Below are 54,877 nucleotides of genomic sequence, written 5' to 3'. Positions count from 1 at the left end.
CAATACGACGCCTACGGCAAGGTGTCGGCGATCACCCTCGCGGGCGAGGACTACCTGGACCAGCCGCTGCGCTTTCAAGGGCAGTATTTCGATGCGGAGAGTGGGCTGCATTACAACCGGCATCGGTATTACGACCCGAGGTTGGGCAGGTATCTGACGCCGGATCCGGTGAAGTTGGCGGGTGGGTTGAATCAGTACCGGTACGTACCGAATCCGACGGGTTGGGTGGATCCGTTGGGGTTGAATTCCAATTGTCCGCCGCCGAATAAGCCTGGGTGTGAAGTACCGGGTGGGATTGTTGGGGCTAAGGTTGATGAGGGTGAACCGCAGGTACCAAATCTAACTCATGGCGTAGACCCAAAAACATTGAAACGAACACATGCGCTCATGGGGAAAACCTCAACTAGACTAGTCGAGAAAATGAGGATAGAAATGGGAGATATTGGGTTTAACCGCGAGTTTCCTATAGATGTCGCTGAGCACCACGGAAACCTTTACATTTTAGATGGCCATCATAGAGCTTCGGCTGCACGACAAACCTCTACCGAAGTAACGATCCAGCTAATAACCAACATCGAAGATCACCACGGCAACCTAAACACTATTGAAGAAGTGCTAGAGTCAGCGGCTAACGTCGGTAATGACAGATTGGAGCATCGCAGAAGAAGATGAATAAAAAAGACAAAAACCTTGAAGACCTCATTAACGACTTTCTTTCTAAGGTTGATAGTGCGACGTTGCTGCTCGAGAAAAGATTTGGTACCAGAAATATCCTGAGGCTTTGGCGCAGCAATCAAATACAACGGTGCGGTAACATAACTGACAACACCCAATACGAGCTTCATGGAGTTGGATGCATCGTTCACTTCACTACAGAATCAGTGAATTTCGATTACGGTTCAAACAGTAGAATCGACGGTTTTGATGTTTGGCGCCTTTACATTTATGCCAGTGACAGGCCATCCAAATATAAAAAATACTGCGACAAAAAAACAGTTGAAAAGGAGTTTAAAGAGTACATCGCATCAGGCCGAATAAAAAAAATGTCGGCATCAGATAATCTTTACATACTCATCAACCCTGATTTAACTGCCAAATAACAAAATATTTTGTCGGTTTGCTTTCGTCCGCCTTGACGATTGTTTAACAAGCTTGACCTCGAGAACAAACCAATCCGAATCAAAGGGCCTGAAGTACAGGCCCCGGATATTTAAATTCAGTGCGCCGCCACGCTCGACTTTCAAGACAACTTATTGCTCATCCTCATCCTCTTCATACTCCTCATCCAAAGCCTCATCCGCATCATTCAACGGCACCGTCGCATCATCCATCAGCGACCCCGGATCCTCGTTCCCCGGATCATTGATAAACGGCAGACCACTCGGGCCTTTTTCTTCCTTGCCTTCGGTTTCGGGCGTCATGGCAAACCTCTACGTCTGGTGGGTTGTATAACGTTCGAAAAGCCTTACAGCCAATCGTTCCAGTGTCCGACCGCCAGAAACGAAAAACCCGGCGCCAGGCCGGGTTTGTTTTCGAATACTCAATCAGTGATGGCGGTTTTTGTGTTTGTACTTGTTGTGCTTGTGACCACCACCGGAATGAGCTCTACCACCGTCGTCACCCAGGTTGTTGCCCACCGCACCACCCGCTGCGCCGCCCAAACCGGCACCAATGGCCGAACCGGTGGAGCCGCCCAGGCTGTTGCCGACCACCGAGCCGCCGGCAGCGCCGAGGCCACCACCAATGGCGGCTTCGGTGCGATTGTGTTTATTCGCCCCAACCGCGCTGCCCGCCGCGCCACCGACACCTGCGCCAACCGCGGCACCGGTGCTGCCACCTAGCTGGCCACCGACCACGTTACCGAGGACACCGCCCAAACCGCCACCTACGGCGGCGCTGCCATCTCCGGCGGCCATCGCACCTTGAGCGATGAATAATCCGAAAAACAGTGCAGACAATGACAAGCGCATTTGAACCTCACAGTTCCCGAATCGGGAGGGTATGCCCATAGGGCCTATGTCAGATTGGAGACATTTTTCGAGAAAACGTTCAGCCATGAAAAAGCCCGACATCGAGCCGGGCTGTTTCTGACAAACGTTCGCTATCAGTGACGCTTGTGACCTTTGGACAGGTTGGCGCCGACGGCACCACCGGCAGCGCCACCCAGACCGGCGCCAATGGTCGCGCCATTTCGGCCACCCAGGCTGTTGCCGATCACCGAACCACCGGCCGCGCCAACACCACCGCCGATAGCCGCTTTGGTGCGGCTGCCCTTGCCGGCTGCCATCGCACTGCCGGCCGCGCCTGCAACACCGGCACCAATCGCTGCGCCCGTGCTGCCGCCCATCTTCTGGCCGACCACGTTACCCAGCGCGCCACCCAGACCGCCGCCGAGTGCAGCAGTGCCTTCACCGGCGACCGCACCTTGAGCAACCAGAAGCCCCAGAACCAGAGCAGGCAATGTTAGACGCATGACGAAAACCTCAAAAATAGGGAGATCAAAAGGGGCCGAGATTGAAAGCTGCCGACGCGCTGAAGTCCAGACAAATCAGCTGCCGCCGCGCACTTGGCGCCGATTGGACAGCGATTTCGCCAAAGGTTTTATCGCAGGCAAAAAAAAGCCCGCTGGGGAGACGGGCTGGAGACTTGCTTTCTAACGGATGGCTTCACCCTACGTCCGTGGACGTGAAAAGTTTGTGAAAAACACCAAACTCGGCCAAGAGTTTGTAGGAGATTTCCTTTTCATAAACAGCAGGCATAAAAAACCCCGTTCATAGACGGGGTCGTTCGGTCTCACTTTATTTTCTTGAGCGGGCCGAGACCTTTGGAAGGAATTTGGCTTTCGGCCCCTTGGGCGCCGTGGACTTGATCTTGCCGGTCTGCACCGGATCCTCGCCAAAGCCCGATTGGTATTCCGTCTGGCCGCAACGGACACAGTTGTTGAATGAAAATTCGGCTCCATCGTCTTCGATATACGGATCAGTCATAGCCTCTCCCCTTTGCGATAGATCGACACCGGCAAAGCCCTTTTGCCTGAGAAAATATCGACCTCCAAGGCTTTTGAGACTAGCCGGTCATTACCGGACTTGTGGTTCAGTTAGACCGATGCCCGACGAATGGCCTACACCTGCTCAACATCCGAACCCACCGTTGATCTCACAACGCTAAAGATTCCCGCCCACAGGCCGTTGCCCTTTTTCATACAAATGAATCTCAAGGAGAGAACATGAAAATCAACGGATTCCCGGAAATGCCGGTCGTAAAACTCACGGACGAACAAATCGCTGCCGGCAAAGCCGCCGGTGAGAAATTCAAGGAAAAGCTCGCTTCAGGCGACATCACCATCACCTACCCGGACAAACCGGTTCTGACCCCCGGCGTTATCTACCACCCGAGTCAGCCGGCCGATCCGACGCCCTCCACCGGCACCCCGCCGATGGTCGCAGTCGATACGCCCCTGACCTATGACGCCCACGGGCTTGTCATCCTCAAGCCACAGGGCTGATCGAAAGCAGAAAAGCAAAAAGCCCATTCATCATCTGAATGGGCTCGCTTGAACACCGCGACTGCATCAACGCAACTTGACCGCCGTACCCGTCGCGAACACCACAACCATGCCACCCTTGCCCGCCGGCATGCTGATCTCGAAATCCAGCCCGACCACCGCATCCGCCTGCAACGCCCGCGCCCGTTCCTTGATCTCGTCCGTCGCCTGAACCCGCGCCTCTTTCAACGCACGCTCCAGCGTCTGCGAGCGCCCACCAAAAAAATCGCGCATGCCGGCAAACATGTCACGGATCACGTTGACGCCCTGCACCGACTCCGCGCTGACAATGTCCAGGTACGCGGTGATCTGTCGGCCTTCGATGGCGTGGGTGGTGGAAATGATCATGGGAACAGTCCTTTTTTCTACTGATAAAACGGCGATTGTAATGCGCTATGGGAAATCAGACCGAACCCTTCCTGTGTAACCTGTACGTCGAATTATTCTAAAGGCAGGACGAAGGCGGAGCGTGCAAGTGCAAAAGCCCGACTCGCCCCTTTGTAGCACGCCAGTCCCCAACTCGTTCTATCGCCCTCCGCGTCCCTCAGTCAGCTCGGTCACACCAATCCTGGTGTCAGCACAAGTCCTACAATGTGCAACTCATAGGGCGAGATGTCACTTTTCTAAGTAGGAATTTTAAAATATTACACATTAAAATTTAGCTAGTAAAAAGCCGCCTCATAGGCGGCTCAGCACTTGGGCAATACTTGAGATTAGAGGTAGCGAACACTCAACTCATTCATCGTACAGTTCGTTTATTTGCAACCTCACGCAGTCAGTTTTTATAGCAATCGTGAACTCAACTGCACAGATTATATTTTCTTTAGCATCCCTGTAAGCTCTCTTCCCGATGGACCATCCATTACGAGATAACGAACTTTGTCTCCAACGGAAAGGTATTGCTTTCCGGTATTCCTATCAAAATTTTCTCCTATAGCGATGGCAACATCCTTACTCCCATCATCCGGACTGATAATGGCAAATTTTGCGCTGGACTTCCCCAAACGATGCCAATCTCCGAAAATGATTTAACAACCCCCTTGACATTTCTCTCTGACATATCGATCTCCTTACAAGTGATATAAAAGCTTAATTACGCCGTCCCCGCAGATAAGGCGCTGCACGGAGAAATTTGTATACTGTAAAACTTGACAGGTATTACGATTCAGCTCCGTAGAAAACAAACCGTTCGTCGCCTCATTCATGCTCTAGAAATTCATAACTCAAACAACATATTTAGTGTTTTCAAACGAGCTGGTGCTCTCCTGCGAATCATGGTCCTCTCTGGTGCCAGATCTACCTTACGTAAATGAAAAAGACTGGCTGGCTAAAAATCCTCTTCATCCTTTCGCGAAACTTGGTTGCATGGTCAGTGCCCGCATACCTATACCAGCCAATTGCATACCCAAGTGCGGTGCTTCGATTGACTTGATTGCTAAGCAGATTGGGAATAACAACTGGAACTCGTCCGGCAGCACCGCCGGCATTTTCCCGAGTCGACCAAGCTCGCTGTGAACAGTTTCGGGGCACTAACTAGGAGTTGGGCTGACCATCTAAAACAACAGCGTGGCCGCGACTTCTTTCGGGTACAAAAACAAGGCAAAGGTCCACGGGCGGCCGCGTTGGGATAACATTCAAATCGATCAGATTTACCACCTGGACCTGCAAGACTGGATTCAGGGGCCGCTGTCGAAGCGCCCGAAGAAAAGACCATCCGCGACATCATCAGCAATGTGCGCCAGGTGTTCAGACTCTACCGCACACGGCAGAAGGTCGCGCACGATCCGACTGAGGGTTATTCGTGCGTCTGCCCGATCCAGAAGCACCGGATCCATTCATCAGTGCGGAGATAGAGCAGATTCTCGAAACACGCACCAACCGCACCCAGGAACTGCTGATGGTTCAGTTCATGATTTGGGCAGGCCCACGGGTGTCGGAGACCATCGCGCTGGCGTGGGAGGACGTCGATCTGAAACAAGGAACGGTGACTTTCCGCAGATCAAAGGTGCGGGGGGCCTATCGCGTGACGAAGACTCGGCGCTCTACGCGCAAGGTGCGTCTGCTGGAACCCGCGTGGGATGCCCTTCGCAAGTTGAACGCGATCAACCAGCTCAAGACCGTGGATACGGTCGAAGTCGTCGAGCGGGACAACAAGACAGTCCGCAAGCATAAGCTGCACTTTGTATTCCTCAATACCAAGAGCGGCCTGCCGCACGTCAGCGACTTCGTCGTGAGGGACAGATTCTTCAAAGCGCACTTGAAAGCGGCCGGCGTTCGCTATCGCGGTCCTGGCCAGTGCCGCCACACCTACGCCAGCCAGTTGCTGACCACCGGGGTTGCCTCGGTCGACTGGATCGCGGAGCAGATGGGGCACACAAGCGAACATGATCCGACAGCACTACGGCACGTGGATCAACGAGGACGGCCCGGATGTCATCGGTATGCTGCAACATGCCATGGGCATACAGCCACCAAATGGTGAAGAATCCCTGTAAACCGAGGTTAAAGCACAGGTCATTCAGCCGCCGGTGTTCCAAAGGATGTCCGCATATAACCGAATGGTGCCCCCACGAAAACTTTAACGTATCCAGGGGGCTAGTAATTTAATTTGACGTTGAAGATCAGATCTGAAATCACAAAGTTAGTTTTGTACTTGTGAGAAGGAGTGAAGAAATCTATGATGGCCGCAAGCCACTATTTTCTACAGCCAAAAAGAACCAATACATATGCTAGACGATATAACAACCACTATAAAAGCCCAACTATATGAGCGTGTAACCAGCCCACTCTTAGGATCATTTCTTATCTCATGGTGCTTGATAAACTACAAACTAATATTAATACTATTCTCATCTCTTTCAGCACCAGAAAAGATAACTTATATAGAGTTCAATCTTTTCTCCTCAGTTCAGGACTACATGCTGAAAGGGGTATTTTTCCCTCTTATAGCGACCCTTGCGATAATTTTAGTTTACCCCTATCCAGCAGCTAAAATTTACGAAATATCCCGAAACAATAGAAAAAAACTAAAAGAAATCCAACAAAAGATTGACGATGAAACACCAATCACCCGAGATGAAGCAAGAAAGATCAGAAAAGCCGCTGTCCAAATACAAATCGACTTTGAAGAGCAAACAAAAAGAAAAGATAGCGAAATAGAATTTTTGAAATCATCCGTCCTTCAGCTGACAGAAGAATCGAAAACAGTTATACCCCGCGAAAAAGACTTAACAGCAAGAATACTTGAGCTCGAGACCATGAGTGCGCTTCAGCGCAGTGATATCACACAGCTAACTAGCGCAAACGAAAAATATAAGGAGTACATCGACACAACACTCCGCTTTACCCCCCAAAATAACTACGGCTCACCCGACAAAAAAACACATGCTAGTTCAGAAAGCACGAACACCAAAAACAATAAAACCAACAGCGCCCCACATGAAACATTAATTCTAAAAATAAAAGAATACCTAAAAGATACAAACATATTCCAAAACCAAGATACCAAAATTAAAGCGATTAATAATCAGATAATTCTAGAGTATCCGCACCAAGGAATGATTGAATCTTATAAACTCGGAGAAATGGACCCCGCAAACTTCGCAAAGTCCTTGATGGAGATGATGGATAATGCGAAGTCAGTTTGGAACAATCGGGTTCGATAAACGCTTTGCAGCCATAACTTACACCTACAGTACCTAATACACATGCGAGATGCCTGCGGAAGTTTGACGAATTGAGCAGGCGTAAGCTCGTGGAAACAATAGATATAGTCGACCTAAACAGAGAGACAGTCTGCAAGCACAAGCTGCACTCCGTATTTCTGAACACCAAGAGCGGCCAGCCATACGTTAGCAAATTTGTCGTGGGAGATAGGCTTTTCAAAGCACACTTGAAAGCTAATGGCGTTCGGGAGTAGATGGGCCACACCAGCGCGAACATGATCCGACAGCACTACGGCATGTGGATCAACGAGGACGGCCCGGACGTCATCGGTATGCTGCAGCACGCCTTGGGCATTCAGCCTCCAGGTGGAGACGACGCTCCGTAAACAGGGCTTCGGAAGCGGGCAACCCAGCAGCCCATATTCCCATGGATGTTCCCATGTGGGCCTTTTTTGCCCCCCTAAAAACACAAAACCCCTGAAAACTTTAACGTTTTCAGGGGTTTAGTCGTTTCAAATTTGGCGGTGAAGGAGAGATTCGAACTCTCGATACAGTTTCCTGTATACACACTTTCCAGGCGTGCTCCTTAAGCCACTCGGACACTTCACCGTATCTCTTCAAACATGTTCTGTCTGTCGAGGCGCGCTAATGTAGTCGAAAGCTTTTCTGATGGCAAACTTTTTTTCAGAATTTTCATGTGGTTAAGACAAAAAGGCGTTTCGCCCCACCTTGGACGATGGCAAACCGGCCAATCTCTGGTGACGGCCGCCCTTCTATATAGAAGCAGAACGGCGTGCTACGCCGGGCGCGGCCGGAAACGGTGACCGGCGAGTCAGTCACAGCGCTTTACCTGGCCTACGGTGGTGGGTAACGTCTGCCCATCTTTCTTACAAGGAATAGCGTCATGAGTGAGTTGATTGCCTACCACCTCGAAGACGGTATCGCGACCCTGACCTTGAACAACGGCAAGGTCAATGCCATTTCCCCGGACGTGATTGCGGCGTTCAACGCGGCGCTGGATCAGGCGAAGACTGATCGTGCCATCGTGATCATTACCGGTCAGCCGGGGATTCTGTCGGGCGGCTATGACTTGAAGGTGATGACCGCCGGCCCGAAAGAAGCCGTGGCGCTGGTGACTGCGGGTTCGACTCTCGCCCGTCGCCTGCTGTCCCACCCGTTTCCGGTGATCGTTGCCTGCCCAGGCCACGCCGTGGCCAAAGGTGCATTCCTGCTGCTGTCCGCCGACTACCGCATCGGTGTCGACGGCCCGTTCAGCATCGGTCTGAACGAAGTGCAGATCGGCATGACCATGCATCACGCCGGCATTGAGCTGGCGCGTGATCGTCTGCGTCGTTCGGCGTTCCACCGTTCGGTGATCAACGGCGAAATGTTTGATCCGAAAAGCGCGGTGGATGCCGGTTTCCTCGACAAGGTGGTGGCTGCCGAAGAGCTGCAAGGCGCAGCCCTGGCCGCGGCGCGTCAGTTGAAGAAGATCAACATGAATGCGCACAAGAACACCAAGCTCAAAGTGCGCAAGGCGCTGCTCGAAGCCCTCGACAACGCGATCATCCAGGATCAGGAGCACCTGGGCTGAGCCCACGCTCCCCGAGCCGAAGAAAAGCCCGACCGTCGTGTCGGGCTTTTTCTTGCGCGTTCGGTTGATCATCCGCCGACAGCTCTAGGACGCGTCTGACGATCAACTTGGAAACATGCGCTTAAACATCGCCTATCTCCGGACTCTATAGCAGCAATTGCCGAAAACAGTGCACATCCGTACACTGCGCCACCTTTTGTCCCGGTGGGGCCTGAAAATGCTGTTTGTGTTTCGTATGTTATTGATGGGCCTGCACTTTATTCTGGCCGGCGTGTTGGGGGTGATCCTCGGGCTGTGCCGGCCGTTCAATCCGGACAACAGCCGACTGTGCGCCCGCCTCTACGCCCTTCCGGCCATGTGCATCCTGCGTTTGCGGGTGAAGGCCGACGTCGGTCCGTTGATGAATAAGCCCGATAGCTGCGTGATCGTTGCCAACCATCAGTCCAACTATGACCTGTTCGTGTTCGGCAACGTGGTGCCTCGGCGTACCGTATGCATCGGCAAGAAGAGCCTGAAATGGGTGCCGCTGTTCGGGCAACTGTTCTGGCTCGCGGGCAACGTGTTGATCGATCGCGGCAACGCGCACAAGGCGCGCAAGTCGATGCTCACCACCACCCACACCTTGCAGCACGAAGACACGTCGATCTGGGTATTCCCGGAAGGCACGCGCAACCTCGGTGAAGAACTGCTGCCGTTCAAGAAAGGCGCGTTCCAGATGGCGATCGCCGCCGGTGTGCCGATCGTGCCGGTGTGCGTCAGCAGCTACATCAAGCACATGCGCCTGAACCGCTGGCGTAGCGGGAAAATTCTCATACGCTCGCTGCCGGCGATTCCTACAGCCGGGCTGACCATGGATGACATGCCCATGCTCATGTCCCAGTGCCGCGAGCAGATGCGCGAATGCATCGCCGCGATGGATCAGCAGCTGCAGGCTGCGTAAAAAAACCCGCCTTGTGCGGGTTTTCTTTTGCCGGGTGAACTGTACAGATTTCACTGACTCTCAAGCAGCGACACAGCTAAGCTGAAGCCTTGTATTCCCTGCCATCTGCCAAGAAGAAGTGAACCACCACCATGGGTCGAGTTGTTGCTGCTGCGGTTTACAGCGCCGGTAAGAAAGTCACCAATATCACGCTTGACGAAGGTGCCGCCTGGGCCGCAAAAACCGGACATTTTGTCTGGATCGGCCTGGAAGAGCCGGACGCTCAGGAGCTGGCCAATCTGCAGCGCCAGTTCAACCTGCACGAACTGGCCATTGAAGACGCCCTGGAAAAACACAGCCGGCCGAAGCTGGAAACCTTTGGTGACGCCTTGTTTATCGTCACCTACTCGCCGATCCGCGAACATGGGATCTTGCAGTTCATCGAAACGCACATCTTCGCCGGCAAGGGCTACATCATCACCGCCCGCAACGGCCACTCGGCGTCCTACGCGCATGTCCGCCAACGCTGTGAGGCGCGGCCGCTGCTGCTGGAGCACGGCGAAGATTTCGTCCTGTATGCGCTGCTGGATTTCGTCATCGAAAACTACCAACCGGTGGGCGAAGCGATTCATGCCGAGATTGATGAACTGGAGCGCAACGTGCTGTGCAGTGCGTTGAACGAGCATGACATTCAGAAACTCCACGGTCTGCGCCGCGACGTTTTGCGCCTGCGCCGCTATGCAGCGCCGATGGTGGAGATTGGCGAGGAGCTGCAGAAGCTGAGCTTCCCGTTCATCGACAAGAACATGCGCCCGTACTTCCGCGATGTGCAGATCCATGTCACGCGGCAGATGGAAGACCTGACCACCCTGGCCGACATCGCCAGCCAGACCATCGAAATCGGCGTGCTGCTCGAGGCGTCACGGCAGAGCGTGGTGCAACGCAAGTTTGCCGCGTGGGCGGCGATTCTGGCATTCCCGACGGCGGTGGCGGGGATTTACGGGATGAACTTCCAGAACATGCCGGAGCTGAGCTGGCACTACGGCTATTTCGCTGTGTTGGGGTTTATTACGGTGGGGTGTGTGAGTTTGTGGGCGAGTTTCAAGAGGTCGGGGTGGTTGTAGTCCTGTGGCGAGGGAGCTTGCTCCCGCTGGGGTGCGAAGCGCCCCATACAAAAATCAAGTTGCCGTAAATTACGGCCGCTGCGCATCCGAGCGGGAGCAAGCTCCCTCGCCACATAGGTAAATGTCAGGTCTTAAATCGCTGCAGCTTCTGGCTTGTGCGCCACAAACCGCATCATCCATTCCGCCACGGTGGTGCCATGGTGCTCCTGCTCCAGGCTGGCCACGCCTTTCGAGTAGATCTGCGAACCCAGCGCGTCCTGGCGCAGATCCAGCAGCGCCCGCGAATAGTCGTGAATGAATTCCGGGTGCCCCTGGAAGCACAGCACCTGATCGTTGATGTGGTACGCGGCAAACGGGCAGAAATCGCTGGAAGCGATGACCGTGGCGTTTTCCGGCAGCGCAGTGACCTGATCCTGGTGGCTGATCAGCAGCGTCAGCTCTTCTCGCACCGGGCTCATCCACGGCGCCTTGGCCGCGAGTTTGTAGTTGTGGGTGCCGACGCCCCAGCCCTGGCTAGCGCGCTCGCTCTTGCCACCGAGCAGCAGCGCCAGCAATTGATGGCCGAAGCACACGCCGAGCAGCTTGTCGCCACGCTCGTAGCGGGTCAGCAGGTATTGCTTGAGGGTCTGGATCCACGGGTCGGTGCCGAACGAATCGGCCTTGCTGCCGGTGATCAGGTACGCATCGAAGGTCAGGTCGTCGCTGGGGTATTCGCCCTGCATCACGTTGTACACGGTGAACTCGGCGGCAATCGGTTGCTGCGAGAACAGGCGCTGAAACATCTGCCCGTAACCCTGATATTGATCGACCAATTCCGGACGCAGGATGTCGGTTTCCAGAATGCAGATGCGTAGCGACATAAAAAATACCTGACACGTGATGGGAATAATGAACACCCCAGAGCCTGCCTTGAAACACCCCGGCAAGGCAAGCCCCGCAGCGTTCAGCCGCTCACTTAAAACAGCTCGCCTTTCGCGGCTTTTTCCAGCAGCAGCGCCGGTGGCGCAAAGCGCTCGCCGTACTGCTCGGCCAGATACTGCGCGCGTGCGACGAAGTCTTGCACCCCGTACTGATTGATGAATTGCAAGGCGCCGCCGGTCCACGGCGCAAAGCCGATGCCGAAGATCGAGCCGACGTTGGCATCCGCCGTCGAGGTGAGCACGCCCTCCTCCACGCAGCGCACGGTTTCCAGGGCCTGCACGAACAGCAGACGATCACGCACATCCTTCGGCGAAATCTGCCCGTCGGCTTTCTCGAAGCGCGTCCTCAACTCCGGCCACAGATGTTTCTGACCACCCGCCGGGTAATCGTAGAAACCACCGCCAGCGGCTTTGCCCGGGCGCTTGTATTCGTTGAGCAGCAAGTCAATCACGGCGAAGGCCGGGTGTTCTATCAGCGGTTTCCCTTCCGCTTGCAGGTCTTTAGCCGTTTGCTGACGGATATGGCTCATCAGGCTGAGGGAAACTTCGTCGGAGATCGCCAGCGGCCCGACCGGCATCCCGGCCTTGCGCGCTTCGGTCTCGATCATCGGCGCGCTCACGCCCTCGCCGAGCATGGCGATGCCTTCATTGGTGAAGGTGCCAAACACCCGCGAGGTAAAGAAGCCGCGACTGTCATTGACCACGATCGGGGTTTTCTTGATTTGCAGGACGAAGTCGAAACCCCGCGCCAGGGTTTCAGCGCTGGTCTGCGCGCCTTTGATGATTTCCACCAGCGGCATTTTGTCCACCGGACTGAAGAAATGCAGACCGATGAATTTGCTCTGATCGGGTACTGCGGTCGCCAGTCCAGTGATCGGCAAGGTTGAAGTGTTGGAGGCAATCACTGCATCAGAACCCACTATTTTTTGCGCTGCCGACGAGACCGTCGCCTTGAGTTCGCGATCCTCGAACACCGCCTCGATGATCAGATCACAACCCGCCAGATCCGCATCATCTTCAGTGGCGTGGATCCGCGCCAGCACCGCTTCGCGCTTTTCGGCCGTCATCTGGCCACGGTCGACTTTTTTGTCCAGCAGCGCCGCCGAATGGGCCTTGCCCTTCTCGGCCGCCGCCAGGTTGATGTCCTTGAGCACTACGTCGATGCCGGCTGAGGCACTGACAAAGGCGATCCCGGCGCCCATCATGCCCGCACCGAGCACACCGACCTTGCGCGTGACATATGGCGCAAAACCCTGCGGCCGCGAACTGCCGGCGTTGATCTCGTTGAGCTGGAACCAGAAGGTGCCGATCAGGTTTTTCGAGATCTGCCCGGTGGTCAGTTCGGTGAAGTAACGGGTTTCGATCAGGTGCGCGGTATCAAAATCGACCTGCGCGCCTTCCACCGCCGCACACAGAATCTTCTCTGGCGCCGGCAGCGTGCCCTGAGTCTTGCTGCGCAGGATCGACGGCGCTATCGCCAGCATCTGCGCGACTTTCGGATTCGACGGTGTGCCGCCGGGGATCTGATAGCCCTTCACGTCCCAACGCTGCACCGCGCCCGGGTTGGCGACAATCCAGGCGCGCGCCTTGGCCAGCAACTCGTCACGATCCGCCGCCAGTTCATCGATCAGACCGGCCTGCAATGCCTGTTGCGGGCGCACCTTTTTGCCTTCGAGCAAGTACGGCAAGGCTTTTTCGATGCCGAGCATACGCACCATGCGCACCACCCCGCCGCCGCCCGGCAGCAGGCCCAGCGTCACTTCCGGCAGACCGAGCTGCACCGCCGCATCGTCCAGCGCCACCCGGTGATGGCAGGCCAGACAGATTTCCCAGCCACCGCCGAGCGCGGCGCCGTTGATCGCCGCGACCACCGGTTTGCCGAGGGTTTCCAGGGTGCGCAACTGCCCCTTGAGGCTCAGCACCATGTCATAGAACGCTTTGGCCTCGGGTTTACCGACCTTGATCAGCTCATTGAGGTCGCCGCCGGCAAAGAAGGTTTTCTTCGCCGAGGTGATGATCACCCCGGCGATGCTGTCTTTTTCCGCCACCAGCCGCGCAACGCAGGCGCCCATGGCCTCGCGGTACACGGCGTTCATGGTGTTGGCGCTCTGGCCCGGCATGTCGATGGTCAACACGACGATGGCGTCCTGGCCTTTTTCGTAACGAATGGCTTCGCTCATAACAAGGTTTCCTTGAATTCGGGGCTCAAAGGCGTTCGATGATGGTGGCAATGCCCATGCCGCCGCCGACACACAGCGTCGCCAGGCCATAGCGCAGGCGCCGGGCTTCCAGTTCATCGAGCAAAGTGCCGAGGATCGCGCACCCGGTGGCGCCCAGTGGATGCCCCATGGCGATGGAGCCGCCGTTGACATTGACCTTGTCCGGGTCCACCGCCATGTCCTTGATGAACTTGAGCACCACCGAGGCAAACGCCTCGTTGACCTCGAACAGATCAATGTCTTCCACGCGCAAGCCCGCCTTGGCCAAAGCCTTGCGGGTGGCCGGTGCCGGGCCGGTGAGCATGATGGTCGGGTCAGTGCTGGTGACCGCCGTGGCGACGATCCGGGCCCGTGGTTGCAGGCCCAGTGCACGACCCTTGGCTTCGGAGCCGATCAACATCAGCGCCGCACCGTCAACGATCCCGGAGCTGTTGCCCGGCGTATGCACGTGATTGATCCGCTCGACGTGGCTGTAAACCCGCAGCGCCGTGGCGTCGAAACCCATCTGGCCGATCATTTCGAAACTTGGCTTGAGTTTGCCGAGGCCTTCCATCGTCGACTCGGCGCGAACGAATTCGTCGTGATCGAGCAGGATGATGCCGTTCTGATCCTGCACCGGCACCAGCGACTTGTTGAAGGAACCGTCGGCCCGCGCCCGTGCGGCTTTCTGTTGCGAGTGCAGCGCGTAGGCATCGACATCCTCACGGCTGAAGCCTTCAAGGGTGGCGATCAGGTCCGCACCAACGCCCTGCGGGGTGAAGTGGCTGTGCAGATTGGTTTGCGGATCCAGTGCCCAGGCGCCGCCGTCACTGCCCATCGGCACCCGCGACATCGACTCGACGCCACCGACCACCACCAGATCCTCGAAGCCCGAGCGCACTTTCATCGCGCCGAGGTTGACCGCTTCCAGACCCGAGGCGCAAAAACGGTTGATCTGCACGCCGGCCACGCTAACGTCCCAATCCGCCACCTGCACCGCAGTCTTGGCAATGTCCGAGCCCTGATCGCCAATCGGCGTGACGCAGCCGAGCACCACGTCATCGACCTGACTGGTGTCCAGCGCGGTACGGCTTTGCAGTGCGGTCAACAACCCCGCGACCAGATTCACCGGTTTGACGCTGTGCAGCGCGCCATCGGCCTTGCCTTTGCCGCGGGGCGTGCGTAACGCATCGAAAATCAAAGCTTGGGTCATGACGTCCTCGAACCTGTGCGGTGAGTGAATTTCGTAGTGTCACTGTTGTCCCGAGCGCGCATTGATTCAATGACCACAGCGCTCAATGACGTTGACGTGCACGCTCAGACGGACGGTCATTCACCCTCAGGTGAACCGGTTCAGGTCAGCGAGTTGTCTAGCAAGCGGGCGGCGAAGAAGCTGGCAATAAGCCTCATGCCGTTTTTATCGCAAACGGCAGCAAATACATATGAAATGGATCTAAGCCAAGCGTGACGCGGGCTCTAAGGTAGTAAATGTACGTCAGGGTCGTCGGGTTTTGCCGGGGCCGACGTTCTTCAACAGGAAGTGCAGCGTTTGCCGTCATGGATATGCAGGCAGACATCAGGAAATAACAATAAAGGCGGTCAAGCCATGTTCAAACAACCGAAAGTTCGTCAAGCAGGACTCATTCTTTTCGCCACCACGCTGCTGTTGATTTTGCCCAATCTGACCAAGGTGATTGGCTGACTCAAGCGGCAGGCGTCCGCTATCGCCAGACAAAATGTGACTGGCCCGCTACCCGGGCCAGCGTGGCTGTGCGAACCTTTGCGCACTTCCACGACAGGGACGGCGATCATTTGAAAACGCTCATTGTGTTCTGGGCCTTGCTGCTGAGCATGCCCTTGTCTGCGGCGCAGCTCACGCTGGAGCTGGGCGCGAACAGTCGCACCTGGCAGACCGAAGAGTTGCTCAAGCATCCGCAAGCACAAACTCTGACCATCAAGAACGATGTGTCCTACAAGAAAGACATGACTTATCGCGCCGTGCCCGTGGCGGCGCTGCTCACCGGGATCAAACCGGCCGATCACCTGCAAGCGGTGGCGCTGGACGGGTTTGCCGCCGAACTGGCCGCTGCGCCGTTGCTCAACAGCAAAGGCGCGCAGGCCTGGCTGGCGATCGAGGACCCGACGCAGCCGTGGCCGCCGCTGTCCGAGGGTAAACACAGCGCCGGGCCGTTCTATCTGGTGTGGACTGACCCGCAAGCCGGCAACATCAGCCCTGAGCAATGGCCGTTCCAAGTGGCGAGCATCAAGCGCATGGCGCCGGTGGCCGAGCGCTTCCCGGCGCTGTTGCCGGATCCCAAGCTGAAAGCGGATGACCCGGTGAATCAGGGTTTTGCGCTGTTCCAGAAGAACTGCCTGGCCTGCCACCGGTTGAACGGTGCGGGGGATGCGCAGTTCGGGCCGGATCTGAATATTCCGTACAACCCGACTGAGTACTTCGGCGCGGATTTTCTCAAGCGCTACATTCGCGATCCGCAGAGTTTGCGCCAGTGGCCTCAGGCGAAGATGCCGGGGTTTTCGGCAGAGGTGTTGCCGGAGAGGGATTTGCAGTTGTTGATCGGCTATTTGCAACACATGGCTGGGCGCAAGGTTAAGCCCTGATGCAACTCCCCATGTGGGAGCGAGCCTGCTCGCGAAAGCGGAGTTTCAGACACCACATTGCTGACTGATAAACCGCTTTCGCGAGCAGGCTCGCTCCTACAGGGTTTTGTGTGAAGCAAATTACTGTTGTTGCACGGAAATAACCGGCGTCGGCGACACGAACACCTTCGCATGCATCTGCTCACAACCACCGCCCCGACGCATGCCGCGCACCGGGCAGGCATCCAGATAATCCAGGCCCACCGCCAGTTTCAGATGCCGCTCCGGGCGGGCCAACTGGTTGGTCACGTCAAAGCTGTACCAAGCGTCATCCAGCCACGCTTCGGCCCAGGCATGACTGGCCAGATGTTCGGCGTCCTCGCTGTACAGATAACCCGACACATAACGCGACGGAATCCCCAGGCTGCGTGCACAAGCGAGAAACGCATGGGTGTGATCCTGACAAACCCCGGCGCGCCCGGCAAAGGCTTCGGCGGCGCTGGTGTCGACTTCAGTCGAACCCGGCGTATAGCTGATGTGCTGGTTCAAACCGTGCATCAGGTCGATCAGCGCGGTGCGATCGCGCCGCTGTTTGCAGGATTTGTCGGCAAACGCCCGTAGCCCTTCGTCGGCCTCGGTCAGCCGGGTGAAACGCAGGAACGGCAGCGCCGACTGGCTCTCATGCTCGGCCTCACGCAATTCGTCGATATCGACCTGGCCGCGGGCGCCGATGATGATCGCTTCGTGCGGCTCATCCATGGTCAGCACATGCAGGATATTGCCGAACGGATCGAGCTGGGCGCGCACCGGACGCGGCAGGTCGAGCTGCCAGCTCAACACGTGCTGACGCTCGCTGTCGTGCGGGGTCAGGCGCAGATACTGGATGCTCGCCCGCACCTGATCTTCATAGTGATAGGTGGTCTCGTGGCTAATGGAAAGTCTCATGCAGCCTCCAGGTATGAACTGTGAATCGCGTTGCCCAACTGGCGCACCAGCGGGATGAATTCGGTGAGCCAGGCGTGCAGGCCTTCGGCGAGGATTTCGTTGATGCCGGTGTAGCGCAGACGCGCGTCCATTTCGGCAGCAAGGCGTTGTGCCGGACGGCCATTGGCGCCGGGCAACTGGGCGAGGATCTGGTCGATTTCCTCGGTGCAGGCGCGCAACGAGCGCGGCACATCGGCGCGCAACAGCAGCAGCTCGGCGACATGCCGGGCGCCGGGGGCGTCGCGGTAGATCTCGGTGTAGGCCTCGAACGATGACAGCGCTCGCAACAGTGCACTCCACTGGTAATAGGCGTGCGCCGTACCGTCACTGACGGCCTCGGCCTGATCGCCGGCCATTTCATAGCGCGCATCGAGCAGGCGCAGCGTGTTGTCCGCACGCTCGATGAACGTCCCCAGACGAATGAAGCGGAACGCATCGTTGCGCATGATCGTGCCGTAGGACGCGCCCCGGAACAGGTGCGAGCGCTCCTTGATCCACTCGCAGAAACGGCTCATGCCGTAACGGCTGAGGCCCTGTTCGGCAATGCCGCGAATCTCCAGCCAGGTAGCGTTGATGTTCTCCCACATGTCCGCGGTGATGCGCCCGCGCACCGCATGCGCACTGGCCCGCGCCGCACCGAGGCAACTGTAGATGCTCGCCGGGTTGGCCGCGTCCAGGGCGAAGAAATGCAACAGGCGTTCGGCATGCAGTTCGCCGTGACGCTCCAGGTAATCGTCGAGGGTGCCGGTGATCAACAGCGGCATCGCCAGTTCGTGCAAACCGTCGCCGCGACCGTCCTGCGGCATCAGCGACAGCGAATAGCTGATATCGAGCATCCGCGCGAGGTTTTCCGCCCGCTCCAGGTAACGCGACATCCAGTACAGATCCGAGGCAGTTCTACTTAACATGGCAAGCTTCCTTCAATCCTCGACCACCCAGGTGTCCTTGGTTCCGCCGCCCTGGGAGGAGTTCACCACCAGGGAGCCTTCACGCAGGGCGACACGGGTCAAACCGCCGGGCACGACCCGGGTTTCGCGGCCAGACAATACAAACGGACGCAGGTCGATATGACGCGGCGCAATGCCGTTTTCGACAAAGGTCGGACAGGTCGACAGCGACAGCGTCGGCTGCGCAATGTACGCGTGGGGCTTGGCCTTGATCCGCTCACGGAACGCATCGATCTGCGCCGTGGTTGACGCCGGCCCCACCAGCATTCCGTAACCGCCGGAGCCCTGGGTCTCCTTGACCACCAGATCCGGAAGATTGGCCAGTACATGGGAAAGTTCCGAGGGGTTGCGGCACTGCCAGGTCGGCACGTTCTTCAGGATCGGTTCTTCATCGAGGTAGAAACGGATCATCTCGGTGACAAACGGGTACACCGATTTGTCATCCGCCACGCCGGTGCCAATAGCATTGGCCAGCACCACGTTGCCGGAACGATAGGACGACAGCAGCCCCGGCACACCGAGCATCGAGTCGGGGTTGAATGCCAGCGGATCGAGGAACGCGTCGTCGAGACGGCGGTAGATCACGTCCACCGCTTTCGGCCCGTCGGTGGTGCGCATGTACACCTTGTCGTCACGCACGAACAGGTCGGCGCCCTCCACCAGTTCAACGCCCATTTCTCGCGCCAGGAAAGCGTGTTCGAAGAACGCACTGTTGAAGCGCCCCGGCGTCAGCACCACCACACTCGGGTCGTCGATCGGGCTGGAGCTCTTCAGGGTGTCGAGCAACAGATTCGGGTAGTGGTCGATGGGCGCGATGCGCTGGGCGGCGAACAGCTCCGGGAACAGGCGCATCATCATTTTGCGGTCTTCGAGCATGTAGCTGACGCCGCTCGGCGTGCGCAGGTTATCTTCGAGCACGTAATAAGTACCGTCGCCATCGCGCACCAGATCGACGCCGGAGATGTGCGAATAGATGTCGCGGTGCAGATCCAGGCCCTGCATCGCCAACTGGTACTGCTCGTTGGCCAGCACCTGTTCGGCGGGGATGATCCCGGCCTTGATGATGCGCTGCTCGTGATAGAGGTCGGCGAGGAACATGTTCAACGCCTTGACCCGCTGGATGCAGCCACGCTCGACGATCCGCCACTCGCTGGCGGGAATGCTTCGCGGAATGGTGTCGAACGGAATCAGGCGCTCGGTACCCTGCTCGTCGCCATAGAGCGTGAACGTGATCCCGGCCCGGTGGAACAGCAGGTCAGCCTCGCGTCGCCGTTGTGCCAGCAACTCGTCAGGCGTGTCGGCCAGCCAGCGGGCGAACTCCCGGTAATGCGGGCGGACCTGGCCGCCGGCATCGTACATTTCATCAAAATAGGTGCGGATCATGCCGTACTCCTTGTCACCCGGACCTACAGGCCTTCGCAAGGCCCGTGCCATCGGCATAAACGCTTTGATTTCAATCGGTTGGAGAATCACGCCGCAAGCACCGCACCATTCCTGTGCGGCAATGGCCCCAACCGGATTGCCCCCGCTTCATTGCGACGCATTGCATCGCCTATCACCAGCATAGTCAGAGTTGATTTCACCGCTCGCACCGAGCTGCGGATAATCGGCGCATTCGCTGAAAACTTCCCCGGTGAAGGTTTCAGCTCCACTGATCCGGACTGCCCGCGCAGTCCCCGCAGGCCGTAACCCTGACCGGTTTCCTCTCCTTATCGGTCTTCCCTTTAGCCGCCCTCTCCGGTGGCTTTTTTTTGCCCGGGATTCTTGTTTCAGGGTTTTGCCACGGGCTATTCGGCGGCCAGAAACGACAACGGCCAACCCGAAGGTCAGCCGTTGCTCAATACCTGAAACCAGAGATCAGTTCAGACGATGGCGGTTACGCACCTCCTGCTTGACGCCCCAGCCCTCGATGATGCCGCCCAGCGGCTCGACCACGGCGGAGAAGCCCTGCTCGAAATCGCCAATGTCGTCATAGGTTGCGTACATCACTTTGCTCAGTTCCAGCGACCAGGCGCCATCGTCGCGCGCACTGACCTGGGCATTGATGGATTCACCACGAAATTTGCCTGCCGCCCTGCGCGCCCGCTCCTCGTCCGGGAAAATGGCGTAGAACTCGATGGGATGGAACCGGGAAAAGTCGAAACCGCCTTCTTTCATGCGGCGCAGAACATTGCTGCTGATGTCTTCTTGATAGGCTGTGCTCATGAATCGTCCCCCTCGGATAGATGGATAGACTTTCCGTATTCCCGCCCCGGGCCTTACAGGCCAAAGTACTTCGGCAACGTGGTTGCACGCGGGAAACAAGCATGTAGCTGACAAGACCAGACCTTAGCGATTGTTTCGCTGATCTCGCTTGCAGAGTAGCCCCAAGATAGAGCTGCTGCCAAGGCCTGGTGCTTCAAGTGACAGGAAGAATTTCAGATTGGCGTGATACTGCGGATTTCGATGCTGTTCTGGGTTTTCAGGCTTTTCACGCCAGCATCGGTGGTGCGCCCTTCAAGATCGTTCATATCCAGTTCGGCGGCTACCGGCAGGAGCCGTTCCTTGATCAGGCGTGCAGCCTCGTCGTCGCTGGGGCACTCCGCGCGCTCGAACACCTCATCGACAATTTCACCATGATCGTCCACGAAAGTGACTTTCCACTTTTGCATCGGTGCCTCCTCGATCAAACCCGCAAATGGGCTTACTACTATCTCGACTTTTGGCGAGATTGATCGTTCAAAAGGATTGCAGCGGACGAACATGAAAAAAAATTAACCGATGGGGAAACAGGCTTGTGTGGCGAGGGGATTCATCCCCGATGGGCGCGAAGCGTCCCTGAATTCAGCGAACGCATAGTGTCAGTTCCAACGCGTCTGCCGATTTTACGACTGCTGCGCAGCCGATCGGGGATAAATCCCCTCACCACAGGGGATCTATCACCGATCCGGGAATAGTGCGTCAGTCGTTGCTTGGCTTGTTGATCGCCTGCAGCACGTACTGCGGCAGCGCGAATGCGCCGATGTGGATTTCCGGGTTGTAATAGCGGGTGACGATGCCGCTGCCGATGAAGCGCTGTTGCAGGGTTTCACGGCTCAGCTTGCGGTAGGCCGGGTTGGTCGAGCCCCAGGCAAAGGTCATCGAACCGCCGATGTAGGTCGGCACGGCCGCCTGATAGAAGTGCCAGTCCGGGAACAGGCTGCGCAGGCGACCGGCGGTGGTTTTGACTTCGTCGATCTGCATGAACGGCGTGCCGTTCTGGGTCACGAGGATCCCGCCTTCGTTCAGGCAACGATGGCACGCCTGATAGAAGTTCTCCGAGAACAGCACTTCGCCCGGGCCGATCGGGTCGGTGGAGTCGGAGATGATCACGTCGAATTTTTCCGTGGTGGTGGCGACGAAACGCATGCCGTCGTCGATCACCAGGTTCAGCCGTGGATCGTCGTAGGCGCCCTTGGAGTGGTTCGGCAGGAATTCCTTGCACATGTCGACCACGGTGCCGTCGATCTCGACCATGGTGATGTGCTCGACGCTGGCGTGCTTGGTCACTTCGCGCAGCATGCCGCCGTCGCCGCCGCCGATGATCAGCACGCGTTTGGCGGTGCCGTGGGCGAGGATCGGCACGTGGGTGAGCATTTCGTGGTAGATGAATTCATCGGCTTCGGTGGTCTGGATCACGCCGTCCAGCGCCATCACCCGGCCCATGCGCGGGTTCTGGAAAATCACCAGGTGCTGGTGTTCGGTGCGCACTTCGTGCAGCAGTTTTTCCATGCGAAAACGCTGGCCGTAGCCTTCGTAGAGGGTTTCCAGGTACTCGCTGGTTTTGGTGACGGTCATGGTCAAGTGCTCCGATGAATGCGCGGGCGCCAATCGTGGGGGACGATTGCCCGGGAAAGGCGCGCATTCTACGTTGCCGAAGATGACAGGTCGAACCTCACTTCATCGGCATACCACATAACTTTGTGGGAGCTGGCTTGCCAGCGATGCAGTCAACGCGGTCTGTCAGTGAAACCGCTGCGATGCTATCGCTGGCAAGCCAGCTCCCACAAGTTATGGGGTGCTTTCAAAGTTGTGGTCAGACCCGCACATTGCCCCGTGGCCCGGCGATCGCCCAGATGATCAGGCCCAGTACTGGCAGGAGGATGATCAGCAGAACCCAGAGGATTTTCATCCCGGTCTCGGCGCCGCTTTTCAGTACGTTGATGATCGCCCAGATATCGAGGGCAAGAATGATCAGGCCAATCAGACCGTTGAACGTGGAACCCATGGTGTCGCTCCAGAATAGTGGCATGCACTTTTAGGATAGACGGTCGCGCGCAGGGTTCCCTTTTATTGCGTTCAGACGTGAACGGCGACTTTCAGCGCTTCCAGCGAAGGCCCGGCAGCGATGCCGACTTCGGCGCACAGCTCCAGCACCCGTGGCACGTCGTTGCCGTAGACCAGCACCACTTGCAACTCGTCGTCGAGCAACTGGCTGAAGTTCATCAGCGTGTAACCGCCGTTTTCCTTGTTCAGGCTGCTCATCTGCACCTGGATGCGATTGAGCGCAGTCAGCGCTTCGGTCTTGGCCAGTTGTTTGGGCTTGAGGTTGAAATCGACGCCCGGGCCGAACGAGGCGACGATCTGCGCGAACAGGTCAGCGTAGGTATCAGCCTGGAACAGCACGGTTTCCGGCAGGCTGCCGACCACCACCCACTCGCCCAGCGGGATCGGGAAGGTGTCGTCGTAGTTGATGTCTGGGTTGGCTGCCAGAAAGGCGTCGGCATCGGCGTAGGCCTGCGCCGCTTCGTCGGCCACGTTCAGGATCTCGTCCTCGCCCATGCAGCCAGAGCTGATTTTGCTGATGAGTTCGACGAGTGCGGCTTTCATGAGGGCGGATCCTGTGGAAGGTTGAATTTGAGGGCGCGGAGGATAGCGCACAAAGCAAAAGATCGCAGCCTGCGGCAGCTCCTACAGGTTCCGCGCCCATTTGGCGAACGAATGTGAGACCTGTAGGAGCTGCCGCAGGCTGCGATCTTTTGACCTGATCAGGCCAGCAGTTTTTCCAGCTGCGCCGTGGTATCGACCGCGCCCATGGTGCGGGCCGCGTCCAGCGCGGTGACGCCATTGGCATCCTTGGCTTGCGGGTCGGCGCCCTTGCTGATCAGGTAATCAACGATTTCAACACGGTTGAACATCGCCGCCATCATCAGCGCGGTACGGCCGTCGAAGGACGAACCTTCGATCTCGGCGCCCGCTTCCACCAGCGCCTTGACCACCGCCAGATCGCCCTTGAACGCGGCGCCGGCAATCGGGCTCTGGCCGTTGCCGTTGCGCATTTCCGGGTCGGCCTTGTGCTTGAGCAGCACCTGCACGGCGTCGACGTGGCCATAGTAACTGGCGAGCATCAGCAGGGTGTCGCCCTTGCTGTTTTTCAGGTTCACCGGCAAACCGGCGCTGATCAGCCGATCAAGCATCAGCGCATCACCTTCGCGCGCCTTGTTGAAAACCTGCTCGGTGAATTCGGCAGCTTCTTCAGGGGTCATCTGGCGGCTCTGGTCAGACATAGGGCAACTCCACTTTCGGTTATTCGCAAAGCCGACAGTTTCCCGAGCGCGACGATAGCTGTCACCCCCTTTTTCTCAAGTCAGGCCATAGCCAATCTCAATAGCGGTATTTGCCTTGATGAATATCGGCCAGAATTTCGTCCGTCACTTGCACGTAAGTCTGGGTGCCAGGCAGCCACGCGTAAATCGGATCATCACCTGTCTGGCCGGGGTCGAAGCCCTCGTTTTTCAATCGGGTCTTTTGGTATTTGAAAGTCCCGGTGGTTTCCATTTTCACCTTCACCCGCAGAAACAGCGGCACCGCATAGGCCGGCATGCGCTGACGGGCGAATGCGAGCAATTCGGCGAAATCCAGGGTCGCGAGGGATTCGGCGGGCGTGATTGCGGCCATGCCGGCGCGACCGTTGGTGTTGCGCACTTCGACGCCGTAGGCGACGGCCTCAGAGATATGCGGATGCTGCAGCAACAGGTTTTCCACTTCAGTGGTCGAGACGTTTTCGCCCTTCCAGCGATAGGTGTCGCCGAGTCGATCGACGAACTGCGCGTGGCCGAAGCCAATATTGCGCAGCAGGTCGCCGGAGTTGAAGAAGCGGTCGCCCTTGCTGAACACATCGTGCAACACCACCTTGGCGGTTTTCTGCGGATCGGTGTAACCGTCCAGCGGGGCTTTTTCGTCGATCCGTGCCAGCAGCAAGCCCTGTTCGCCCTTGCCGACCTTGCGCATGAAGCCGTCTGCGCTGCGCAACGGCTGCCCGCTGTCGTGGTCGTACGCCACCAGCTCCCAGGCCATCAGCGAGAAACCGATGGTGTTGTCGAAGTTGAGGATATTGCTGAAGCCGATATTGCCGTCGCTCGCCGCGTACAGCTCGCAGATGTGCTCGACGGCAAACCGGGTCTTGAACTCGGCCCAGGCGCCGGGACGCAAGCCGTTGCCGATCATCTTGCGCACCGCGTGACGGCTGTCATCGGCGCTGGGCGGTTGATCGACCAGATAACGGCACAATTCGCCGACATAGCCGAGGGTGGTCGCGTTGTAGCGACGCACGTCCGGCCAGAACTGACTGGCGCTGAACTTGCGACGGATCGCGAACCCGGAAGCGCCGTTGATCGCCGAGCCCCAGCACACACAAAGGCCGGTGGCGTGGTACAGCGGCAAGGTGCAATAGACGACATCGTCGGGGGTCATGTTCAGGGCGATCATGCCGAAGCTGGCCGAGCTGCGCATCCAGCGGCCGTGCTTGAACACCCCGGCCTTGGGCAGGCCGGTGGTGCCGGAGGTGTAGATGTAGAAGCACGGATCGTCGAAGAACACTTCGCCGCTGCTGGGCGGGTTTTCAGTGCAGGCGTCAGCACTGGCACTGATCAGATTGACGTAGCCCTCGGGCGCAATGCCTGGGTGGCTATAGGTGTCACGGTCGGCGATAAACCAGGTGCGCTGCGCCGGGATCGACACCTGCTCGCGGATCGCGGCAAACGCCGGCTGCAATTCCTCACCGAGGACAATCGCCACCGGCGCCACCAGATTTACGCTGTGAATCAGTGTGTCGCGGGTTTGCGAAGTATTGAGCAGCGCACTGACCGCGCCGAGTTTGGCCAGCGCCAGAATGGTCACCAGCAGCTCGGGACGATTTTCGATGAACACCGCGACCACGTCGCCCTTGCCGATGCCCTGCGCGCTCAGATAGTGGGCGATGCGGTTGGCCCACTGGTTGACCTGCGCATAGGTCAGCAAGACGTCGTCCTGCAAGATCGCCTGCCCCTCTGGATTGCGCAGCGTTGCTTGCTCGAAGGTCCAGCCGAGGCCACACGTTTGGGTCGGATCCGTGACATTGGCGACTTTCATGCCCTTGACCACCCGTGGAATGGTTTTGGCGATGGTCGGCAGTTTGCGGAGCATCATGCCCCAGGTAATCGTGTCGCTCGACGCGTGACGCATGGCAGCTCCCCGGTCGGCCTGGTCGGCCGTTTTTTATTGTTCGGGCTGTGGGCATGACCTGCGTGGTGGGCAAGGTCGAGATCGAAAATACGTCAGCGCTTCGCGGCCTGTACACGCGGTTTTTGCAATGTTTTGTATCCGCCCTGTCACGCCTGGCGGCAGTGATCGCGCCTTTGCCGTTTGGTTCCGTTCGCCTCATGAGAATCCCGCAAAATGCAGGATGCACGATGGCCATTCATGCAGTTTGCACGACGCTTGCAAATTTCACGATTTTTAACTTATTGATTTATAAGAATTTTTATTTTTTCGCGTGCTGGCACAATCGCTGCAATCTTCTCTGCATGCTTGCCATTCAAGTGCATACGGAGCTGAAAGACATGAGCCTGATCCAAGAAAAATTTACCTCGCTGTTCTCCAACTTCAACGTCACCACTGCGCCACGTCCCGATGGCGGGATCTTGCTGACGCTGCGCAGCAGTGAAGGCAAAGTATTCAAGCGCGCCCTGACGTATCAGCAAATGCACAACGCCGACCAACTGTCGTGGGCGATCAGCGCGATCCGTCGTGACCTGGCGGAAGAAGCCAGTGAGCTGCCGCAGATTGCGATGCTGCAAAGCCAGCAGCGCTTTGCCCTGCCGACGTATCACTCGCTGTAATTTGATTCGAGGTTTTAAACAGCCTTAAACAAAAACAGGCCGGGCAGTTTTCACTGTCCGGCCTGTTTTTTTGGCTGATGCAAAACTCCGTGTGGGAGCGGGCTTGCTCGCGAAAGCGGCGTGTCAGTCAAAAATATTTGGCTGACACACCGCTTTCGCGAGCAAGCCCGCTCCCACATTGGATTGAGGGTGGTTAGAAGGCTTCGGGTTCGATGCCGGTGAAGCTGTCGACGGTGATATGGCTTCCCAGCTCCCCACCCTCGCGCGCCAGGCCGCAGGTCTGCAGGCCTGCCGATTGAGCGGCATCCAGCTCCTCAACAATGTCGGACAGAAACAGAATGTCCTGCGGTTCGACACCAATCGCCTGTTGAATGTTGGTGTAAGACTGCGCCTCACGCTTGGGCCCCGACGTGGTATCGAAATACCCGCTGAACAGCGGTGTCAGATCTCCCGCCTCGGAGCAGCCGAAGATCAGCTTCTGCGCCTGGATCGAACCCGACGAATACACAAACAGTTGATAACCGGCCTGATGCCAGCGCTTGAGCGCTTCAACGGCATCCGGGTACACGTGGCCCTTCAACTGCCCGGCGTGATAACCCTGCGCCCAGACCATGCCTTGCAAGGCTTTGAGCGGCGTGGCTTTGCGATCTTCCTCGATCCAGCTCAAGAGAATTTCAACAACCCGTTCAACATCGGCCTGCGGTGCATTGCTGTCGCGGCGCACGGCGTCGAGTTGCTCAGCCACATCGGCACGTTCGGCGTTCTGCCGAACAAAATCCGGCAGGTGTTTGGCCGCATACGGGAACAGCACATCAAAAACGAAACTCACCGCGCTGGTGGTGCCTTCGATGTCAGTGAGAATGACTTTGATCGACATCGGCTCACTCCTCCAGACGCGGGAAGCGCCCGGCGATGTCTTCGCCGGTGAAGTTGGCGACCCAGCCTTCCGGGTTGTTGAACAGGCGAATCGCCACGAAGTGCGGGTTCTCGCCCATGTCGAACCAGTGTTTGGTACCGGCCGGCACCGAAATCAGATCGTTCTTTTCGCAGAGCACGGCGTAGACATAATCGTCGATGTGCAGGGTAAACAGGCCACGACCGGCAACGAAAAAGCGTACTTCGTCTTCGCCATGGCGGTGTTCTTCAAGGAACTTGGCGCGCAGTTCGGCTTTTTGCGGGTGGTCGCTGTTGAGGCTGATCACATCGACGGTGATGTAACCGCGCTCGGTCATCAGTTTGTCGATCTGCTCCTGATAGGCGCTGATCACCTCCTCCTGGCTGGCGCCGGGCTGGATCTTCGCGGCGGCTTGCCAGCGGTCGAAGCGCACGCCCTGCTCGGCGAGCGTCGAGGCGATGTCTTCGAAATGGGTCAGCACCTTGTTCGGAATCTCGGGGCTGGATACGTGATAGACAGACAGGCTGCTCATGGGCAATTCCTCGGTATCGGCCTTGCCGTCCGGTTCTTGCAGACCGGTCGGGCAGTGCAGTTCATCAGGCAAATGGGCGGCTTCTGGTGAAGTCAGCCTTGGCGGTTCATGACGCTGCGGGTTTTCAACTCGCATTCAAACAGAAATTCGAAGGCCTCGATCTGCCGCAGGGCATCGCTCATCTGCGCGCCCCAGGTGTAAAGGCCGTGGCCGCGAATCAGGTAACCGACACAATCGGGATGGGCGTCGAGCCAAGGCTGCACCTTGGCGGCGAGGCGCGCAATGTCCTGATCGTTGTCGAAGATCGGCACGCGCACCCGGGATTCGTGGGTGGAGATGCCGCTGAAGGCTTTTTGCAGTTCGTAGTCTTCGAACTCGATAAAGTCTTGCGGCGTCAGGCGCGACAGCACCGTGGCGTTCACCGAGTGGGTGTGCAGCACCGCACCGATTTCCGCGCGCCAGTGATACAGCTGGGTGTGCAGCAGGGTTTCGGCCGAGGGCTTTTTGCCCAGTTCCAGGCTGTTGCCGGACAAATCCGTGGCGAGCACGTCGTCCAGGCCCAACTGGCCCTTGTGCTTGCCGGACACGGTCAGCAGCGCTTCGCTCGGCGACAGACGCGTCGAGTAATTGCTGCTGGTGGCCGGCGACCAGCCGCGACCATAAAGAAAACGCCCGGCGTCGACGATCTGCTGGGCGAGCTGTTCACGCGTAAGGCTCATGGCCTGTCCTCTTGCATACGTGTGGCAATGATAACGGCAGCAGCGAGCGCCGCGAGACTGGCAATACTAAAGGTCAATGTCGCGCCGAGGGCATTCCAGCTGTAACCGGAATACAACGCGCCCAGCGCGCCACCGGTGCCGGCCAGCGCCGCGTACAACGCCTGACCCTGACCTTGCTGACGCGCACCGAAGCTACGTTGCACGAACGCGATGGCAGCCGCATGAAAGCTGCCGAAGGTCGCCGCGTGCAGCACCTGGGCCAACAACAGCACCCAGAGGAATTCGGCGAACGAACCTAGCAGCAACCAGCGCAGCGCCGCCAGCAGAAAACTCGCCATCAGCACCCGACGCAAGGAAAAGCGCATGAGAATCCGGCTCATCGCCATGAACATCAGCACCTCGGCGACCACGCCCACGGCCCAGAGCATGCCGATTGTGCCGCGTGTGTAACCGAGGCGTTCAAGGTGCAAGGTCAGAAAGGTGTAATACGGGCCGTGGCTCATCTGCATCAGCGCGACGCAAGCGTAAAACGCCAGTACACCGGGGCTGCGCAGCTGCTTGAGAAAGCCCTCCCCGCTCGGCCGATTACCTTGCGGTGGCTGCGCGTTCGGCACCCACAGGCTGCTGAGGACGATGCCGGCCATGATCAGCACCAGCGCCGCCGGGTAGATGTCGAGGCTCAGCCATTCGAACAAACGGCCCAGCGCGACCACGGTGATGATGAAACCGATCGAGCCCCACAGGCGAATCTGGCTGTAGCGCGAGGTTTGCCCCTGCAAGTGCGCGAGGGTGATGACTTCGAACTGCGGCAGCACCGCGTGCCAGAAGAACGCGTGCAACGCCATGACCATCGCCAGCCAGGCGTAGGTCTTGCTGACGAAAATCAGCGAGAACGTCAGCAGCGTACACACCGCACCGAAGCGCACGATGGCCAGGCGTTTGCCGGTGTAGTCGCCGAGCCAGCCCCAGATGTTCGGCGCCACACAGCGCATCAGCATCGGGATCGCCACCAGCTCGCCGATGCGCGCAGGGCTGAAGCCGAGATGATCGAAGTACAGCGCCAGAAACGGCGCTGTCGAGCCGAGCAAGGCGAAATAGAACAGATAGAAACTGGACAGCCGCCAGTACGGGAGCGCCGCCACGGTCAGACCGCGACGGCTTGGCGATCAACCATCAAAGCTGACCCAGCACCGGGGTGCTGACGCGCACGTCGGCGTTCTGCCCACGATGACGCAGCAGGTGATCCATCAGCACGATGGCCATCATCGCTTCGGCAATCGGCGTGGCGCGGATGCCGACGCACGGGTCGTGACGGCCCTTGGTGATCACGTCCACCGGGTTGCCGTGGATGTCGATCGAACGGCCCGGGGTGGTGATGCTCGACGTTGGCTTCAGTGCCAGATGCGCGACGATCGGCTGACCGGACGAGATGCCGCCGAGGATGCCGCCAGCATTGTTGCTGAGGAAACCTTGCGGGGTCAGTTCATCGCGATGCTCGGTGCCGCGCTGAGCGACGCAGGCGAAACCGGCGCCGATTTCCACGCCTTTCACGGCGTTGATGCTCATCAGCGCATGCGCCAGTTCAGCGTCGAGGCGGTCGAAAATCGGCTCGCCGAGGCCCGGCATCACGCCTTCGGCGACTACGGTGATCTTCGCCCCGACCGAGTCCTGATCGCGGCGCAACTGGTCCATGTAGGCTTCCAGTTCCGGGACCTTGTCCGGATCCGGGCTGAAGAACGCGTTCTGTTCCACCGAATCCCAGGTCTTGAACGGGATTTCGATCGGGCCGAGCTGGCTCATGTAGCCACGGATGACGATGCCCTGGCTGGCCAGATACTTTTTGGCAATCGCACCTGCCGCCACACGCATCGCGGTTTCCCGCGCCGAGCTGCGACCGCCACCACGGTAGTCGCGCTCGCCGTATTTGTGGTGGTAGGTGTAGTCGGCGTGCGCCGGGCGGAACAGATCCTTGATCGCCGAGTAGTCCTTGGACTTCTGGTCGGTGTTGCGGATCAGCAGGCCGATCGAGCAACCGGTGGTGCGGCCCTCGAACACGCCGGAAAGGATTTCGACTTCATCGGCTTCCTGACGCTGGGTGGTGTGGCGGCTGGTGCCTGGCTTGCGCCGATCGAGGTCGCGCTGCAGGTCTTCGAGGGAGATCTCCAGGCCCGGCGGGCAGCCGTCGACAATGGCGACCAACGCCGGACCATGGCTCTCGCCAGCGGTGGTGACAGTGAACAACTTGCCGTAGGTATTGCCGGACATGCAGGACGCTCCGTGAAATCAAACCCGAATTCGTGATGCGCGCCAGTATACGCAGGCTAACCGAGTAGTTCATCCTCGAACCTTAGTGGTGTTGGTGAGTCCAACCGGCACCTTGGCGAATGATGGCGTGATGATGCTGCGAGTTCTGATCTTGAGTCTTACCCTGTTTACCGGTTTTGCCCACGCGACTGTCCTGCAGCGCCCGATCTCTCTGGATACCGGGAGCGGTGAGCTTTTCGGCTCGCTGTTGCTGCCAAAATCCGACAATCCGGTGCCGGTTGTCCTGATCCTTGCCGGCTCCGGTCCTACAGATCGTGACGGCAATAATCCCGATGGCGGGCGCAATGACAGCCTCAAGCGGCTGGCCTGGGTGCTGGCCAAACACAACATCGCCAGCGTGCGCTATGACAAGCGCGGGGTGGCTGCGAGCCGGCCGGCCACACCTGACGAGCGCAATCTGTCGGTGGAAGGCTACGTCGACGACGCCGTGGCGTGGAGCCAGAAGCTGAAAAGCGACCCGCGTTTCGGCCCGTTGATTCTGCTCGGTCACAGCGAAGGTGCACTGATTGCCACCCTCGCCGCCCCGCGTGCCGACGCTGCTGCGCTGATTTCGCTGTCCGGCAGCGCCCGCCCGGTGGATCAGGTAATCCGCGAACAACTGGCCCGTAGCCTGCCGCCACCGTTGATGCTGCGCAGTAATGAACTGCTCGACAGCCTCAAGGCCGGTCACACCGATGCCGACGTGCCGGCGCCACTGCAACCGATTTTCCGGCCGAGCGTGCAGCCGTATCTGATTTCGCTGTTCCGCCAGGACCCGGCCAAGGCTTTTGCGCAACTGAAGATGCCGGCGCTGATCGTTCAGGGCAGCAACGACATGCAGGTCGGCGTCGGCGATGCGCAGGCGCTGAAAGCCGCCAAACCCGACGCCGAACTGGTGGTGATCGAAGGTATGAACCACGTCATGCGCATCGTCCCCGCCGATGTGAAGCGGCAATTGGCCTCGTACAAGGACCCCAATTTGCCACTGGCGGCGGAACTGGGCGGCAAACTCATCGAATTTATTGACGGCATTCGCAACCGTTAACCGTAGTTTGCCCTCCAGTCCTGCAAAAAACGGCCGATAAGCCTTTGTCGCCAGCGTATCGGCTGGCGACAAGCAGGGCTTGGACAGGATCTCGCCGTTATGACTGATACCCCGACTTCACCCGACACCACCGCTGAAAAAGACGCACCGCCAGCGGTCGAGCTGCCATGGGCGGACGTCAGCGTCGAGCACCACAAGATGCTCCGCCTGGCCCCACTGCAGACTGACCGTCACACCGGTGGCCGGCCGTTGCGCTTTGTCGAGTTCGGCTACGCCGAGCGCAACAACAAAGAACACAGCCTGATGCGCATGGCGATCAAACTGCCCGGTCAGCGCGTGCGCAAAGAGCAGAACCACCTCGACGTTTGGGTCGATCACACCAGCAAACGTGTGCACTTCGGCCCCGACAGCGGCTTGCAGATCGAACCGCTGAACCGCGGGATCGGTCGCTTCATGGCTGCGCAAGGCATCAACTGGGCGAAAAAACGCTGGCCCGCCTACACCGTCGACGGCATGGACTTGAACAACAAGGACGCGCTGAACGAAGACACCCGCCTGCGTCGCGATCACTTCTTGCGCGTGCATGGTTTTGACGTGGTTTACGCCGATGCCCAGCATTTGAAGGGCAGCGTCAAAGAGGTACAGGTCGGTGACCTGTTGGGCGACTGGAACAGCGAGAAGCTGCAGATCGTCGAGATTCTCGAAGCGGCGCAGATGCTGCAACAGGCCGAGCAGAACCTGGCCGAGCAGGAAGTGAAGCTGAAGAAGCAGGAAGAGAAGGTCAGCAAGTTCAAGCGTGAAGACGCTGGGTTGCGCTTCACCATTACCTGTCTGGTGGCGTTTGCGGTGTTTCAGGCGGGATTGTTGATCTGGATTGCAACGCACCGCTGATGGCTTGAGACCGCGGCGCGGCTATTCGCGAGCAGGCTCGTTCCCACCTTGGAATGCACTTCCCTGTGGGAGCGAGCCTGCTCGCGAAGCTTTTAGCCTTTAGACGCGGGAAGCGAACAACGCCTGATGAACGCGGCACTGCTCCGCCGTCAGCATGAACACACCATGCCCGCCGCGCTCGAATTCGAGCCAGGCAAAATCGACTTCCGGGTACAACGCTTCGACGTGTACCTGACTATTGCCCACTTCAACGATCAACAGCCCCTTCTCGGTCAGGTGATCCGCCGCTTCGGCGAGCATCCGCCGTACCAGGTTCAGACCGTCATCTCCGCAGGCCAGACCCAGCTCCGGTTCGTGCTGGTATTCGTCCGGCATGTCGGCGAAATCTTCGGCATCAACGTACGGCGGGTTCGACACGATCAGGTCGAAACGCTGCCCCGGCAGGCCATCGAAACCATCGCCCTGCACGGTGTACACGCGCTCATCGACGCCATGACGCTCGATGTTCTGGTTGGCCACTTCCAGCGCTTCGAACGACAGATCGGCCAGCACCACTTCGGCGTTCTGGAACTCGTAGGCACAGGCGATACCGATGCAGCCCGAGCCGGTGCACAGGTCGAGGATGCGTGCCGGCTCGTCGCCGATCCACGGTGCGAAGCGGTTTTCGATCAGCTCGCCAATCGGCGAACGCGGGATCAGCACGCGCTCATCGACGATGAACGACATGCCGCAGAACCACGCCTCGCCCAGCAGGTACGCAGTCGGGATGCGCTCTTCGATTCGGCGCTTGAGCAGGCGTTGCAGGTTGACCAGTTCGTCGTCTTCCAACGCACAGTCGAGGTAGCTGTCGGCGATCTCCCACGGCAGGTGCAACGCACCGAGCACCAACTGCCGGGCTTCATCCCATGCGTTGTCGGTGCCATGGCCGAAAAACAGATCCTCCCCATGGAAGCGGCTGACGGCCCAACGGATGTGGTCGCGCAGGGTACGAAGTCGGGAAGTGATCACGGGGCAGAACTCCAGAAAAAACGACTGGCGATTCTACCAGCCAAAACGCGTCACGACGACGCGGGAAACATTCGCGGCCGACAGTAGGACTTTTCTGTTTTTTGCATCAGCTATTGAACAGAACGTGTAACTTGACAAGGCTGCAGGCCAATAACGACGCTGCCTACGATGGTAGCGGTTCACAGAACCGCTCAGCCAGAGGACAATGCCGCAAAAGCCCCACCCCAAGGAGCCCCGAATGTCCGTTCCAAAAACGATGTTTCAACTCAGCGGCCGCGGTTACGCAGCGGCCACACTGAGCCATGCCACCGTGGTCATCATCGATGCCCAGAAAGAGTACCTCAGTGGCCCGCTGGCCCTGAGCGGCATGGACGCGGCCGTCGCGAACATCAAACAACTGGTCGCCGCGGCCCGTGCAGCCGGTCGGCCGATCGTGCACGTGCGTCATCTCGGCACCGTCGGTGGCCTGTTCGACCCGCAGGGCGAACGCGGCGAATTCATCCCCGGCCTTGAACCACAAGGTGACGAAACCATCATCGGCAAACTGCTGCCGAGCGCGTTCCACGGCACCGAACTGCTGGACCGTTTGCAGAATCTTGGCTCGCTGGACCTGATCGTCTGCGGCTTCATGAGCCACTCCAGCGTCAGCACCACCGTGCGCGCGGCGAAGAACCTGGGCTTCCGTTGCACCCTGGTCGAAGACGCCTGCGCCACCCGTGACCTGCCGTTCAAGGGCCGCGTGCTCAGCGCCGCCGTGGTGCAGGAAGCGGAAATGGCGATCATGGCCGACAACTTCGCCACCCTCGCCCTGACTCAAGATCTGATCTGACCTGATCTGATGAGCGGCTCAGCGCGCCGCTCATCCGCAAAAGCCTCGCATTTGCTTCAATTGCCTTAGCCTCAGGAACAACCCGGTCAACTCCCGGTCGAAGGGCCGATACCCATTGAGGAAGGTCGGAATGAAGTTATCCGATGGATTTGACGCACGCCGCTTGCGGCCCAAAGGCCAAAGCAACTGGCGTTTTCGATTCGGCGCAGCGATCGCCGCCATTCTGGCGACGTTCGGTGTGCTGCTGGCGATGGCCGGGGCCGCCAGCCTGCTGGGGCGCCCGCCGGCGCTCGGCGATTTGAATGCCACGCCGACGGGGTCGGCGATCATTCTCGCAGTCGGCTTGTTGTTCCTGTATTTCGGCGTGGCCCTGTGGCGTCGATGCCGGCGGCGCGCCCGGCAATCGCGGGAACTGAACATGTCCCCGCACCTGATGAAAAAACACGACTGACTCCACGGCCTGGCTTTTTGCCGGGCCGTTTTGTTTCGACTTGGGTAAACTGGCCGCCCTTCGCGGAGGCTGACATGCAAGACGACGATTTTTCCCTGTTCAAAAGTGCGATCCAAGGCGTCAAGCCGATCAAGCACGACCGCGCCGACACTGGCAAACCCAAGGCTGACCGCGCGCAGATCGCCAAACTGCGCCAGTCCGCCACCGTGCGCACCGACACCACCACCGTGGATGGCCTGTCCGATCAGTTCGTGATCGACGTCGGCCCCGAAGACGAGCTGATGTGGGCCCGCGACGGGGTGCAGGAAAGCCAGATGCGCAAGCTCAAGATCGGCCAGATCCCGTTCGAAGGCAGCCTCGACCTGCACGGCATGAACGTGGAAAAAGCCCGCGAGACCCTCTGGGCCTTTCTCGCCGAAGCGACCAAATTCGAAATCCGCTGCGTGCGCGTCACCCACGGCAAGGCCGTGCGCCTGGACGGCAAGCGGCCGATGATCAAAAGCCACGTCAACACCTGGCTGCGCCAGCATCCGCAAGTGCTCGGTTTCACCTCGTGCCAGGCGAAACACGGCGGTGCCGGCGCGGTGTACGTGATGCTCAAACGCACCATGATGGAAGGCCGCGACGAATAATCGCGTTACACCGAACTTGCAGGGTTGTGTCCGCCACCGTACCCTTGCCCTTTGCGAAAATCCCCACAGGTAGTTTCATGTCCCTGGAACAGAATTACACCGCGATTCTCGGCCAACTGGGCGAGGACGTGTCCCGCGAGGGCCTGCTCGACACGCCAAAGCGTGCCGCCAAAGCCATGCAGTACCTCTGCCGCGGTTATGAACAGACGCTCGAAGAGGTCACCAACGGTGCCCTGTTCAGCTCCGACAACAGCGAAATGGTGCTGGTCAAGGACATCGAGCTGTACTCGTTGTGCGAACACCACCTGCTGCCGTTCATCGGCAAGGCGCACGTTGCGTACATTCCGAGCGGCAAGGTGCTGGGCCTGTCGAAGGTCGCGCGGATCGTCGACATGTACGCCCGCCGCCTGCAGATCCAGGAGAACCTCAGCCGGCAGATCGCCGATGCGGTGATGCAAGTCACCGGAGCACTGGGCGTGGCCGTGGTGATCGAGGCCAAGCACATGTGCATGATGATGCGCGGTGTCGAGAAACAGAATTCGTCGATGATCACTTCGGTGATGCTCGGTGAGTTCCGCGAAAACGCGGCGACTCGCAGCGAGTTCCTCAGCCTGATCAAGTAATCGGCTGCAGAAAAAAACCGGCGTTGATCGCCGGTTTTTTTTCGCCCGTGAAAAATCGGGTAAGCTGCGCGCCCTTCTCTCTTTGCACCGTGAGGCTTTCAACGTGTTCGTAAAAGCGCTTCGTGTCGGCCTTGGCCAACTGATCATCTTCATCGACTTCATCACCCGTCCGGGCAAGAAACAGCGCCCGGCCGAGGTACAGGCGCAAGTCAACGCCGCCGCCAAAGGCCTGACCCTGTATCAGTTCCACGCCTGCCCGTTCTGCGTGAAAACCCGTCGTACGCTGCGTCGCCTGAATGTGCCGGTCGCACTGAAGGACGCGAAGAACAATGAACAGGATCGCCAGGCCCTGCTGGACCAGGGCGGCAAGATCAAGGTGCCGTGCCTGCGCATTGAAGAGAATGGGCAGACGACGTGGATGTATGAGTCCAAGGTGATCATTGATTATCTGGATAAGCGGTTTGCTGCGGTCTGATATTGATTGAGTGCTTTCACTGACGCCTTCGCGAGCAAGCCCGCTCCCACAGGTTTTGTGAACGCCACAGCCCACTGTGGGAGCGGACTTGCTCGCGAAGAGGCCCTCCCAGCCAAAGCAAATCCCCAAAAGTAAACCGGCCCTCGAGCCGGTTTGTTTTTTTCAGGCTGCTTTGTCTAGTTGCGCCTGCCTCACCACCGCCGCCAACCGCTTCAACCCTTCATCCAGTCGCGCCGGGTCGATGTGGCTGAAATTCAAACGCAGATGCCCAAGGTTTTTATCCGGTTCGGGAAAGAACGGCTCGCCCGGCATGAACGCCACGTCATTGGCCAGCGCCTCGTTGAGCAAGGTTCGCGTATCCAGCGGTTGCTTCAGCGTCAACCAGAAAAACAACCCGCCCTGCGGCATGTTCCAGTTCGCCAGATCGGCAAAGTGCGTTTCCAGCGCTGACTGGAAAGCATCCCGCCGCTGCCGGTAAAAGCCGCGCAACTCGCTCAGGTGCTGCTGATATTTTTCACTGCCGATCCATTGCAGCGCCTGCCACTGGCCGATGCGGTTGGTGTGCAGATCCGTCGACTGTTTTAGCTTGAGCAAATGCGGAAACAGGTCCGGGCTGGCGATCAGGTAGCCGACGCGCAGGCCCGGCAGCAGGGTTTTCGACACGGTGCCGGTGTAGATCCAGCTGGCTTTCTGCAAACGCCCGGCAATCGGTTTGGCGCTGCCGCCATCGAACGTCAGTTCGCGGTACGGCTCGTCTTCGATCAGGGTCACGCCGAATTCATCGAGCAATGCGGCGACGGCGGCGCGCTTGGCTTCGCTGTAGCGCACGGCGGACGGATTCTGGAACGTCGGGATCAGATAGATGAACGCCGGGCGATGTTGCTCAAGACGATTGCGCAGTTCGGCCAGATTCGGGCCGTCAGCCTCTTGCGGCACGGTCAGGCAATCGGCGCCGAACAGCTGGAAGATCTGCAGCGCGGCCAGGTAGGTTGGCGCCTCCAGCAGGATTTCGGTGCCTTTGTCGATGTACAACTTGGCTGCCAGATCCAGAGTCTGTTGGGAACCGCTGACCACCAGCACCTGACTCGCCGTGCACTCCAGACCCAACGCTCGCGCCTGCGCCGCCAAGGCTTCACGCAGCGCGGGCTCGCCTTCGCTCATGCCGTATTGGCCGAGGGACAGCGGCATGTCCGCCCATTCGACTTTCGGCAACATGGCTTCCGCCGGCAGGCCACCGGCAAACGACATCACCTCCGGGCGCTGGGCGGCGGCGAGGATTTCACGGATCAGAGAACTTTTAAGGCGCGAAACACGTTCGGAAAAAGCCATGGGAGTCACCGGTAGCGAGGCTTGGGAAAAATGAGTCAAACTGGTTGACTGAAACTACGACAGCTTGAGCGAGTACGTCAACATGCTTGACCTTAAAAACCCCGCCAGTCAGCAACAGGCGATGGAAGCGTTTTTCTTCGGCTATCAGGCGTTCACCGCCAAAGCGGATGAAATGCTCGAGCGGCGCGGCCTGTCCCGGGTGCATCAGCGGATTGTGTTCTTCATCGCGCGTTATCCGAATTTGAGCGTGAAGGAATTGCTGGGCTTGCTCGGCGTCAGCAAACAGGCGCTGAACATGCCGTTGCGCCAGCTGCAGGAAATGCATCTGGTGGAGAGCGTGGCGTCGGAGGCAGACAAGCGTAAGCGCCTGCTGGAGCTGACTACTGAAGGTGAGAAGTTTGAGCAGGCGTTGCGGCGTGAGCAGGTGAAATTGCTCGAGCGGGTGTTTGCTGAGGCTGGGGAGGCGGCGGTGAATGGGTGGTTGGCGGTGAATATGGCACTTGGGAACACTCAGTCACTTCTCGATTGACTGGACTGGCCTCTTCGGGAGCAAGCCCCCTCCCACAGGGCTCTGCTGATTACCCATGATTCGGGGCCACTGGAGTTCCACTGTGGGAGGGGGCTTGCTCCCGAAGGGGCCTGCACGGGCGATATATCCCTATCGCCTGACCTTTCGTAAACAAAACCAAAAACAATATTTGCTTTATTTGTACACAAAAGCATAATCCACTGCGTGCGAGTTCCTGACCGCATGGTCAACAAATTCGCGTATGCCTCAAAGGGCTGCTGCCACCCCTCATGGGTCCGGCCCTGGAAATAACAATAAAACTCTTGAGGAGTACTCGCTGTGGAAAGCCGCAAATCCGAAGCATCGACGCTGGAACTCTCGCCGCCCTTACGCACAGGCGTGCTGGAGCGCATCTTCAAACTCAGCTTGCATGGCACCACGGTGAAGACCGAGCTGATTGCCGGTCTGACAACCTTCATCACCATGGCTTACATCATCTTCGTCAACCCGAACATCATGGCCGATGCCGGGATCGATCACGGTGCAGCCTTCGTCGCCACCTGCATCGCCGCCGCGCTCGGCTGCCTGCTGATGGGCCTGTACGCCAACTGGCCGGTGGGCCTGGCACCGGGCATGGGCCTCAACGCCTTCTTCACTTACACCGTGGTCGGCACCATGGGCTACAACTGGGAAACCGCGCTTGGTGCGGTGTTCGTTTCCGGTGTGTTGTTCATGATTCTGACCTTCTCGCGGATTCGCGAATGGCTGCTCAACAGCATCCCGGTCAGCCTGCGCTTTGCGATGGGCGCTGGCGTCGGCCTGTTCCTCGGGCTGATTGGTCTGAAAACCGCTGGCATTGTCGTCGACAGCCCGGCCACGCTGATCAAACTTGGCTCCCTGCGCGAGCCCGGCCCGCTGCTCGCCGCGATCTGCTTCCTGATGATCGCGATCCTCAGCTACCACAAAGTCTTCGGCGCGATCCTCATCAGCATCATCACCGTGACCCTCGCCGGTTGGGGCCTGGGCATCGTGCACTACGAAGGGATCATGTCGACCCCGCCAAGCCTGGCGCCTACGTTCATGGCCATGAACATCGCCGGCGTGTTCAACGTCAGCATGATCAGCGTGGTGCTGGCTTTCCTCTTTGTGCACATGTTCGACACCGCGGGCACCCTGATGGGCGTGGCTCAGCGCGCCAATCTGGTCAACGCTGATGGGCGTATCGAAAACCTTTCCCGGGCGATGAAAGCCGACAGCGCCTCCAGCGTCTTCGGCGCGGTGGTCGGTGTCCCTCCGGTAACAAGCTATGTGGAAAGTGCCGCTGGCGTAGCCGCTGGTGGTCGGACTGGTCTTACCGCAGTCACCGTGGGTGTGCTATTTATAGCCGCGATGTTTTTCGCGCCACTGGCCGGGATGATTCCGGCTTACGCCACCGCCGGTGCGCTGATTTATGTCGCGATGCTGATGATGGGCGGCATGGCCCACATCGAATGGGATGAAGCCACTGACGCCATCCCGGCGATCGTCACCGCGATCATGATGCCGCTGACCTTCTCGGTCGCCGACGGCATCGCGCTGGGCTTCATCACCTACGTGGCGTTGAAGGCCGGCACCGGCAAGTACAAGGAAATTTCCGTCAGCCTGTGGGTGCTCTGCGCGATCTTCATCGCCAAGTTCATCTTCTTGTAAGCGTCACGCGGTTCAAGCGTCAAACCAGCCTCACCCTCGCGGGTGGGGCTTTTGCACATTCTTGAGTACAACAAAAAAGGAGCAAAGTGATGAGTCTGGAAACCTGGCTGCTGTTCAGCGGCGCTGCATTGGTGGTGATCCTGATTCCGGGGCCGCTGTCATTGCTGATGATCAGCAACAGTCTGAACTACGGCTTGCGCCGCTCTTACCCGGCATTTCTCGGCGGCGTGATCGCCTCGATCTGCCTGCTCTGTGCTTCGGCGCTGGGGCTGGGCGCCCTGCTGCTGGCCTCGGAACAACTGTTCAGCGCCCTGAAAATCGTCGGCGCGCTGTACCTGTTCTATCTCGCCTGGCAGAGCTGGCAGCAATCGCGTCAGCCAGCGGTCGGTGCCGAAGTGCCACAAGCCGCACCAGTGCCACGCTTTCGCACACTGTTCGGGCGTGCGTTTGTCTTGGGTGCGAGCAATCCGAAAGACATTCTGTTCTTCGCCGCGTTTCTGCCGCAGTTCCTCAGCGCACAACAGCCGTTCCTGCCGCAGTTGCTGATCATGATCGCGACTTGGGTGGTGCTCGACCTGTGCTGCAAACTGGCTTATGGGCTGGGTGCACATGGCGCGGCGCGCTATCTGCGCAGCGGCAAGGGACAGAGCTGGTTCAACCGGGTGAGTGCCGGACTGTTCAGTGGTGCCGGTGCTGCGTCGCTGTTGAGCCGCTGACAGCAAAAGCTTCGCGAGCAAGCCCGCTCCCACATTTGGAATGCATTCCCTTGTGGGAGCGGGCTTGCTCGCGAAGGCGTCAGACCAGACAGCACTTTCCTCCAAGCGAAAAAAAGCCCGCAGTGTGAGCGGGCGAAAGACCAAAGAAGCTATATGCGCAGTCGCTTCCCGGTAGGGGCAGCTGCTTGGGGTCAGCTGCCCCGGTAGGTGGAATAGCTGTAAGGCGAGATCAGCAGTGGCACATGGTAGTGATCCTGTTCGGCAGAGATGCCGAAACGCAGCACCACCACGTCGAGGAACGCCGGTTCCGGCAGTTGCACGCCACGGGCGCGGTAGTAATCGCCGGCGTGGAACTGCACCTGATAGACCCCGGTGCGGTAGTCATCGCCTTGCAGCAGCGGCGCATCGACCCGGCCATCACTGTTGGTAATCGCACTGGCGACCAATTCCAGATGCGAGCCTTCAACGCGGTACAGCTCGACCTTGATCGAGCTGCCCGGGCAACCGTGTGCAGCGTCCAAAACGTGTGTTGTCAAACGTCCCATTGATTCTGCGCGCCTGGCCGCAAAGAGCAGTCAGACTTCGCGCCTCCCGAAGTCAGGTAAAAAGGAGACCGCACCGATTCGGAGCACGAAAAGTTGCGGCGAGCGACTGATTAAGACACTTTTAAAAAAAATTGTACACAATAAAAACGACATTTTTCACCTCACCCCCGCCATTCGGGCGTTTACCCCTGATCTGCCCCTCAAGCGCCTGCCTATTGAACCTCACAGCCATTAGCTGACTGATCAGGCAGGTTTCTTGCAGGTTTACGCCATTAGCAGCAAAAGATGACAGTCGGTGAAAAATGCGAAAATTCAGGCTTACAAATTGCGAGTAAAGTTGTATACAATCAGCCCATCGCTGTGACGCCAGCCTGTGCAGGCCGTTACACAAACCTGTCAACGAATAAGAAGGAAGACTGCAGTGAGCGCTGACTACCCACGCGACCTGATCGGTTACGGCAGTAACCCTCCTCACCCACACTGGCCGGGCAACGCGCGCATCGCCCTGTCCTTCGTGCTCAATTACGAAGAAGGCGGCGAGCGCAACATTCTGCACGGCGACAAAGAATCCGAAGCCTTCCTCTCCGAGATGGTCGCTGCTCAACCGCTGCAAGGCGCACGCAACATGAGCATGGAATCGCTTTACGAGTATGGCAGCCGCGCCGGCGTCTGGCGGATCCTCAAGCTGTTCAAGGAATTCGACATTCCACTGACCATCTTCGCCGTGGCCATGGCCGCCCAGCGCCACCCGGACGTGATCCGCGCGATGGTTGAAGCCGGTCACGAGATCTGCAGCCACGGCTACCGCTGGATCGACTACCAGTACATGGACGAGGCGCAGGAGCGCGAGCACATGCTCGAAGCGATCCGCATCCTCACCGAACTCACCGGCGAGCGCCCACTGGGCTGGTACACCGGCCGCACCGGCCCGAACACCCGGCGCCTGGTGATGGAAGAAGGCGGCTTCCTCTACGACTGCGACACCTACGACGACGACCTGCCCTACTGGGAACCGAACAACCCGACCGGCAAACCGCACCTGGTGATCCCGTACACCCTCGACACCAACGACATGCGCTTCACCCAGGTGCAGGGTTTCAACAAGGGCGACGATTTCTTCGAATATCTCAAAGACGCGTTCGACGTACTGTACGCCGAGGGCGCCGAAGCGCCGAAGATGCTTTCGATCGGTCTGCACTGCCGGCTGATCGGCCGTCCGGCGCGTCTGGCCTCGCTCAAGCGCTTCATCGAATACGCCAAAAGTCATGAACAGGTGTGGTTCAGCCGTCGCGTCGACATCGCGCGTCACTGGCACGAAACCCACCCGTACCAAGGGGCCGCCCAATGAGCCGCTTTCAAACCCTGCAACCGTCGAGCCTGAGCCGCGACGCCTTCGTCAAAGCCTTCGCCGACATCTACGAACATTCGCCATGGGTAGCCGAGAAGGCTTACGACCTGGGCGTGGACGCTTCGATCGACGAGATCGAAACCCTGCACCAGCGCATGAGCGACATCCTGTTGAGCGCCGATCACACCAGTCAACTGGCACTGATCAACGCTCACCCGGACCTGGCCGGCAAAGCTGCCGTCCAGGGCCAACTGACCGAAGCCAGCACCAATGAACAGGCTGGCGCCGGTATTCACCAATGCACGGCCGAAGAGTTCCAGCGCTTCACCGAGCTGAACGACGCCTACAAGGCCAAGTTCAAGTTTCCCTTCATCATGGCGGTAAAAGGCAGCAACCGGCATCAGATCCTCGCGGCGTTCGAAACGCGCATTCACAACTCGGTCGACACCGAATTCAAATGCGCGCTGGCGGAGATCAACAAGATCGCCCTGTTCCGTTTACTGACTCTTTAGCGAAGCCTGACCCGAGTACATCAGACGCGGAGAGTACCCAGGGTCTTGCAAGCATCCCCAGCCAACTTATTAAAGGCAGACAAGAAGAATGAAAGCTTACGCCGTACCTTTCGAGAAGTTCGTCAACCTGGCCGATGCCCGTCTGGGCACCAAAATCATCTCGGTCACCGATGACTGGTTCGCAGACGCCAATCGTCTGTTTCAGCCGACCCCGGCCGTGTGGAAGGAGGGGGTGTTCGACGACAACGGCAAGTGGATGGACGGCTGGGAATCGCGTCGCAAGCGCTTTGAAGGCTACGACAGCGCGGTAATCCGCCTGGGCGTACCGGGTTCGATCAAAGGCGTGGACATCGACACCTCATTCTTCACCGGCAACTTCCCGCCATCGGCCTCGCTGGAAGCGTGCTTCCTGGCCTCGGGCGAGCCGGACGAAAACACCCAGTGGACTGAAGTGCTGTCGGCCGTCGAGCTGCAAGGCAACAGCCACCACTACCACGAAATCAGCAATGACCAAGCGTTCAGCCACTTGCGCTTCAACATCTACCCGGACGGCGGTGTAGCCCGTCTGCGTGTGTACGGCATTCCGTTCCGCGACTGGTCGGCTGTTGGGGACAACGAACAGGTTGACCTGGCAGCAGCCCTCAACGGTGGCCGCGCCCTCGCCTGCTCCGACGAACACTTCGGTCGCATGAGCAACATCCTCAACCCGGGCCGTGGCATCAACATGGGCGACGGCTGGGAAACCGCACGTCGTCGCACCCCAGGCAATGACTGGGTGATCGTCGCGCTGGGCCATCCGGGCGAGATCGAAAAAATCATCGTCGACACCCTGCACTTCAAGGGCAACTACCCGGACACCTGCTCGATCCAGGGCGCGTTCGTCAAGGGCGGCACCGACAGCCAGATCGAAACCCAGTCGCTGTTCTGGCGTGAACTGCTGCCGAGCCAGAAGCTGGAAATGCACGCCGAACACACCTTCGTCGAGCAGATCAAGGCGCTGGGACCGATCACCCACATCCGTCTGAACGTGTTCCCGGATGGTGGCGTGAGTCGCCTGCGCGTTTTGGGCAAGGTCGCGAAGTAAGCAGTGAAACCATTCGCGAGCAGGCTCGCTCCCACAGGAGCCTGCATTCCAAATGTGGGAGCGAGCCTGCTCGCGAAGGCGTCAGAACAGTCAACACAGAATTCGGAAAAGAACAGCATGCGCACACTAACGATTGAACCGCTGACCAAAGAAGCCTTCGCCCCCTTCGGTGACGTGATCGAAACCGACGGCAGCGACCACTTCATGATCAACAACGGTTCGACCATGCGCTTCCACAAACTGGCGACGGTCGAAACCGCTACGCCTGAGGACAACGCGATCATCAGCATCTTCCGCGCCGACGCGCAGGACATGCCGCTGACCGTGAGCATGCTGGAACGCCATCCGCTGGGCAGCCAGGCTTTCATTCCGCTGCTCGGCAACCCCTTTCTGATCGTGGTCGCGCCACTTGGCGATGTACCTGTATCAGGCTTGGTCCGCGCCTTCGTCACCAACGGCAGGCAGGGCATCAATTACCATCGCGGCGTCTGGCACCACCCGGTGCTGACGATCGAAAAGCGGGATGACTTCCTGGTGGTTGATCGCAGTGGCACAGGCAATAACTGCGATGAGCATTTTTTCAAAGAGGATGAGCGTTTGATCCTCGCCCCCCACCAATAAGAGAAGGTCTGATCACTCGACAACAAGAGTGACAGGCGAGAGGTAAAGACTGTGGAAGCACATCTGTTGGAATGGCTGAACCTGAGCGTGCGCTGGGTTCACATGATCACTGGCGTGGCCTGGATCGGCGCGTCGTTCTACTTCGTCTGGCTGGAGAACAACCTCAACCGCGTCAACCCGAAAACCGGTCTGGCCGGTGATCTGTGGGCGATCCACGGCGGCGGTATCTATCACCTGGAAAAATACAAACTGGCTCCGCCGTCGATGCCGGAGAACCTGCACTGGTTCAAATGGGAAGCCTATTTCACCTGGATGTCGGGGATCGCGCTGCTGTGCGTGGTGTTCTACTCCAACCCCGTGCTCTACCTTGTGGCACCCGGCAGCGGCCTGACCGGCCCTGAAGGCGTGGCCATCGGCATCGGTTCGCTGATCGCCGGCTGGTTCATCTACGACTTCCTCTGCGATTCGGCTCTGGGCAAGAAACCCGCCCTGCTCGGCTTTATCCTGTTCGTGCTGATCATTGGCGCGGCGTATGGCTTCAGCAAGGTGTTCAGCGGTCGGGGTGCGTATCTTCACGTCGGCGCGATCATCGGCACCATCATGGTCGGTAACGTATTCCGCATCATCATGCCGGCGCAGCGTGCACTGGTCGCCGCGATTGCCGAGAACCGCACACCGGATCCGGCGCTGCCGGCCAAAGGCCTGCTGCGTTCGCGTCACAACAACTACTTCACCCTGCCGGTGCTGTTCATCATGATCAGCAACCACTTCCCGAGCACTTACGGCAGCCAGTACAACTGGTTGATTCTGGCCGGGATCGCGGTGTTGGCGGTGTTGGTGCGTCACTACTTCAACACCCGTCACGACAGCCACAAGTTTGCCTGGACCCTGCCTGTGGCAGCGGTGGGCATGATCACCCTGGCGTACGTCACCGGCCCTGCGCCGATGCCGACCGCACCGGACGTGGCCAAGGCGCCAGCAAAAATCGAGTACCAGCCATTGCCGGAAACGGCACTGGGCGGTGGCGCGAAACCGGCTGAAGCGGCGGCACCTGCAGCGCCAGCCGCTCCGGCTGCCCCTACTGCGGCACCGGCGCAAGCGTCCAACGCAGGTCCTGCGTTCGACAAGGTGCACAACGTGATCCAGGAGCGCTGCGCGGTCTGCCATTCGGCCAAACCGACCAGCCCGTTGTTCAGCGCGGCGCCCGCCGGTGTGATGTTCGACACCCCCGAGCAGATCCGCCAGAACGCGGCGCGGATCCAGGCGCAAGCCATCACCACGCAGATCATGCCACTGGGCAACATCACGCAGATGACCCAGCAGGAACGTGACCTGATCGGTGCATGGATCGCGCAGGGAGCCCAGACCAACTAAGCAACACAAATTGTGGCGAGGGAGCTTGCTCCCGCTGGGTCGCGGAGCGGCCCCTCTCTTTGCCTGAAGAGCAGGGACTGCTACGCAGTCCAGCGGGAGCAAGCTCCCTCGCCACAGACCTGATGCAAAGAAACAGCTGTGAGCCACCCGGCAGCTGTTCAATCACAAGAATAAAAAAGATCCGAGGTGTTGCATGTCCGAGCTGTCCAAAGCGCGCATCCCCGACGCACCCGCCATTCAGCGTTTGCCCCTTTTGCAACTGATCCTGGTCGGTTTGCAACATGTTCTGCTGATGTACGGCGGTGCCATCGCGGTGCCGTTGATCATCGGACAGGCCGCTGGCCTGAGTCGTGAAGAAATTGCCTTCCTGATCAACGCCGACCTGCTGGTCGCCGGTATCGCCACCATCGTCCAGTCGCTCGGCATCGGCCCGATGGGCATCCGCATGCCGGTGATGATGGGCGCCAGTTTCGCGGCGGTCGGCAGCATGGTCGCCATGGCCGGCATGCCCGGTATCGGTCTGCAAGGGATCTTCGGTGCAACCATCGCCGCTGGGTTCTTCGGCATGCTCATCGCGCCGTTCATGTCCAAGGTCGTGCGTTTCTTCCCGCCGCTAGTGACCGGCACAGTCATCACCTCGATCGGTCTGTCGCTGTTCCCCGTGGCCGTGAACTGGGCCGGTGGCGGTGCCGCTGCGGCGCAATTCGGCTCGCCGATTTATCTGGCCATCGCCGCTCTGGTACTGGCCACCATTCTGCTGATCCACCGCTTCATGCGCGGCTTCTGGGTGAATATTTCCGTGCTGATCGGCATGTGCCTGGGCTACGTGCTCTGCGGCGCCATCGGCATGGTCGACCTGAGCGGCATGGCCAGCGCGCCATGGGTTCAGTTCGTCACCCCGCTGCACTTCGGCATGCCGAAATTCGAACTGGCGCCGATCCTGTCGATGTGTCTGGTGGTGGTGATCATCTTCGTCGAGTCCACCGGGATGTTTCTGGCGCTGGGCAAAATCACCGGCCAGGAAGTCTGCCCACGGATGCTGCGGCGCGGCCTGCTGTGCGATGCCGGCGCCTCGTTCGTCGCCGGTTTCTTCAACACGTTCACCCATTCCTCGTTCGCGCAGAACATCGGCCTGGTGCAGATGACCGGCGTACGTTGCCGCTCGGTGACCATTGTTGCCGGCGGTTTGCTGATCGTGCTGAGCCTGCTGCCGAAAGCGGCATTCCTGGTGGCGTCGATTCCGCCGGCGGTGTTGGGCGGTGCGGCGATCGCGATGTTCGGCATGGTTGCTGCCACCGGGATCAAGATCCTGCAAGAAGCCGACATCGGCGACCGGCGTAATCAACTGCTGGTGGCGGTGAGCATCGGCATGGGCCTGATCCCGGTGGTGCGTCCGGAGTTCTTTGCGCATCTGCCGCTGTGGATGAGCCCGATCACCCACAGCGGCATTGCCATGGCCACCCTCAGCGCGCTGACGTTGAACCTGCTGTTCAACATCCTCGGCGGCGCTGAACGCACAGCGATCAACGACTGCCACGCACATCAGCATTAACGGAATCACTACAAAACCTGTGGGAGCGGGCTTGCTCGCGAAAGCGGTATGTCATTCAACATTTGTATCGACTGACACGCCCCATTCGCGAGCAAGCCCGCTCCCACAGGGACTGTGCAACACCCTGCCTCAACAATAAAAACAAGAGGGAGCAACCGATGATTCGCACGCAAACCAGCGTTCTGTTGAGTGGCGGCCTGCTGGCCGCGAGTCAGGCCATGGCCGGCGATTTACTGCTGTGGCAGACCAACAGCCTGAGCTACCTGTACGGCAAGAACTTCGCGATCAACCCGTCGATCCAGCAGACGGTGACGTTCGAGCACGCCGACAAGTGGAAGTACGGCGACAACTTCCTGTTCGTCGACAAGATTTTCTACAACGGTCAGGAAGACCGCAACAAAGGCCCGCACACCTTCTACGGCGAATTCACCCCGCGCTTCTCGTTCGGCAAGATCTTCGACCGGAAAATCGAGTTCGGCCCGATCAAGGACGTGCTGCTGGCGATGACCTACGAGTACGGCGAAGGCGACAGCGAGGCCTATCTGATCGGCCCCGGCTTCGACCTGAAAGTGCCCGGTTTCAACTACGTGACCCTGAACATCTTCCGCCGCCAGACCGAAGGCCCGCGCCCCGGGGACGGCGTCTGGCAGATCACCCCGGGCTGGTCGTACAGCGTGCCGCTGGGCAATTCCGACCTGTTGATCGACGGCTATCTGGACTGGGTGGTCGACAACGATCAGAACTCGCGCGGCACCTACCACGCCAACCTGCACATCAATCCACAGATCAAATACGACCTCGGCAAAGCCCTCGGCTGGAGCCACAAGCAGCTGTATGTCGGCACCGAATACAGCTACTGGAAGAACAAATACGGCGTCGAAAGCAGCCACAACCTCGACACCAACCAGAACACCGCCAGCCTGCTGGTGAAGGTGCACTTCTGAGATGGCCCGCAACCGTGCCCCATACCTGTCGTCGGTGCTCTGTTGCGGGGCACTTGAGAGCTGGCCGAGGAGTCAGTATTCTCCGCGGCCTCTTGAATTCGGTCTAAAAAAAAGCCCGGATTTAATTCCTGACCGACAAGCCAACTTATCCCGGCCCCGGTCAGTACCGAGGCATCCCGAAAACACGCGCAATCGACTGTTTTTCAGCAGCCGAACGGGCGTTTTTTTGCTTTTCGAAAGCGTTGGCCCAGCTCTTGCTATCACCAGCGAAGCTGACCGATCGGATGACTTTTGCAGCGACGAAAAAAGGCGCCACACCAGAGCGCCGATCTTAAAAAAATAAACGTGGAACACCTACTTTGGGAGCAACCGAATGAAACGTATGTGCACCAGCCTGATGCTCGCGGGATCGATGCTGGCCGGCGGCGAGGCCATGGCCGACGGCCTGCTGCAATGGCAGAACAACAGCCTGACCTACCTCTACGGCAAAGACTTCAAGGTCAACCCGGCGATCCAGCAGACCGTCACCTTCGAGCACGCCGATGCCTGGAAGTACGGGGACAACTTCCTGTTCGTCGACAAGATCTTCTACAACGGCAAGCCGGATGGCGGCGTCGGCAACAACACTTACTATGGCGAATTCAGCCCACGCCTGTCGCTGGGCAAGATCCTCGACCAGAAGATCGAATTCGGCCCGGTCAAGGATGTGCTGCTGGCGATGACTTACGAGTTCGGTGAAGGCGACGTCGAGTCGTACCTGATCGGCCCGGGTTTTGACCTGGCGATTCCAGGCTTCGACTACTTCCAGCTGAACTTCTACCAGCGCCACACCGAAGGCTCGCGCGCCGGTGACAACGTCTGGCAGATCACCCCGGTCTGGTCCTACACCATTCCGGTTGGCGACTCGAACATCCTGATCGACGGTTTCATGGACTGGGTGGTCGACAACGACGTCAACAGCAAAGGCGAGTACCACGCCAACCTGCACTTCAACCCACAGGTCAAATACGACCTGGGCAAGGCGCTGAATTTCGGCGAGAAGCAGCTGTATGTCGGTGTTGAATACGACTACTGGAAAGACAAGTACGGGATCGACGACACCCGTGCGTTCACCACCAATCAGAACGTGACCAGTTTCCTGGTGAAGTTCCCCTTCTGATCTTGGTATCGCGGGCGTCTGCAAGGACGCCTCCGCGAGCAACCCCGCCCCCCCACTGTTTTTGTGACCGACACAGAACCAGTGTGGGAGCGGGCTTGCTCGCGAATGGCTTCAGCACAAATATCAGGCCGGAACGAGCGCCTCGGTGATCCCGAGAAACCGGCACAGCTCCTCACGCTTGGCCAACGCATCGCGCCGTCCCAGGTCGATCAGCTCGCTGCAATACCCCGCCTCGAACAGCAGATAACTCAGCACCCCTGCCCCACTGGTCTTGGTCGCCCCCGGCCCACGCAAAAACAGACGCAACGCCGCCGGCAATTCCTGGCGATGTCGCGCTGCGATTTCATCGATCGGCTGACTCGGCGCAATCACCAGCACTTCCACTGGCGACACGCCCAACTCACGAGTCGGCACGCCCTCGGGCATCAGGTGGCTGAACTGGTTCAGACGCTGCAGCAACTCGATGTCGCTCTCCAGACTGTCAATGAACGTGCTGTTGAGCATGTGTCCGCCAATCTGCGCCAGCGTTGGCTGCTGACCGGTATAGGCGCGCTCCAGCGGCTGCTGCGGATCAAACCCGCGCGGGTTGCCGCTGACGCCCACCACCAGCACCCGACTCGCACCCAGGTGCAGCGCCGGGCTGATCGGCGCCGACTGGCGTACCGCGCCGTCGCCGAAATATTCCTCACCGATTTTCACCGGGGCAAACAGCAACGGGATCGCCGAACTGGCCAGCAGGTGATCCACCGACAATTGCGCCGGCACGCCGATCCGCCGATGGCGCAACCACGCATCGATCGTGCCGCCGCCCTGATAGAAGGTCACCGCCTGCCCCGATTCGTAGCCGAACGCGGTCACCGCCACCGCATGCAATTGCTTGCGCGCGATGGATTCGGCGATACCGGGCATGTGCAGTTTTTCATTGAGCAGGTCGCGCAGCGGCGAACTGTTGAGCAGCGCCACCGGCAGTTGCCGACCGATGCCGAGCAGGCTGTGACTGACAAAGCGGCTGGCTTGACGGATCACCCCCGGCCAGTCACTGCGCAACACCCGATGGCTGCGAAAGCCCTGCCAGAACAGCGTAAGGCGTTCGATGGCGGCGCGAAAATCGGTGGCACCACTGGCCAGGCTGACCGCATTGATCGCCCCGGCCGAAGTGCCGACGATCACCGGAAACGGATTGTCCGCGCCCAGCGGCAGCAATTCGGCAATCGCCGCCAGCACCCCCACCTGATACGCCGCCCGAGCCCCGCCGCCGGAAAGAATCAAACCTGTGACCGGTTCCGCTGGGCTCATCGCAACGCTCCATGGTGCTTGAAAGGGTAAGTGAATCAGCCGCGCCGTTTCGGGTAAAGCTTCGGCTCGCCCGGTGGACGGCTCTTGAAGCGGCGATGCGCCCACAAGTATTGCTCAGGGCAGGCACGCAGCGCACTTTCCACCCACTGGTTGATGCGGATGCAGTCGGCCTCTTCGGTTTCACCCGGGAAGTCTTCCAGCGGCGGATGGATCACCAGCCGGTAACCGCTGCCATCCGCCAGACGCTCCTGAGTGAACGGCACCACCAGCGCCTTGCCCAGACGGGCAAACTTGGTGGTCGCGGTCACGGTCGCCGCCTGAATGCCGAACAGCGGCACGAAGATGCTTTGCTTGGCGCCGTAGTCCTGATCCGGTGCGTACCAGATCGCCCGGCCCGAACGCAGCAGCTTGAGCATGCCACGCACGTCGTCACGCTCCACCGCCAGCGAATCGAGATTGTGCCGCTCACGGCCCCGACGCTGGACGAAGTCGAATAACGGGTTTTTGTGCTCGCGGTACATGCCATCGATGGTGTGCTGCTGGCCGAGCAACGCGGCGCCGATTTCCAGGGTGGTGAAGTGCGCGGCCATGAGGATCACGCCCTTGCCTTCGCGCTGGGCCTTTTGCAGATGCTCCAGGCCTTCGACATGCGCCAGTTTGGCCAGACGCTCACGGGACCACCACCAACTCATCGCCATTTCAAAAAAAGCGATGCCGGTGGAGGCGAAGTTTTCCTTGAGCAAGCGTTTGCGCTCGGCGGCGGATTTTTCCGGGAAGCACAGCTCGAGATTGCGCTTGGCGATGCGCCGCCGGTCGCCGGCCACGCGATACATCAATGCGCCCAAAACACGACCGATCGTCAGTAAAACCGCATATGGCAAATGCACGACCAGCCACAACAGCCCCAGACCGCACCAGAGCGGCCAGAAGCGGGGAGAAAGAAAGGCTCTTCGAAAACGCGGGCGATCCATTAAAGCTTCCGTAAATTCAGTGGCCGCGCATTCTACATCGTTCGACCCGGCTTGCGGCTCGCGGGCGTTCTCGTTATAAGTCTCGGCACTTTTAGTGACAAGCCGTTGTATGCCGATATGAGCCAAAACGAATCGCCAGACCGAGATCCCGTGTTCCAGTTGAAGGGCAGCATGCTGGCCATCACGGTGCTGGAACTGTCCCGCAACGACCTCGACAGCCTTGATCGGCAACTGGCCGCCAAAGTCGCCCAGGCGCCGAATTTCTTCAGCAATGCACCGCTGGTCCTGGCGCTGGACAAACTGCCGCCCGGCGAAGGCGCGGTGGATCTGCCCGGCCTGATGCGCGTATGCCGCCAGCATGGTCTGCGCACCCTGGCGATCCGCGCCAGCCGTATCGAAGACATCGCTGCCGCCATCGCCATCGACATCCCGGTGCTGCCGCCGTCCGGCGCCCGCGAGCGACCGCTGGAAGCGCCGGAACCGGAAGTCAAAAAGAAGCCGGAAAAGCCGCCGGAGCCAACGGTCAAACCGACCCGCGTCATCACCACGCCAGTACGTGGTGGCCAACAGATATATGCCCAGGGTGGCGATCTGGTGGTGGTGTCCTCGGTCAGTCCGGGGGCGGAACTTCTGGCCGATGGCAACATCCATGTATACGGCCCGATGCGCGGTCGCGCACTGGCCGGCGTCAAAGGCGACACCAAGGCCCGGATTTTCTGTCAGCAATTGAGCGCTGAACTGATCTCCATCGCCGGGCATTACAAGGTTTCCGAAGATTTGCGCCGCGATCCACTGTGGGGCTCCGGCGTCCAGGTCAGCCTGTCGGCCGACGTGTTGAACATCATTCGGCTTTAACGGATACTGCCGCATTTTCCAAGCATCTCTAAAACGTAGCGAAAACGGCTCAAACGAAGTAGGAAAAAGGAACAAGCAGCGTTTGCCCCCGGCAAGTGCGACTTGCGCCGAATTCCAGCCAAGGCTGTCCGACTGCAGTAGTTTTCAAGAGATGTTTTTCAGGGGCTAAAAAGTCCTTCTTCCTTAGGGGTGAAACACCTTGGCCAAGATTCTCGTGGTTACATCCGGCAAGGGTGGTGTGGGTAAGACCACCACCAGCGCCGCTATCGGTACCGGCCTCGCTCTGCGCGGCCACAAAACAGTGATCGTCGACTTCGACGTGGGCCTGCGTAACCTCGACCTGATCATGGGTTGCGAGCGTCGCGTGGTGTACGACTTCGTCAACGTGGTCAACGGCGAAGCCAACCTGCAGCAGGCCCTGATCAAAGACAAGCGCCTGGAAAACCTCTACGTGCTGGCCGCCAGCCAGACCCGCGACAAAGACGCGCTGACCCAGGAAGGCGTGGAAAAAGTCCTGATGCAGTTGAAGGAAGACTTCGACTTCGTGGTCTGCGACTCCCCGGCGGGCATCGAGAAAGGTGCGCACCTGGCCATGTATTTCGCCGACGAAGCGATCATCGTGACCAACCCGGAAGTGTCCTCGGTACGTGACTCCGACCGCATGCTCGGCCTGCTGGCCAGCAAATCGCGTCGTGCCGAACTCGGCGAAGAGCCGATCAAGGAACACCTTCTGCTGACCCGTTACAACCCGCAGCGCGTCAGCGATGGCGAAATGCTGGGCGTCGAAGACGTGAAGGAAATTCTGGCCGTGACCCTGCTGGGCGTCATCCCTGAGTCGCAGGCGGTCCTGAAGGCTTCCAACTCGGGCGTTCCAGTGATTCTCGACGACCAGAGCGATGCCGGTCAGGCGTACAGCGATGCCGTTGATCGTCTGCTGGGCAAAGAAAAAGAACATCGTTTCCTCGATGTTACGAAGAAGGGATTCTTCGAGCGCCTGTTTGGAGGTAGGTAATGAACCTTTTTGACTTCTTTCGTGCCAACAAAAAGCCAAGTACCGCCTCGGTAGCGAAAGAGCGTCTACAGATCATCGTGGCGCATGAGCGCGGCCAGCGCAGCACGCCGGATTACCTGCCAGCCTTGCAGAAGGAACTGGTCGACGTGATCCGCAAGTACGTCAACATCGGCAACGACGACGTACATGTTGCACTGGAAAGCCAGGGCAGTTGCTCGATTCTGGAACTCAACATCACCCTGCCCGATCGCTGGGTCGATCCGGCAGGAACGACGGGGGGGACCAGGCCCACCCCCCCCCCGGAGGCGGCACGGGCCCCGCCGCGCTTGGTTTGGAGGCTGCTTGAGT

General features: G+C 59.0%; 57 protein-coding genes, 1 tRNA gene and 2 pseudogenes. 31 read left to right on the top strand and 29 right to left on the bottom strand.

What is annotated here, in order from left to right; translation table 11 throughout:
* Together LVD08_RS26740 and LVD08_RS26735 are read left to right on the top strand one after the other, a co-directional pair.
* The coding region (locus LVD08_RS26740; protein ID WP_342453991.1) for an RHS repeat-associated core domain-containing protein at positions 1–672 on the top strand (672 nt) is incomplete at its 5' end.
* Positions 669–1,100 carry a DUF6896 domain-containing protein gene (locus LVD08_RS26735; protein WP_027613307.1) on the top strand — a complete coding sequence of 144 codons (432 nt, stop codon included), beginning with the start codon at positions 669–671 and terminating at the stop codon, positions 1,098–1,100. The genes LVD08_RS26740 and LVD08_RS26735, both read left to right, overlap by 4 nt.
* A 150-nt stretch (positions 1,101–1,250) precedes the next feature.
* Here the strand turns inward: LVD08_RS26735 and LVD08_RS26730 are convergent, their stop codons facing one another.
* The 4 genes from LVD08_RS26730 to LVD08_RS26715 form a co-directional block, all read right to left on the bottom strand.
* The gene (locus tag LVD08_RS26730; RefSeq protein WP_169844085.1) at positions 1,251–1,421 is read right to left on the bottom strand and encodes a hypothetical protein; all 171 of its coding nucleotides are present in this window, start codon (positions 1,419–1,421) and stop codon (positions 1,251–1,253) included.
* Between the two features lie 123 nt (positions 1,422–1,544).
* Complete coding sequence (locus tag LVD08_RS26725; RefSeq protein WP_027613308.1) at positions 1,545–1,970, bottom strand: YMGG-like glycine zipper-containing protein; 426 nt, start codon at positions 1,968–1,970, stop codon at positions 1,545–1,547.
* Between the two features lie 134 nt (positions 1,971–2,104).
* Positions 2,105–2,473, bottom strand: coding sequence for a glycine zipper domain-containing protein (locus LVD08_RS26720; RefSeq protein WP_007960728.1), 369 nt, complete (start codon positions 2,471–2,473; stop codon positions 2,105–2,107).
* A 325-nt stretch (positions 2,474–2,798) separates the two neighbouring features.
* The gene (locus LVD08_RS26715) at positions 2,799–2,987 is read right to left on the bottom strand and encodes a hypothetical protein (RefSeq protein ID WP_007960727.1); all 189 of its coding nucleotides are present in this window, start codon (positions 2,985–2,987) and stop codon (positions 2,799–2,801) included.
* Between the two features lie 239 nt (positions 2,988–3,226).
* On the opposite strand from LVD08_RS26715, the gene LVD08_RS26710 reads away from it, so the two are divergent.
* On the top strand, positions 3,227–3,505 hold the full coding sequence (locus LVD08_RS26710; RefSeq protein WP_097087585.1) for a hypothetical protein: 279 nt from the start codon (positions 3,227–3,229) through the stop codon (positions 3,503–3,505).
* A 66-nt stretch (positions 3,506–3,571) separates the two neighbouring features.
* Here the strand turns inward: LVD08_RS26710 and LVD08_RS26705 are convergent, their stop codons facing one another.
* Positions 3,572–3,892: a YbjQ family protein gene (locus LVD08_RS26705; RefSeq protein WP_027613311.1), complete on the bottom strand. Its 321-nt coding sequence runs from the start codon at positions 3,890–3,892 to the stop codon at positions 3,572–3,574.
* A gap of 1,127 nt (positions 3,893–5,019) precedes the next feature.
* Here LVD08_RS26705 and LVD08_RS26700 point away from each other — a divergent pair.
* Together LVD08_RS26700 and LVD08_RS26695 are read left to right on the top strand one after the other, a co-directional pair.
* Positions 5,020–6,039 (top strand): annotated as a pseudogene (locus LVD08_RS26700) (tyrosine-type recombinase/integrase); the annotation flags it as partial.
* 231 nt (positions 6,040–6,270) lie between these two features.
* Positions 6,271–7,209: a hypothetical protein gene (locus tag LVD08_RS26695; RefSeq protein ID WP_247269679.1), complete on the top strand. Its 939-nt coding sequence runs from the start codon at positions 6,271–6,273 to the stop codon at positions 7,207–7,209.
* Between the two features lie 519 nt (positions 7,210–7,728).
* Here LVD08_RS26695 and LVD08_RS26685 read toward each other — a convergent pair.
* A tRNA-Ser gene (locus LVD08_RS26685) sits at positions 7,729–7,818 on the bottom strand.
* 295 nt (positions 7,819–8,113) lie between these two features.
* Between LVD08_RS26685 and LVD08_RS26680 the strand changes: the two genes are divergently transcribed.
* The 3 genes from LVD08_RS26680 to LVD08_RS26670 all read left to right on the top strand — a co-directional run bounded on the left by LVD08_RS26680 (position 8,114) and on the right by LVD08_RS26670 (position 10,846).
* On the top strand, positions 8,114–8,803 hold the full coding sequence (locus LVD08_RS26680; protein ID WP_064586733.1) for a crotonase/enoyl-CoA hydratase family protein: 690 nt from the start codon (positions 8,114–8,116) through the stop codon (positions 8,801–8,803).
* A 217-nt stretch (positions 8,804–9,020) separates the two neighbouring features.
* Entirely contained in the window at positions 9,021–9,743 is a 723-nt protein-coding gene (locus LVD08_RS26675; RefSeq protein ID WP_047292972.1) for a 1-acylglycerol-3-phosphate O-acyltransferase, read from the top strand.
* A 131-nt stretch (positions 9,744–9,874) separates the two neighbouring features.
* Positions 9,875–10,846 (top strand): magnesium and cobalt transport protein CorA, encoded by a 972-nt coding sequence (locus tag LVD08_RS26670; RefSeq protein ID WP_027613314.1) that lies wholly within the window; start codon positions 9,875–9,877, stop codon positions 10,844–10,846.
* A gap of 131 nt (positions 10,847–10,977) precedes the next feature.
* On the opposite strand, the gene LVD08_RS26665 is transcribed toward LVD08_RS26670, so the two are convergent.
* The 3 genes from LVD08_RS26665 to LVD08_RS26655 form a co-directional block, all read right to left on the bottom strand.
* A complete protein-coding gene (locus LVD08_RS26665; RefSeq protein ID WP_123586182.1) occupies positions 10,978–11,706 on the bottom strand; it encodes an amidotransferase in 729 nt (242 codons plus the stop codon).
* Between the two features lie 95 nt (positions 11,707–11,801).
* Positions 11,802–13,946: a 3-hydroxyacyl-CoA dehydrogenase NAD-binding domain-containing protein gene (locus LVD08_RS26660; protein ID WP_247269678.1), complete on the bottom strand. Its 2,145-nt coding sequence runs from the start codon at positions 13,944–13,946 to the stop codon at positions 11,802–11,804.
* A 25-nt stretch (positions 13,947–13,971) separates the two neighbouring features.
* Positions 13,972–15,177, bottom strand: coding sequence for an acetyl-CoA C-acetyltransferase (locus LVD08_RS26655; protein ID WP_247269677.1), 1,206 nt, complete (start codon positions 15,175–15,177; stop codon positions 13,972–13,974).
* A gap of 638 nt (positions 15,178–15,815) precedes the next feature.
* On the opposite strand from LVD08_RS26655, the gene LVD08_RS26650 reads away from it, so the two are divergent.
* On the top strand, positions 15,816–16,583 hold the full coding sequence (locus tag LVD08_RS26650; protein ID WP_096797033.1) for a c-type cytochrome: 768 nt from the start codon (positions 15,816–15,818) through the stop codon (positions 16,581–16,583).
* 120 nt (positions 16,584–16,703) lie between these two features.
* On the opposite strand, the gene LVD08_RS26645 is transcribed toward LVD08_RS26650, so the two are convergent.
* The 10 genes from LVD08_RS26645 to LVD08_RS26600 form a co-directional block, all read right to left on the bottom strand.
* On the bottom strand, positions 16,704–17,507 hold the full coding sequence (locus LVD08_RS26645) for a transglutaminase family protein (RefSeq protein WP_098967930.1): 804 nt from the start codon (positions 17,505–17,507) through the stop codon (positions 16,704–16,706).
* A complete protein-coding gene (locus LVD08_RS26640; RefSeq protein WP_027613321.1) occupies positions 17,504–18,454 on the bottom strand; it encodes an alpha-E domain-containing protein in 951 nt (316 codons plus the stop codon). The genes LVD08_RS26645 and LVD08_RS26640 overlap by 4 nt, the downstream gene beginning before the upstream one ends.
* 12 nt (positions 18,455–18,466) lie before the next feature.
* Positions 18,467–19,876, bottom strand: coding sequence for a circularly permuted type 2 ATP-grasp protein (locus LVD08_RS26635; protein WP_027613322.1), 1,410 nt, complete (start codon positions 19,874–19,876; stop codon positions 18,467–18,469).
* A 474-nt stretch (positions 19,877–20,350) separates the two neighbouring features.
* Positions 20,351–20,698 (bottom strand): ribonuclease E inhibitor RraB, encoded by a 348-nt coding sequence (locus LVD08_RS26630; RefSeq protein WP_007960698.1) that lies wholly within the window; start codon positions 20,696–20,698, stop codon positions 20,351–20,353.
* 212 nt (positions 20,699–20,910) lie between these two features.
* Positions 20,911–21,144 carry a hypothetical protein gene (locus LVD08_RS26625; RefSeq protein ID WP_027613323.1) on the bottom strand — a complete coding sequence of 78 codons (234 nt, stop codon included), beginning with the start codon at positions 21,142–21,144 and terminating at the stop codon, positions 20,911–20,913.
* A gap of 289 nt (positions 21,145–21,433) precedes the next feature.
* Positions 21,434–22,309 (bottom strand): polyamine aminopropyltransferase, encoded by an 876-nt coding sequence (gene speE / locus LVD08_RS26620; protein ID WP_041068886.1) that lies wholly within the window; start codon positions 22,307–22,309, stop codon positions 21,434–21,436.
* Positions 22,310–22,547: 238 nt separating this feature from the next.
* Positions 22,548–22,739: a PLDc N-terminal domain-containing protein gene (locus LVD08_RS26615; RefSeq protein ID WP_007960694.1), complete on the bottom strand. Its 192-nt coding sequence runs from the start codon at positions 22,737–22,739 to the stop codon at positions 22,548–22,550.
* 71 nt (positions 22,740–22,810) lie between these two features.
* Entirely contained in the window at positions 22,811–23,341 is a 531-nt protein-coding gene (locus LVD08_RS26610) for a hypothetical protein (RefSeq protein WP_183782118.1), read from the bottom strand.
* 158 nt (positions 23,342–23,499) lie between these two features.
* Positions 23,500–24,018 carry an ankyrin repeat domain-containing protein gene (locus tag LVD08_RS26605; protein WP_027613325.1) on the bottom strand — a complete coding sequence of 173 codons (519 nt, stop codon included), beginning with the start codon at positions 24,016–24,018 and terminating at the stop codon, positions 23,500–23,502.
* A gap of 97 nt (positions 24,019–24,115) precedes the next feature.
* Positions 24,116–25,954: a long-chain-acyl-CoA synthetase gene (locus LVD08_RS26600; protein WP_247269676.1), complete on the bottom strand. Its 1,839-nt coding sequence runs from the start codon at positions 25,952–25,954 to the stop codon at positions 24,116–24,118.
* Positions 25,955–26,331: 377 nt separating this feature from the next.
* On the opposite strand from LVD08_RS26600, the gene LVD08_RS28160 reads away from it, so the two are divergent.
* The gene (locus LVD08_RS28160) at positions 26,332–26,610 is read left to right on the top strand and encodes a DUF3509 domain-containing protein (protein ID WP_027613327.1); all 279 of its coding nucleotides are present in this window, start codon (positions 26,332–26,334) and stop codon (positions 26,608–26,610) included.
* A gap of 193 nt (positions 26,611–26,803) precedes the next feature.
* Here LVD08_RS28160 and mtnC read toward each other — a convergent pair whose 3' ends face one another.
* The 5 genes from mtnC to aroC all read right to left on the bottom strand — a co-directional run bounded on the left by mtnC (position 26,804) and on the right by aroC (position 31,021).
* Positions 26,804–27,487 carry an acireductone synthase gene (gene mtnC / locus LVD08_RS26590; protein ID WP_247269674.1) on the bottom strand — a complete coding sequence of 228 codons (684 nt, stop codon included), beginning with the start codon at positions 27,485–27,487 and terminating at the stop codon, positions 26,804–26,806.
* A gap of 4 nt (positions 27,488–27,491) precedes the next feature.
* On the bottom strand, positions 27,492–28,037 hold the full coding sequence (locus tag LVD08_RS26585) for a 1,2-dihydroxy-3-keto-5-methylthiopentene dioxygenase (protein ID WP_247269680.1): 546 nt from the start codon (positions 28,035–28,037) through the stop codon (positions 27,492–27,494).
* Positions 28,038–28,129: 92 nt separating this feature from the next.
* A complete protein-coding gene (locus LVD08_RS26580; RefSeq protein WP_247269673.1) occupies positions 28,130–28,756 on the bottom strand; it encodes a methylthioribulose 1-phosphate dehydratase in 627 nt (208 codons plus the stop codon).
* The gene (locus tag LVD08_RS26575) at positions 28,753–29,898 is read right to left on the bottom strand and encodes an MFS transporter (protein ID WP_247269672.1); all 1,146 of its coding nucleotides are present in this window, start codon (positions 29,896–29,898) and stop codon (positions 28,753–28,755) included. Before LVD08_RS26575 ends, LVD08_RS26580 begins: the two co-directional genes overlap by 4 nt.
* Positions 29,899–29,929: 31 nt before the next feature.
* Positions 29,930–31,021, bottom strand: coding sequence for a chorismate synthase (aroC, locus tag LVD08_RS26570; RefSeq protein ID WP_027613332.1), 1,092 nt, complete (start codon positions 31,019–31,021; stop codon positions 29,930–29,932).
* A gap of 130 nt (positions 31,022–31,151) precedes the next feature.
* Here aroC and LVD08_RS26565 point away from each other — a divergent pair, with 130 nt between their 5' ends.
* Both LVD08_RS26565 and LVD08_RS26560 read left to right on the top strand, forming a co-directional pair.
* Entirely contained in the window at positions 31,152–32,105 is a 954-nt protein-coding gene (locus tag LVD08_RS26565; protein ID WP_247269671.1) for an alpha/beta hydrolase, read from the top strand.
* Between the two features lie 99 nt (positions 32,106–32,204).
* Complete coding sequence (locus tag LVD08_RS26560) at positions 32,205–32,996, top strand: hypothetical protein (protein ID WP_097087566.1); 792 nt, start codon at positions 32,205–32,207, stop codon at positions 32,994–32,996.
* Between the two features lie 99 nt (positions 32,997–33,095).
* On the opposite strand, the gene prmB is transcribed toward LVD08_RS26560, so the two are convergent.
* Complete coding sequence (gene prmB / locus LVD08_RS26555) at positions 33,096–34,004, bottom strand: 50S ribosomal protein L3 N(5)-glutamine methyltransferase (protein WP_247269670.1); 909 nt, start codon at positions 34,002–34,004, stop codon at positions 33,096–33,098.
* A 238-nt stretch (positions 34,005–34,242) separates the two neighbouring features.
* Between prmB and LVD08_RS26550 the strand changes: the two genes are divergently transcribed.
* From LVD08_RS26550 to LVD08_RS26530, 5 genes are all read left to right on the top strand, one after another.
* A complete protein-coding gene (locus LVD08_RS26550; protein WP_003223193.1) occupies positions 34,243–34,833 on the top strand; it encodes a cysteine hydrolase family protein in 591 nt (196 codons plus the stop codon).
* Between the two features lie 130 nt (positions 34,834–34,963).
* On the top strand, positions 34,964–35,284 hold the full coding sequence (locus LVD08_RS26545) for a hypothetical protein (protein ID WP_003223191.1): 321 nt from the start codon (positions 34,964–34,966) through the stop codon (positions 35,282–35,284).
* 74 nt (positions 35,285–35,358) lie between these two features.
* Entirely contained in the window at positions 35,359–35,916 is a 558-nt protein-coding gene (locus tag LVD08_RS26540) for a Smr/MutS family protein (RefSeq protein ID WP_096797013.1), read from the top strand.
* A 77-nt stretch (positions 35,917–35,993) separates the two neighbouring features.
* Complete coding sequence (gene folE / locus LVD08_RS26535) at positions 35,994–36,539, top strand: GTP cyclohydrolase I FolE (protein WP_003442011.1); 546 nt, start codon at positions 35,994–35,996, stop codon at positions 36,537–36,539.
* 103 nt (positions 36,540–36,642) lie between these two features.
* Positions 36,643–37,014, top strand: a complete 372-nt coding sequence (locus LVD08_RS26530; protein WP_247269669.1) for a glutathione S-transferase N-terminal domain-containing protein — start codon at positions 36,643–36,645, stop codon at positions 37,012–37,014.
* Between the two features lie 162 nt (positions 37,015–37,176).
* Here LVD08_RS26530 and LVD08_RS26525 read toward each other — a convergent pair whose 3' ends face one another.
* Complete coding sequence (locus tag LVD08_RS26525) at positions 37,177–38,343, bottom strand: aminotransferase-like domain-containing protein (protein ID WP_247269668.1); 1,167 nt, start codon at positions 38,341–38,343, stop codon at positions 37,177–37,179.
* Positions 38,344–38,425: 82 nt separating this feature from the next.
* On the opposite strand from LVD08_RS26525, the gene LVD08_RS26520 reads away from it, so the two are divergent.
* The 3 genes from LVD08_RS26520 to LVD08_RS26510 all read left to right on the top strand — a co-directional run bounded on the left by LVD08_RS26520 (position 38,426) and on the right by LVD08_RS26510 (position 41,256).
* A complete protein-coding gene (locus LVD08_RS26520) occupies positions 38,426–38,872 on the top strand; it encodes a MarR family winged helix-turn-helix transcriptional regulator (protein ID WP_097087806.1) in 447 nt (148 codons plus the stop codon).
* Between the two features lie 318 nt (positions 38,873–39,190).
* Positions 39,191–40,540, top strand: a complete 1,350-nt coding sequence (locus LVD08_RS26515) for an NCS2 family permease (RefSeq protein WP_247269667.1) — start codon at positions 39,191–39,193, stop codon at positions 40,538–40,540.
* 89 nt (positions 40,541–40,629) lie between these two features.
* Entirely contained in the window at positions 40,630–41,256 is a 627-nt protein-coding gene (locus LVD08_RS26510) for a LysE family translocator (RefSeq protein ID WP_247269666.1), read from the top strand.
* A gap of 191 nt (positions 41,257–41,447) precedes the next feature.
* Here LVD08_RS26510 and uraH read toward each other — a convergent pair whose 3' ends face one another.
* Positions 41,448–41,801, bottom strand: a complete 354-nt coding sequence (uraH, locus tag LVD08_RS26505; RefSeq protein WP_003223171.1) for a hydroxyisourate hydrolase — start codon at positions 41,799–41,801, stop codon at positions 41,448–41,450.
* A gap of 421 nt (positions 41,802–42,222) precedes the next feature.
* On the opposite strand from uraH, the gene puuE reads away from it, so the two are divergent.
* The 8 genes from puuE (at position 42,223) to LVD08_RS26465 (ending at position 50,395) form a co-directional block, all read left to right on the top strand.
* Positions 42,223–43,149 (top strand): allantoinase PuuE, encoded by a 927-nt coding sequence (gene puuE, locus LVD08_RS26500; RefSeq protein ID WP_096797017.1) that lies wholly within the window; start codon positions 42,223–42,225, stop codon positions 43,147–43,149.
* Entirely contained in the window at positions 43,146–43,661 is a 516-nt protein-coding gene (gene uraD / locus LVD08_RS26495; protein WP_247269665.1) for a 2-oxo-4-hydroxy-4-carboxy-5-ureidoimidazoline decarboxylase, read from the top strand. The genes puuE and uraD overlap by 4 nt, the downstream gene beginning before the upstream one ends.
* Before the next feature lie 88 nt (positions 43,662–43,749).
* The gene (alc, locus tag LVD08_RS26490) at positions 43,750–44,745 is read left to right on the top strand and encodes an allantoicase (RefSeq protein ID WP_003223166.1); all 996 of its coding nucleotides are present in this window, start codon (positions 43,750–43,752) and stop codon (positions 44,743–44,745) included.
* 117 nt (positions 44,746–44,862) lie between these two features.
* Entirely contained in the window at positions 44,863–45,366 is a 504-nt protein-coding gene (locus tag LVD08_RS26485; protein ID WP_027613342.1) for an ureidoglycolate lyase, read from the top strand.
* Between the two features lie 51 nt (positions 45,367–45,417).
* Positions 45,418–46,740, top strand: coding sequence for a urate hydroxylase PuuD (locus LVD08_RS26480; protein WP_247269664.1), 1,323 nt, complete (start codon positions 45,418–45,420; stop codon positions 46,738–46,740).
* A 193-nt stretch (positions 46,741–46,933) separates the two neighbouring features.
* On the top strand, positions 46,934–48,292 hold the full coding sequence (locus LVD08_RS26475; protein ID WP_247269663.1) for a nucleobase:cation symporter-2 family protein: 1,359 nt from the start codon (positions 46,934–46,936) through the stop codon (positions 48,290–48,292).
* Between the two features lie 158 nt (positions 48,293–48,450).
* On the top strand, positions 48,451–49,236 hold the full coding sequence (locus tag LVD08_RS26470) for an outer membrane protein OmpK (RefSeq protein WP_096797020.1): 786 nt from the start codon (positions 48,451–48,453) through the stop codon (positions 49,234–49,236).
* Between the two features lie 373 nt (positions 49,237–49,609).
* Positions 49,610–50,395: an outer membrane protein OmpK gene (locus LVD08_RS26465; protein WP_247269662.1), complete on the top strand. Its 786-nt coding sequence runs from the start codon at positions 49,610–49,612 to the stop codon at positions 50,393–50,395.
* 123 nt (positions 50,396–50,518) lie between these two features.
* Here LVD08_RS26465 and LVD08_RS26460 read toward each other — a convergent pair whose 3' ends face one another.
* Both LVD08_RS26460 and LVD08_RS26455 read right to left on the bottom strand, forming a co-directional pair.
* Complete coding sequence (locus LVD08_RS26460; RefSeq protein ID WP_247269661.1) at positions 50,519–51,691, bottom strand: patatin-like phospholipase family protein; 1,173 nt, start codon at positions 51,689–51,691, stop codon at positions 50,519–50,521.
* Between the two features lie 35 nt (positions 51,692–51,726).
* Entirely contained in the window at positions 51,727–52,662 is a 936-nt protein-coding gene (locus LVD08_RS26455; protein WP_247269660.1) for a lipid A biosynthesis lauroyl acyltransferase, read from the bottom strand.
* A gap of 117 nt (positions 52,663–52,779) precedes the next feature.
* Here LVD08_RS26455 and minC point away from each other — a divergent pair, with 117 nt between their 5' ends.
* The 3 genes and pseudogenes from minC to minE form a co-directional block, all read left to right on the top strand.
* Entirely contained in the window at positions 52,780–53,517 is a 738-nt protein-coding gene (minC, locus tag LVD08_RS26450) for a septum site-determining protein MinC (RefSeq protein ID WP_027613349.1), read from the top strand.
* Between the two features lie 199 nt (positions 53,518–53,716).
* Complete coding sequence (gene minD, locus LVD08_RS26445; protein WP_007960626.1) at positions 53,717–54,529, top strand: septum site-determining protein MinD; 813 nt, start codon at positions 53,717–53,719, stop codon at positions 54,527–54,529.
* Positions 54,529–54,780, top strand: a pseudogene (gene minE, locus LVD08_RS26440) (cell division topological specificity factor MinE); the annotation flags it as partial. The gene minD and the pseudogene minE, both read left to right, overlap by 1 nt.
* Between the last annotated feature and the right edge of the window lie 97 nt (positions 54,781–54,877).

This window comes from Pseudomonas sp. YL2 (assembly GCF_023063025.1).
In the GTDB taxonomy this organism is placed as follows: domain Bacteria; phylum Pseudomonadota; class Gammaproteobacteria; order Pseudomonadales; family Pseudomonadaceae; genus Aquipseudomonas; species Aquipseudomonas putida_A.
Note: the sequence above shows the minus strand (reverse complement) of the source record. Positions and strands in the feature narration are given on the sequence as shown.

Bases quoted from the DNA above. Each gene is read 5' to 3' on its own strand.
- LVD08_RS26735 (WP_027613307.1), top strand. From the start codon at position 669: ATGAATAAAAAAGACAAAAACCTTGAAGACCTCATTAACGACTTTCTT.
- LVD08_RS26730 (WP_169844085.1), bottom strand. From the start codon at position 1,421: ATGACGCCCGAAACCGAAGGCAAGGAAGAAAAAGGCCCGAGTGGTCTG.
- LVD08_RS26725 (WP_027613308.1), bottom strand. From the start codon at position 1,970: ATGCGCTTGTCATTGTCTGCACTGTTTTTCGGATTATTCATCGCTCAA.
- LVD08_RS26720 (WP_007960728.1), bottom strand. From the start codon at position 2,473: ATGCGTCTAACATTGCCTGCTCTGGTTCTGGGGCTTCTGGTTGCTCAA.
- LVD08_RS26715 (WP_007960727.1), bottom strand. From the start codon at position 2,987: ATGACTGATCCGTATATCGAAGACGATGGAGCCGAATTTTCATTCAAC.
- LVD08_RS26710 (WP_097087585.1), top strand. From the start codon at position 3,227: ATGAAAATCAACGGATTCCCGGAAATGCCGGTCGTAAAACTCACGGAC.
- LVD08_RS26705 (WP_027613311.1), bottom strand. From the start codon at position 3,892: ATGATCATTTCCACCACCCACGCCATCGAAGGCCGACAGATCACCGCG.
- LVD08_RS26695 (WP_247269679.1), top strand. From the start codon at position 6,271: ATGCTAGACGATATAACAACCACTATAAAAGCCCAACTATATGAGCGT.
- LVD08_RS26680 (WP_064586733.1), top strand. From the start codon at position 8,114: ATGAGTGAGTTGATTGCCTACCACCTCGAAGACGGTATCGCGACCCTG.
- LVD08_RS26675 (WP_047292972.1), top strand. From the start codon at position 9,021: ATGCTGTTTGTGTTTCGTATGTTATTGATGGGCCTGCACTTTATTCTG.
- LVD08_RS26670 (WP_027613314.1), top strand. From the start codon at position 9,875: ATGGGTCGAGTTGTTGCTGCTGCGGTTTACAGCGCCGGTAAGAAAGTC.
- LVD08_RS26665 (WP_123586182.1), bottom strand. From the start codon at position 11,706: ATGTCGCTACGCATCTGCATTCTGGAAACCGACATCCTGCGTCCGGAA.
- LVD08_RS26660 (WP_247269678.1), bottom strand. From the start codon at position 13,946: ATGAGCGAAGCCATTCGTTACGAAAAAGGCCAGGACGCCATCGTCGTG.
- LVD08_RS26655 (WP_247269677.1), bottom strand. From the start codon at position 15,177: ATGACCCAAGCTTTGATTTTCGATGCGTTACGCACGCCCCGCGGCAAA.
- LVD08_RS26650 (WP_096797033.1), top strand. From the start codon at position 15,816: ATGCCCTTGTCTGCGGCGCAGCTCACGCTGGAGCTGGGCGCGAACAGT.
- LVD08_RS26645 (WP_098967930.1), bottom strand. From the start codon at position 17,507: ATGAGACTTTCCATTAGCCACGAGACCACCTATCACTATGAAGATCAG.
- LVD08_RS26640 (WP_027613321.1), bottom strand. From the start codon at position 18,454: ATGTTAAGTAGAACTGCCTCGGATCTGTACTGGATGTCGCGTTACCTG.
- LVD08_RS26635 (WP_027613322.1), bottom strand. From the start codon at position 19,876: ATGATCCGCACCTATTTTGATGAAATGTACGATGCCGGCGGCCAGGTC.
- LVD08_RS26630 (WP_007960698.1), bottom strand. From the start codon at position 20,698: ATGAGCACAGCCTATCAAGAAGACATCAGCAGCAATGTTCTGCGCCGC.
- LVD08_RS26625 (WP_027613323.1), bottom strand. From the start codon at position 21,144: ATGCAAAAGTGGAAAGTCACTTTCGTGGACGATCATGGTGAAATTGTC.
- speE (WP_041068886.1), bottom strand. From the start codon at position 22,309: ATGACCGTCACCAAAACCAGCGAGTACCTGGAAACCCTCTACGAAGGC.
- LVD08_RS26615 (WP_007960694.1), bottom strand. From the start codon at position 22,739: ATGGGTTCCACGTTCAACGGTCTGATTGGCCTGATCATTCTTGCCCTC.
- LVD08_RS26610 (WP_183782118.1), bottom strand. From the start codon at position 23,341: ATGAAAGCCGCACTCGTCGAACTCATCAGCAAAATCAGCTCTGGCTGC.
- LVD08_RS26605 (WP_027613325.1), bottom strand. From the start codon at position 24,018: ATGTCTGACCAGAGCCGCCAGATGACCCCTGAAGAAGCTGCCGAATTC.
- LVD08_RS26600 (WP_247269676.1), bottom strand. From the start codon at position 25,954: ATGCGTCACGCGTCGAGCGACACGATTACCTGGGGCATGATGCTCCGC.
- LVD08_RS28160 (WP_027613327.1), top strand. From the start codon at position 26,332: ATGAGCCTGATCCAAGAAAAATTTACCTCGCTGTTCTCCAACTTCAAC.
- mtnC (WP_247269674.1), bottom strand. From the start codon at position 27,487: ATGTCGATCAAAGTCATTCTCACTGACATCGAAGGCACCACCAGCGCG.
- LVD08_RS26585 (WP_247269680.1), bottom strand. From the start codon at position 28,037: ATGAGCAGCCTGTCTGTCTATCACGTATCCAGCCCCGAGATTCCGAAC.
- LVD08_RS26580 (WP_247269673.1), bottom strand. From the start codon at position 28,756: ATGAGCCTTACGCGTGAACAGCTCGCCCAGCAGATCGTCGACGCCGGG.
- aroC (WP_027613332.1), bottom strand. From the start codon at position 31,021: ATGTCCGGCAATACCTACGGCAAGTTGTTCACTGTCACCACCGCTGGC.
- LVD08_RS26565 (WP_247269671.1), top strand. From the start codon at position 31,152: ATGATGCTGCGAGTTCTGATCTTGAGTCTTACCCTGTTTACCGGTTTT.
- LVD08_RS26560 (WP_097087566.1), top strand. From the start codon at position 32,205: ATGACTGATACCCCGACTTCACCCGACACCACCGCTGAAAAAGACGCA.
- LVD08_RS26550 (WP_003223193.1), top strand. From the start codon at position 34,243: ATGTCCGTTCCAAAAACGATGTTTCAACTCAGCGGCCGCGGTTACGCA.
- LVD08_RS26545 (WP_003223191.1), top strand. From the start codon at position 34,964: ATGAAGTTATCCGATGGATTTGACGCACGCCGCTTGCGGCCCAAAGGC.
- LVD08_RS26540 (WP_096797013.1), top strand. From the start codon at position 35,359: ATGCAAGACGACGATTTTTCCCTGTTCAAAAGTGCGATCCAAGGCGTC.
- folE (WP_003442011.1), top strand. From the start codon at position 35,994: ATGTCCCTGGAACAGAATTACACCGCGATTCTCGGCCAACTGGGCGAG.
- LVD08_RS26525 (WP_247269668.1), bottom strand. From the start codon at position 38,343: ATGGCTTTTTCCGAACGTGTTTCGCGCCTTAAAAGTTCTCTGATCCGT.
- LVD08_RS26520 (WP_097087806.1), top strand. From the start codon at position 38,426: ATGCTTGACCTTAAAAACCCCGCCAGTCAGCAACAGGCGATGGAAGCG.
- LVD08_RS26510 (WP_247269666.1), top strand. From the start codon at position 40,630: ATGAGTCTGGAAACCTGGCTGCTGTTCAGCGGCGCTGCATTGGTGGTG.
- uraH (WP_003223171.1), bottom strand. From the start codon at position 41,801: ATGGGACGTTTGACAACACACGTTTTGGACGCTGCACACGGTTGCCCG.
- uraD (WP_247269665.1), top strand. From the start codon at position 43,146: ATGAGCCGCTTTCAAACCCTGCAACCGTCGAGCCTGAGCCGCGACGCC.
- alc (WP_003223166.1), top strand. From the start codon at position 43,750: ATGAAAGCTTACGCCGTACCTTTCGAGAAGTTCGTCAACCTGGCCGAT.
- LVD08_RS26485 (WP_027613342.1), top strand. From the start codon at position 44,863: ATGCGCACACTAACGATTGAACCGCTGACCAAAGAAGCCTTCGCCCCC.
- LVD08_RS26475 (WP_247269663.1), top strand. From the start codon at position 46,934: ATGTCCGAGCTGTCCAAAGCGCGCATCCCCGACGCACCCGCCATTCAG.
- LVD08_RS26470 (WP_096797020.1), top strand. From the start codon at position 48,451: ATGATTCGCACGCAAACCAGCGTTCTGTTGAGTGGCGGCCTGCTGGCC.
- LVD08_RS26465 (WP_247269662.1), top strand. From the start codon at position 49,610: ATGAAACGTATGTGCACCAGCCTGATGCTCGCGGGATCGATGCTGGCC.
- LVD08_RS26460 (WP_247269661.1), bottom strand. From the start codon at position 51,691: ATGAGCCCAGCGGAACCGGTCACAGGTTTGATTCTTTCCGGCGGCGGG.
- LVD08_RS26455 (WP_247269660.1), bottom strand. From the start codon at position 52,662: ATGGATCGCCCGCGTTTTCGAAGAGCCTTTCTTTCTCCCCGCTTCTGG.
- minC (WP_027613349.1), top strand. From the start codon at position 52,780: ATGAGCCAAAACGAATCGCCAGACCGAGATCCCGTGTTCCAGTTGAAG.